Annotated in this window: 55 protein-coding genes and 3 tRNA genes (1 of these 58 only partly in view); 17 read left to right on the top strand and 41 right to left on the bottom strand. The window is 67.1% G+C overall.

The window, feature by feature from the left end:
* The 9 genes from LRM18_RS13850 to LRM18_RS13810 form a co-directional block, all read right to left on the bottom strand.
* Positions 1-247, bottom strand: partial view of a low molecular weight protein-tyrosine-phosphatase gene (locus tag LRM18_RS13850; RefSeq protein WP_053463481.1) — the 5' portion only. It extends 242 nt beyond the left edge of the window; the window shows 247 of its 489 coding nt (coding positions 1-247); its start codon is at positions 245-247; its stop codon lies beyond the left edge, outside the window.
* Positions 244-1,017 (bottom strand): 3-deoxy-manno-octulosonate cytidylyltransferase, encoded by a 774-nt coding sequence (gene kdsB, locus LRM18_RS13845; protein WP_270954839.1) that lies wholly within the window; start codon positions 1,015-1,017, stop codon positions 244-246. Before kdsB ends, LRM18_RS13850 begins: the two co-directional genes overlap by 4 nt.
* A 75-nt stretch (positions 1,018-1,092) precedes the next feature.
* Entirely contained in the window at positions 1,093-2,112 is a 1,020-nt protein-coding gene (gene lpxK, locus LRM18_RS13840) for a tetraacyldisaccharide 4'-kinase (RefSeq protein ID WP_270954838.1), read from the bottom strand.
* Positions 2,112-3,860 carry a lipid A export permease/ATP-binding protein MsbA gene (gene msbA, locus LRM18_RS13835; RefSeq protein WP_057493616.1) on the bottom strand — a complete coding sequence of 583 codons (1,749 nt, stop codon included), beginning with the start codon at positions 3,858-3,860 and terminating at the stop codon, positions 2,112-2,114. The genes lpxK and msbA overlap by 1 nt, the downstream gene beginning before the upstream one ends.
* Positions 3,857-4,279, bottom strand: coding sequence for a biopolymer transporter ExbD (locus tag LRM18_RS13830; protein WP_019658998.1), 423 nt, complete (start codon positions 4,277-4,279; stop codon positions 3,857-3,859). Before LRM18_RS13830 ends, msbA begins: the two co-directional genes overlap by 4 nt.
* Before the next feature lie 3 nt (positions 4,280-4,282).
* Entirely contained in the window at positions 4,283-4,945 is a 663-nt protein-coding gene (locus tag LRM18_RS13825) for a MotA/TolQ/ExbB proton channel family protein (protein ID WP_019658999.1), read from the bottom strand.
* A gap of 3 nt (positions 4,946-4,948) precedes the next feature.
* The gene (locus LRM18_RS13820; RefSeq protein ID WP_270954837.1) at positions 4,949-7,342 is read right to left on the bottom strand and encodes a DNA internalization-related competence protein ComEC/Rec2; all 2,394 of its coding nucleotides are present in this window, start codon (positions 7,340-7,342) and stop codon (positions 4,949-4,951) included.
* A gap of 59 nt (positions 7,343-7,401) precedes the next feature.
* Complete coding sequence (locus LRM18_RS13815; RefSeq protein ID WP_103282606.1) at positions 7,402-8,745, bottom strand: HAMP domain-containing sensor histidine kinase; 1,344 nt, start codon at positions 8,743-8,745, stop codon at positions 7,402-7,404.
* A gap of 1 nt (position 8,746) precedes the next feature.
* Positions 8,747-9,418, bottom strand: coding sequence for a response regulator transcription factor (locus LRM18_RS13810; RefSeq protein ID WP_270954836.1), 672 nt, complete (start codon positions 9,416-9,418; stop codon positions 8,747-8,749).
* A gap of 176 nt (positions 9,419-9,594) precedes the next feature.
* On the opposite strand from LRM18_RS13810, the gene LRM18_RS13805 reads away from it, so the two are divergent.
* Positions 9,595-9,879 (top strand): hypothetical protein, encoded by a 285-nt coding sequence (locus LRM18_RS13805; protein ID WP_049464757.1) that lies wholly within the window; start codon positions 9,595-9,597, stop codon positions 9,877-9,879.
* 96 nt (positions 9,880-9,975) lie between these two features.
* Here the strand turns inward: LRM18_RS13805 and LRM18_RS13800 are convergent, their stop codons facing one another.
* Positions 9,976-10,116, bottom strand: coding sequence for a hypothetical protein (locus LRM18_RS13800; RefSeq protein ID WP_182068641.1), 141 nt, complete (start codon positions 10,114-10,116; stop codon positions 9,976-9,978).
* Between the two features lie 182 nt (positions 10,117-10,298).
* Between LRM18_RS13800 and LRM18_RS13795 the strand changes: the two genes are divergently transcribed.
* On the top strand, positions 10,299-10,607 hold the full coding sequence (locus LRM18_RS13795; protein WP_057493614.1) for a hypothetical protein: 309 nt from the start codon (positions 10,299-10,301) through the stop codon (positions 10,605-10,607).
* Positions 10,608-10,739: 132 nt separating this feature from the next.
* On the opposite strand, the gene LRM18_RS13790 is transcribed toward LRM18_RS13795, so the two are convergent.
* The 14 genes from LRM18_RS13790 to grxD form a co-directional block, all read right to left on the bottom strand.
* Positions 10,740-10,814, bottom strand: a tRNA-Val gene (locus LRM18_RS13790).
* Positions 10,815-10,912: 98 nt separating this feature from the next.
* Positions 10,913-10,987 (bottom strand) — tRNA-Val (locus LRM18_RS13785).
* A 107-nt stretch (positions 10,988-11,094) separates the two neighbouring features.
* On the bottom strand, positions 11,095-13,119 hold the full coding sequence (gene uvrB, locus LRM18_RS13780; RefSeq protein WP_049464761.1) for an excinuclease ABC subunit UvrB: 2,025 nt from the start codon (positions 13,117-13,119) through the stop codon (positions 11,095-11,097).
* A gap of 728 nt (positions 13,120-13,847) precedes the next feature.
* Positions 13,848-13,921, bottom strand: a tRNA-Asn gene (locus LRM18_RS13775).
* A 55-nt stretch (positions 13,922-13,976) separates the two neighbouring features.
* The gene (locus tag LRM18_RS13770; protein WP_270954872.1) at positions 13,977-14,426 is read right to left on the bottom strand and encodes a type IV pilin protein; all 450 of its coding nucleotides are present in this window, start codon (positions 14,424-14,426) and stop codon (positions 13,977-13,979) included.
* A gap of 18 nt (positions 14,427-14,444) precedes the next feature.
* Positions 14,445-18,311: a PilC/PilY family type IV pilus protein gene (locus LRM18_RS13765; protein WP_088476371.1), complete on the bottom strand. Its 3,867-nt coding sequence runs from the start codon at positions 18,309-18,311 to the stop codon at positions 14,445-14,447.
* Between the two features lie 10 nt (positions 18,312-18,321).
* Positions 18,322-18,831, bottom strand: coding sequence for a PilX N-terminal domain-containing pilus assembly protein (locus LRM18_RS13760; protein ID WP_049467547.1), 510 nt, complete (start codon positions 18,829-18,831; stop codon positions 18,322-18,324).
* 4 nt (positions 18,832-18,835) lie between these two features.
* Positions 18,836-20,002 (bottom strand): PilW family protein, encoded by a 1,167-nt coding sequence (locus LRM18_RS13755; protein WP_049467545.1) that lies wholly within the window; start codon positions 20,000-20,002, stop codon positions 18,836-18,838.
* A complete protein-coding gene (gene pilV, locus LRM18_RS13750; RefSeq protein ID WP_049467543.1) occupies positions 19,999-20,475 on the bottom strand; it encodes a type IV pilus modification protein PilV in 477 nt (158 codons plus the stop codon). Before pilV ends, LRM18_RS13755 begins: the two co-directional genes overlap by 4 nt.
* Entirely contained in the window at positions 20,472-20,990 is a 519-nt protein-coding gene (locus tag LRM18_RS13745) for a Tfp pilus assembly protein FimT/FimU (RefSeq protein WP_270954835.1), read from the bottom strand. Before LRM18_RS13745 ends, pilV begins: the two co-directional genes overlap by 4 nt.
* Before the next feature lie 160 nt (positions 20,991-21,150).
* Positions 21,151-22,539, bottom strand: coding sequence for a nucleotide 5'-monophosphate nucleosidase PpnN (ppnN, locus tag LRM18_RS13740; protein WP_049467539.1), 1,389 nt, complete (start codon positions 22,537-22,539; stop codon positions 21,151-21,153).
* A 253-nt stretch (positions 22,540-22,792) separates the two neighbouring features.
* On the bottom strand, positions 22,793-25,996 hold the full coding sequence (locus LRM18_RS13735; protein WP_241738676.1) for a TonB-dependent receptor: 3,204 nt from the start codon (positions 25,994-25,996) through the stop codon (positions 22,793-22,795).
* Between the two features lie 232 nt (positions 25,997-26,228).
* On the bottom strand, positions 26,229-27,005 hold the full coding sequence (locus LRM18_RS13730; RefSeq protein ID WP_049467535.1) for an SDR family NAD(P)-dependent oxidoreductase: 777 nt from the start codon (positions 27,003-27,005) through the stop codon (positions 26,229-26,231).
* Positions 27,002-27,322, bottom strand: coding sequence for a Grx4 family monothiol glutaredoxin (grxD, locus tag LRM18_RS13725; RefSeq protein ID WP_049467533.1), 321 nt, complete (start codon positions 27,320-27,322; stop codon positions 27,002-27,004). The genes LRM18_RS13730 and grxD overlap by 4 nt, the downstream gene beginning before the upstream one ends.
* Positions 27,323-27,443: 121 nt before the next feature.
* On the opposite strand from grxD, the gene LRM18_RS13720 reads away from it, so the two are divergent.
* Complete coding sequence (locus tag LRM18_RS13720; RefSeq protein WP_064239635.1) at positions 27,444-28,022, top strand: superoxide dismutase; 579 nt, start codon at positions 27,444-27,446, stop codon at positions 28,020-28,022.
* 114 nt (positions 28,023-28,136) lie between these two features.
* Here the strand turns inward: LRM18_RS13720 and LRM18_RS13715 are convergent, their stop codons facing one another.
* The 3 genes from LRM18_RS13715 to purE all read right to left on the bottom strand — a co-directional run bounded on the left by LRM18_RS13715 (position 28,137) and on the right by purE (position 30,237).
* Positions 28,137-28,478, bottom strand: coding sequence for a carboxymuconolactone decarboxylase family protein (locus LRM18_RS13715; protein ID WP_049467531.1), 342 nt, complete (start codon positions 28,476-28,478; stop codon positions 28,137-28,139).
* Positions 28,479-28,588: 110 nt separating this feature from the next.
* Positions 28,589-29,737: a 5-(carboxyamino)imidazole ribonucleotide synthase gene (locus tag LRM18_RS13710; RefSeq protein ID WP_270954834.1), complete on the bottom strand. Its 1,149-nt coding sequence runs from the start codon at positions 29,735-29,737 to the stop codon at positions 28,589-28,591.
* Positions 29,734-30,237 (bottom strand): 5-(carboxyamino)imidazole ribonucleotide mutase, encoded by a 504-nt coding sequence (purE, locus tag LRM18_RS13705; RefSeq protein WP_005412808.1) that lies wholly within the window; start codon positions 30,235-30,237, stop codon positions 29,734-29,736. Before purE ends, LRM18_RS13710 begins: the two co-directional genes overlap by 4 nt.
* Before the next feature lie 58 nt (positions 30,238-30,295).
* On the opposite strand from purE, the gene LRM18_RS13700 reads away from it, so the two are divergent.
* The 4 genes from LRM18_RS13700 to LRM18_RS13685 all read left to right on the top strand — a co-directional run bounded on the left by LRM18_RS13700 (position 30,296) and on the right by LRM18_RS13685 (position 32,948).
* Positions 30,296-30,565 (top strand): Trm112 family protein, encoded by a 270-nt coding sequence (locus LRM18_RS13700; protein WP_005408847.1) that lies wholly within the window; start codon positions 30,296-30,298, stop codon positions 30,563-30,565.
* Positions 30,562-31,413, top strand: coding sequence for a carboxylating nicotinate-nucleotide diphosphorylase (nadC, locus tag LRM18_RS13695; protein WP_270954833.1), 852 nt, complete (start codon positions 30,562-30,564; stop codon positions 31,411-31,413). Before LRM18_RS13700 ends, nadC begins: the two co-directional genes overlap by 4 nt.
* Before the next feature lie 115 nt (positions 31,414-31,528).
* Positions 31,529-32,530, top strand: a complete 1,002-nt coding sequence (locus LRM18_RS13690) for a DUF2272 domain-containing protein (RefSeq protein ID WP_270954832.1) — start codon at positions 31,529-31,531, stop codon at positions 32,528-32,530.
* Between the two features lie 67 nt (positions 32,531-32,597).
* Positions 32,598-32,948: a DUF3301 domain-containing protein gene (locus LRM18_RS13685; RefSeq protein ID WP_005415950.1), complete on the top strand. Its 351-nt coding sequence runs from the start codon at positions 32,598-32,600 to the stop codon at positions 32,946-32,948.
* 85 nt (positions 32,949-33,033) lie between these two features.
* Here the strand turns inward: LRM18_RS13685 and LRM18_RS13680 are convergent, their stop codons facing one another.
* The 7 genes from LRM18_RS13680 to LRM18_RS13650 all read right to left on the bottom strand — a co-directional run bounded on the left by LRM18_RS13680 (position 33,034) and on the right by LRM18_RS13650 (position 39,107).
* Entirely contained in the window at positions 33,034-33,486 is a 453-nt protein-coding gene (locus LRM18_RS13680; RefSeq protein WP_014646584.1) for a ClpXP protease specificity-enhancing factor, read from the bottom strand.
* An 84-nt stretch (positions 33,487-33,570) separates the two neighbouring features.
* Positions 33,571-34,206: a glutathione S-transferase N-terminal domain-containing protein gene (locus tag LRM18_RS13675; RefSeq protein WP_021203577.1), complete on the bottom strand. Its 636-nt coding sequence runs from the start codon at positions 34,204-34,206 to the stop codon at positions 33,571-33,573.
* Between the two features lie 134 nt (positions 34,207-34,340).
* Positions 34,341-35,090 (bottom strand): cytochrome c1, encoded by a 750-nt coding sequence (locus LRM18_RS13670; protein ID WP_032960911.1) that lies wholly within the window; start codon positions 35,088-35,090, stop codon positions 34,341-34,343.
* Entirely contained in the window at positions 35,083-36,342 is a 1,260-nt protein-coding gene (locus LRM18_RS13665) for a cytochrome bc complex cytochrome b subunit (RefSeq protein ID WP_049467520.1), read from the bottom strand. Before LRM18_RS13665 ends, LRM18_RS13670 begins: the two co-directional genes overlap by 8 nt.
* The gene (petA, locus tag LRM18_RS13660; protein WP_004151998.1) at positions 36,342-36,962 is read right to left on the bottom strand and encodes a ubiquinol-cytochrome c reductase iron-sulfur subunit; all 621 of its coding nucleotides are present in this window, start codon (positions 36,960-36,962) and stop codon (positions 36,342-36,344) included. Before petA ends, LRM18_RS13665 begins: the two co-directional genes overlap by 1 nt.
* A 200-nt stretch (positions 36,963-37,162) precedes the next feature.
* Complete coding sequence (locus LRM18_RS13655; RefSeq protein ID WP_206633176.1) at positions 37,163-38,092, bottom strand: lytic transglycosylase domain-containing protein; 930 nt, start codon at positions 38,090-38,092, stop codon at positions 37,163-37,165.
* A gap of 46 nt (positions 38,093-38,138) precedes the next feature.
* Entirely contained in the window at positions 38,139-39,107 is a 969-nt protein-coding gene (locus LRM18_RS13650) for a WYL domain-containing protein (RefSeq protein ID WP_049467516.1), read from the bottom strand.
* Between the two features lie 80 nt (positions 39,108-39,187).
* Between LRM18_RS13650 and LRM18_RS13645 the strand changes: the two genes are divergently transcribed.
* Positions 39,188-39,808, top strand: coding sequence for a glutathione S-transferase family protein (locus LRM18_RS13645; protein WP_270954831.1), 621 nt, complete (start codon positions 39,188-39,190; stop codon positions 39,806-39,808).
* Positions 39,809-39,968: 160 nt separating this feature from the next.
* Positions 39,969-41,387, top strand: a complete 1,419-nt coding sequence (gene miaB / locus LRM18_RS13640; RefSeq protein ID WP_270954830.1) for a tRNA (N6-isopentenyl adenosine(37)-C2)-methylthiotransferase MiaB — start codon at positions 39,969-39,971, stop codon at positions 41,385-41,387.
* Positions 41,388-41,437: 50 nt separating this feature from the next.
* Here miaB and LRM18_RS13635 read toward each other — a convergent pair whose 3' ends face one another.
* The 3 genes from LRM18_RS13635 to LRM18_RS13625 are packed head-to-tail and all read right to left on the bottom strand — an operon-like array spanning position 41,438 to position 44,447.
* Positions 41,438-42,550, bottom strand: coding sequence for an ABC transporter permease (locus LRM18_RS13635; protein ID WP_197638636.1), 1,113 nt, complete (start codon positions 42,548-42,550; stop codon positions 41,438-41,440).
* A complete protein-coding gene (locus LRM18_RS13630) occupies positions 42,547-43,470 on the bottom strand; it encodes an ABC transporter ATP-binding protein (protein ID WP_197638635.1) in 924 nt (307 codons plus the stop codon). Before LRM18_RS13630 ends, LRM18_RS13635 begins: the two co-directional genes overlap by 4 nt.
* A gap of 20 nt (positions 43,471-43,490) precedes the next feature.
* Positions 43,491-44,447 (bottom strand): HlyD family efflux transporter periplasmic adaptor subunit, encoded by a 957-nt coding sequence (locus LRM18_RS13625; RefSeq protein WP_270954829.1) that lies wholly within the window; start codon positions 44,445-44,447, stop codon positions 43,491-43,493.
* A gap of 395 nt (positions 44,448-44,842) precedes the next feature.
* Between LRM18_RS13625 and LRM18_RS13620 the strand changes: the two genes are divergently transcribed.
* The 8 genes from LRM18_RS13620 to LRM18_RS13585 all read left to right on the top strand — a co-directional run bounded on the left by LRM18_RS13620 (position 44,843) and on the right by LRM18_RS13585 (position 51,491).
* A complete protein-coding gene (locus tag LRM18_RS13620) occupies positions 44,843-45,829 on the top strand; it encodes a PhoH family protein (RefSeq protein ID WP_049469470.1) in 987 nt (328 codons plus the stop codon).
* Complete coding sequence (gene ybeY / locus LRM18_RS13615) at positions 45,826-46,311, top strand: rRNA maturation RNase YbeY (protein WP_049469473.1); 486 nt, start codon at positions 45,826-45,828, stop codon at positions 46,309-46,311. The genes LRM18_RS13620 and ybeY overlap by 4 nt, the downstream gene beginning before the upstream one ends.
* Positions 46,312-46,359: 48 nt before the next feature.
* Positions 46,360-46,965, top strand: a complete 606-nt coding sequence (locus LRM18_RS13610) for a hypothetical protein (protein WP_270954828.1) — start codon at positions 46,360-46,362, stop codon at positions 46,963-46,965.
* Positions 46,966-47,040: 75 nt separating this feature from the next.
* Entirely contained in the window at positions 47,041-47,649 is a 609-nt protein-coding gene (locus tag LRM18_RS13605) for a hypothetical protein (protein WP_270954827.1), read from the top strand.
* Positions 47,649-48,257 carry a hypothetical protein gene (locus LRM18_RS13600; RefSeq protein ID WP_080355582.1) on the top strand — a complete coding sequence of 203 codons (609 nt, stop codon included), beginning with the start codon at positions 47,649-47,651 and terminating at the stop codon, positions 48,255-48,257. The genes LRM18_RS13605 and LRM18_RS13600 overlap by 1 nt, the downstream gene beginning before the upstream one ends.
* A 64-nt stretch (positions 48,258-48,321) precedes the next feature.
* The gene (locus tag LRM18_RS13595; RefSeq protein ID WP_049469485.1) at positions 48,322-49,203 is read left to right on the top strand and encodes a transporter associated domain-containing protein; all 882 of its coding nucleotides are present in this window, start codon (positions 48,322-48,324) and stop codon (positions 49,201-49,203) included.
* A complete protein-coding gene (locus LRM18_RS13590) occupies positions 49,200-50,462 on the top strand; it encodes a DUF4105 domain-containing protein (RefSeq protein ID WP_270954826.1) in 1,263 nt (420 codons plus the stop codon). Before LRM18_RS13595 ends, LRM18_RS13590 begins: the two co-directional genes overlap by 4 nt.
* A 6-nt stretch (positions 50,463-50,468) precedes the next feature.
* Complete coding sequence (locus tag LRM18_RS13585; RefSeq protein ID WP_049469491.1) at positions 50,469-51,491, top strand: magnesium and cobalt transport protein CorA; 1,023 nt, start codon at positions 50,469-50,471, stop codon at positions 51,489-51,491.
* A gap of 75 nt (positions 51,492-51,566) precedes the next feature.
* Here the strand turns inward: LRM18_RS13585 and LRM18_RS13580 are convergent, their stop codons facing one another.
* The 4 genes from LRM18_RS13580 to potA all read right to left on the bottom strand — a co-directional run.
* The gene (locus LRM18_RS13580) at positions 51,567-52,931 is read right to left on the bottom strand and encodes an NAD-dependent succinate-semialdehyde dehydrogenase (protein ID WP_270954825.1); all 1,365 of its coding nucleotides are present in this window, start codon (positions 52,929-52,931) and stop codon (positions 51,567-51,569) included.
* 83 nt (positions 52,932-53,014) lie between these two features.
* A complete protein-coding gene (locus LRM18_RS13575) occupies positions 53,015-53,857 on the bottom strand; it encodes an ABC transporter permease subunit (RefSeq protein ID WP_005415928.1) in 843 nt (280 codons plus the stop codon).
* Entirely contained in the window at positions 53,854-54,786 is a 933-nt protein-coding gene (locus LRM18_RS13570) for an ABC transporter permease subunit (protein ID WP_049469494.1), read from the bottom strand. Before LRM18_RS13570 ends, LRM18_RS13575 begins: the two co-directional genes overlap by 4 nt.
* The coding region (gene potA, locus LRM18_RS13565) for a polyamine ABC transporter ATP-binding protein (protein ID WP_270954824.1) at positions 54,783-55,650 on the bottom strand (868 nt) is incomplete at its 5' end. The genes potA and LRM18_RS13570, both read right to left, overlap by 4 nt.

The following is a 55,650-nucleotide window of genomic DNA, read 5'->3' as shown; positions in this document are numbered from 1 at the left end:
AGTCGAAACGGTCGAAATCCACGGCCTGCAGCTGGCGTGCGCGCAGGCCGCCGATGTCCACGCCGTGCCCGGCCGCGCAGGCGATCGCGCGGCGGTCCGGCGGCTCGCCCACGTGCCAGTCGCCGGTGCCAGCCGAATCGACCTGCACCCGCCCGGCCAGCGGCGAGGCGTCCAGGCGTGCGCGCAGCGCCCCTTCGGCCATCGGCGAACGGCAGATGTTGCCCAGGCAGACGAGCAGCAGCCTCATCGCGCGGTCGTCGTCTGCAGCAACGCCTCGGCCCGTTCCAGGTCCTCGGGCGTGTCGATGCCCGGCGGGAACGGTTCGGGCGAGATCGCCACGCTGATCGGGTAGCCCGCTTCCAGCACGCGCAGCTGCTCCAGCGATTCGACCTGCTCCAGCTGGCCCGGCGGCATCGCCGCAAACTGCTGCAGGAAACCGGCACGGTAACCGTAGATGCCGATGTGGCGCAGCCAGGCATGGCCTTCCGGCAGCGTGTCGCGGCTGCGCGCGAAACCATCACGGTGCCAGGCGATCGGTGCACGGCTGAAGTACATCGCCTCATTGCGCACGTTGCGTACCAGCTTGACTACGTTCGGGTCGAACAGGGTGTGCGCGTCCTCGACGGTCGTGGCAAGAGTCGACATCGGCGCATTGCCGGCGACCAGCGCATCGGCCACCGCGCGGATGCCGGCCGCCGGTGCGAACGGTTCGTCGCCCTGCAGGTTGACCACCACCGTGTCATCGGCCCAGCCGGCGATGCGCGCGCACTCGGCCAGCCGATCGGTGCCGGAAGCGTGCGTGGCCGCGGTCATCGCCACCTTCACTTCGGCCAGCCCGGACAGCGCATCGGCGATGCGCGGGTCGTCGGTCGCCACCCAGACCTCGCGGGCGCCAGCCTGCAGCGCGCGGCGCGCCACATGCAGCACCAGCGGCTCACCGCCCAGCAGGCGCAACGGCTTGCCGGGCAGCCGCGAGGCAGCATAGCGGGCCGGGATGGCGACGACGAATTCGGTCATGTGGGCGATACTCGGCAGGCTTGTTACAACGGGAATGCGGCCAGCGGCGCGTGAATGCAAGCGCCACCGCGCCGCTCAGTTCGGTCGCAGCTTGTCCAGGCGATCGGTCAGCGCCACCCAGAACGCGGCGGGCAACTCGGCGCGCAGCGGAACCGCGTAGTGCCAGTCGTTGCCGAACGCACGGCATTTCACCGCGTCCTTCTCGGTCATCAGGACCGGCAGCTGGCTGCCGAAGGACAGGTCCTGCGGCTGGTAGGCCTGGTGGTCGGCGAACGCATGCGGCACCACGCCGATCCCGCGCGCGCGCAGCATGTCGAAGAAGCGTTGCGGATGCGCGATGCCGGCCACCGCATGCACGCGTTGGCCCTTGAAATATGCCAGCGGGCGCGCGCGGCCACCAGCCAGTGGCTGCGCACTGTCGATGTGCAGCGCCATCGGCCACTGGCCGAAGCCACAGGCCTGTGCCGCCGTCTCCTCATCGGCCTGGCCGAGGTTGACCACGCGGAAATCGCAATCGCTGGCGCGGCTGACCGGCTCGCGCAGCGGCCCGGCCGGAATCATCCGGCCATTGCCGTAGCGACGCTGCGCATCGACCACTTCGATCTCGATGTCGCGCGCCAGGCGATAGTGCTGCAGGCCGTCGTCGCAGACGATCACATCGCAGCCGGCCTCGACCAGCGCCTTGCCGGCCGCAACCCGATCACGGTCCACGCGCACCGGCACGCCGGTCTTCCAGGCGATCAGCACCGGCTCGTCACCGCCCTTGGCGGTCGGCGTATCGGCCTGCACCCACAGCGGTTTGTCGGCGTCTTCGCGACCGTAGCCGCGGCTGGCCACGCCGGGCTTCCAGCCGGCCGCGCGCAGGCGTTCGACCAGGGCGATGGTCAGCGGCGTCTTGCCGGTACCGCCGGCGGTGATGTTGCCGACCACGATGACCGGCACCGGCAGCGCGTGACGCTTGCGCCAGCCACGCCGATAGGCGCGCCGCCGCAGCGCGGTGACACCCGCGTACAGGGGCGCCAGCAGGCGCATGGCCCACGGAACCGGGGTGCCGTCATACCAGTACGGCGGGGTCTGGGTGCCCTTGCCGGCCATCAGTCCTGCCTTTCGCGGAACTGCATGCTGTGCAGGTGCTGGTACAGGCCGCCCAGCTCGAGCAGCTCCTTGTGGGTGCCACGCTCGACGATGCGGCCATGGTCCATCACCAGCACCTGGTCGGCGTGCTCGATGGTCGACAGGCGGTGCGCGATGACCAGCGTGGTGCGCTCCGGCATGAGGCGCTGCAGCGCATCCTGCACCAGGCGCTCGGACTCGTTGTCCAGTGCCGCAGTGGCTTCGTCGAGGATCAGGATCGGGGCGTCGCGTAGGATCGCGCGGGCAATCGCCAGGCGCTGGCGCTGGCCACCGGACAGCAGTGCGCCGTTCTCGCCGACCGGGGTCTGCAGCTGCTGCGGCATGCGTGCAATGAACTCCCAGGCATTGGCTGCTTCGGCCGCCGCACGGATCTGCTCATCGGTCGCCTCCATGCCATAGGCAATGTTGGCGGCGATGGTGTCATCGAACAGCATCACCTTCTGCCCGACGATCGCCACCTGCCGGCGCAGGTCGGCCAGCGGATAGTCATCCAGGGCCACGCCATCGAGGGTGATGACGCCGCCAGTGGGCTCGTAGAAGCGCGGAACCAGCCGGATCAGGCTGGTCTTGCCACTGCCGGAGCGGCCGACAATGGCCGTCACCGTGCCCGGCCTGGCGACGAAACTGATGTCGTCCAGGGCGATGCCACTGTCTTCGCGGTAGCGCAGCATGACGTGGTCGAACGCCAGCTCGCCCCGTACGCGCTGGACGCGCTGCTGGCCGTCGTCGCGCTCCACCGGCATGTCGAGGATGCCGAACAGGCGCTCGGCGGCGGAGACGCCGCGCGAAATCGAGGTCTGTACGCTGGTCAGTCGGCGCAGCGAGGGAATGATGGCCATCATCGAGGTCATCAGGCCCATGAACTGGCCGGCATTGAGGCGGCCGGCCAGGGCTTCGCGGGTCGACACCCAGACGATCACCGCCAGCGCCAGTGCGGCCAGGAACTGCACCACGCTGGACGCGGCGGCGCGGGTGACCTCGACCTTCATGTTCAGCGCCAGCATGCGGTTGGCCAGGCGCGAGTAGCGCGAGATCTCATGCTGCTGGGTGCCGTGCACCTTCACTTCCTGCTGCGCGGCCAGCGACTGCTCGGCAGTCTGCGCCATCGTGCCCATGCCGTCCTGGATGCCGCGGCTGATGCGACGGTAGCGCTTGCCCACGTAGGACACGATGCCACCGATCAGCGGCACCACCAGCAGCATCGCCAGGGTTACCTTGACGCTCATCTGCAGCATCACCGCCAGCATCGCGATGATGGTGAGGGTGTCGGCCACCACGGTCTTCAGCGCGTCGGCGCTGGCCTGGGTGACCTGTTCGGTATCGAAGTTGAGGCGGCTGACCATCACCGGCGTCGCTTCGGTATCGAAGTGCGACGACGGCAGGTGCAGGTACTTCTGCAGCACCTGCTCACGCAGGTCGCGGACCACGCTGCGGCCGGTCTTGGCCAGCGTGTAGTCGCTGACCCAGGTGGCCAGGCTGCGCATCAGGAACAGGCCGAGGATGGTCAGCGGCAGCACCACGGCCGCGCGCGGCTGCGGATCGACGAAACCCTCGTTGACCAGCGGCTCCATCAGCTTGGTGAAGTGATAGCCGGCCAGGGCTTCGACCACCATGGCGATGACCGCGCCCACCATGAACACCCAGTAGGTGCGGGTGTAGCCCAGCAGACGTTTGTAGATCGGCCACACCGGCGCGTGATGGGAACTCATGGACGCACCTCTGGCGCAGTTGCAATGGCGATACGACGGAAACCGAGCTGACCGAGCGCGTCCTGCGCAGTCACCACGGCCTGGTAGGGGGTGCGTGCGTCGGCGCGCAGCAGCACCGGCTGGCTGCGGTCGCTGCCGGCGACCGATGCGATGGTCTGCTTGACCGACTCGACATCGCTGCGCAGCACTTCCTGGTCATTGATGAAATAGCGGCCTTCGGCGTTGATCAGCACGCTGAGCGAGCGCGGCGGCTCGTTGCTGGGCTGCTGGCTGGCGGTCGGCAGCTGCACCTGCAGCGTCGAGCGCGCATCGAAGGTGGTGGTGACCACGAAGAAGATGATCAGCACCAGGATGACGTCGATCAGCGGGACCAGATCGATATGCGGCTCATCCTGGGATCGGTCATTGCCGATACGCATCGATCAGGCCTTCGCCGTGGCAGCGTGGGCCGGTCGCGCCGGCGCGGCCGGGTTCATCACCCCGGGGCGACCGTCGAGCGTGTCCAGCAGGGCACTGGCTTCCTGTTCCATTTCCACCACATAGCCGTGGATCCGACCCTTGAAATAGCGATGGAACATCAGCGCCGGGATGGCCACGATCATGCCGGTGGCCGTGCACACCAGCGCCTTGCCGATGCCGCCGGCCAGCTGGTTCACGTCGCCCACGCCATGGTCGAGGATGCCCAGGAACATCTGGATCATGCCGATCACGGTGCCCAGCAGGCCCAGCAGCGGGCCGGCCGAGGCGATGGTGCCCAGCGCGTTGAGGAAGCGCTCCATGCGGTGCACCAGGTGGCGCCCGGTGTCCTCGATCCGCTCACGGATCTGGTCGCGCGGGCGGTTGCGGGCTTCCAGCGCAGCGGCCAGCAGCGCGCCCAGCGGCGAGTTGGCGCGCAGGGTCTGCAGGTGCGCCGGGTCGAGCTTGCCGCGTGCGGCCCAGTTGCGCACTTCCTGGCCAAGCCCGGGCGGCAGCACTTCCGTTCGCCGCAGGGACCAGAAACGCTCCAGGATGATCGCCAAAGCCAGTACGCCCAACAGCAGCAGCGGCACCATCGGCCAGCCACCGGCCTTGACCAGTTCCCACACGCTTCAACCCTCCGGCCCAACGGCCGCTTGTTCGATCGACGATAGGATAGCAGCCGACCGCGCCCGCCCAGCGGCATCCCACCACCGGGATGCATGGATGCGCTGTTCACGCAGCTGCAGCCCTTGTGCGCCAAGCCATACGCGGATCGCCCCGGACTCCGCGGTGGACACCACCTCGGCGCCCTGCGCCTGCCAGCGCCGGACCACGTCTCGACGCGGGTGGCCGAAGCGGTTCTGGTGCCCGGCCGAGACCAGCGCCAACCGTGGTGCCACCGCGGCCACCCACGGGGCACTGGAACTGCCCCCGCTGCCATGGTGCGGCACCAGCACCACGTCGGCCTTCAGCGCCGCCGGAGACGCCCGCAACAGCGCCTGTTCGGCCGGACGGCCGATGTCGCCGGGCAACAGGACCACGCCATGGGCGCTGGCCACGCGCAGCACGCAGCTGTCCTCGTTTTCGGCCCGCCGGCTGCCGGGATCCGGGTGCAGCACGTGGAAATCGACCCCGTCCCAGCGCCAGCTCATGCCCCGCTGGCAACGCCCCGCTCCGGTGATCGAGCTGCCCGGCGGCGCCAGCAGTGGCAGTGCCGGCAGCTGTAGCCGCAGACCCGGCAGGTTGCCCGCGTGATCCAGGTCATCGTGGCTGAGCAGTACGCGGTCAGGCGGCGCCTGGCCGAGTGCCCGCAGTGCCGGAACCAGAGTCCGCTCGCTCCCTTCGCTCCCGCTCGGCGGCCCGACGTCATACCAGAGTGCATGCCGCGCGGTGCGCAGCAACACCGCCGTGCCCTGGCCGACATCGTGCAGCAGCAGCTCCAGCTCTCCCTCGGCCGGCCGCTCGCGCAACGGCCACAACAGCGGCAGGCACAACAGCAGGCCAGCCAGCCCGCCGCCGGCACCCCGTGGCAGCAGCCACCAGAACACCCCCAGCAGCGCCGCCGGCACTGCCCAGGCCGGTGCCTCGGCCAACCACCACATCGCCTGCGGATGCGCCGAGAGAGGCTGCAGGGCCTGCCAGCTGACCTCGAACAGCCACGCCGCCGCACGCCAGGCCCAGCGCCCGGCCCCGTCATGCAGCACCTGCAGGGCGGTACCCAGCAGCGACAGCGGCACCACCAGCAAGGTCCACCAGGGAATGACCGGCAGGTTCACCAGCGGCCCCAGCCAGGCGGTGCCACCGAACAGGGCGATGCCCAACGGCAACAGGCCGACGCTGGCCACGCCCTGCACGGCCAGGAACCCGCGCAGGTTGGCGGCCATCCCGCGCGGACGTCCCTGTGGCAGGCACCACGCCAGCCACAGCACGCCGCCGAAGCTGAGCCAGAAGCCCGCTGACAGCACCGACAGGGGCGCCGGCAGCAGCAGCGCCAGCGCCGCCAGCGCGAGTCCCTGCACGAGACCGAGCGGGCGCCGCCCGCTACGCGCCAGGGCCACCAGCCCGATCATCAGCGCCGTGCGCACGGTCGGCAATTCACCGCCGGCCAGCACTGCATAGCCCGCCGCGGACAGCGCCGCGGCGCAGGCCGCCGCCTGTGGACGCGGCCAATGCCGGGCCAGCAGGGGGCACAGCCACCACAGCCCTCGGCACAGCAACGCCCCCAGCCCCGCCACCACCCCGACATGGAACCCGGAAATGGCGATCAGGTGGGTCAGCCCCAGCGCCCGCAACTGATCCCAATCGGTGTCGGACAGGCCGCGCGTATCGCCCAGGGCGAGCGCCTGCACGAAGCGCGCGGCGGGATGGGCCACCTGCAGGGCGATGGCGGCGCTGGTGCGCTCACGCCATGCCGGCAGGCCGCGCGCAGACTGCAGCGCGTGGGCACTGGCCGGCGCCCTCACCGTTCCAGTGCCAGCCACGCCACGCAGCAGCGCATGGCGCTCGCTGTCAAACCCCCCGGGATTGATCCGCGAGCGAGGGGCCCGCACACGCAGCGCCAACCGCCACTGCGCACCGGCCAGGACCTGCCTGCGACGTCCCTCGGCAGCGGCGCTGCCCTGCCAGCCGTCGTTCCAGGTGACCTGCAGGCGCTTGCCGCGCAGCGATGGCAGTTCGCTGCTCTCACTGACCTGCAGCAGGAAGCGGGCGCGCGTGTCGGCATGATCCGGCAGATCGATGACCCGGCCACTGACCACCACATCCCGAGCCGGCTGGCCCGGTGGCAGCTGGTCCTGCAATGCCCAGTGCCCGTGCAGCGCTGCCCAGCCGGCACCGAACAGCACGACCGCCGGCAGGCGCCCGCGCCAGCGCAGGCCCCACCCCGCCATGCCAAGCACGACCATCACCGTGCAGACCCACAGCGGCGGCAGCTGCGGCAGCTGCACGCAGGCCAACGCCCCCAGTGTCAGCGCGGCAGCGCAGCCACTGCCCAGCAAGGGAGACGGGAAACGCTCGGCGGCCATGACGCCAGAGTGCCGCCGACGGCAGCAGGCTGCCTATCGGGACTTGCCCCGCAGTCGCATCAGCGCCGAACGCTTCCGCGATGGAAATTGACCCGGAAACTCGCACCGCCCCCCGGCGCCTCGCCGACGCTGACCGAGCCACCGTGGTGCTGCACGATTTCCTTGACCAGGTGCAGGCCCAGGCCACTGCCGCTGCCCGCCGCGCGCAGGCGATGGAACGGCTCGAAGATCGCCTCGCGGTCGCCTACTGGAATGCCCGCGCCCTGATCGCTGACTTCCAGCACGCCGCGCGTGTCCAACCGCACGCAGATGGTGCCACGGCCACCACCATGCACGATTGCGTTGTGCACCAGGTTGGCGATCACCCGCCCCAGCGCCAGGCTGTCGCCATGGATCCACACCGGTGCCTCCGGCGCGTCGACTTCGAATCCATAGCCCGCACCCACCACCAGCGGCGCCAGGTCCGCTGCGGCCTCACGCACCAGCTGGGCCAGGTCCAGCCGCTGCAATGCGCCCACGTTGCGGTCCAGGCGCTGCAGGTCGAGCAGGTGCTCGGCAACATTGCCCAGCCGCGCCACGTCGGTCAGCAGCTGTGACTTCAACTCACCCTGCGGCAGCTGCGACAGGCGCGCCTGCACCACGGCGATCGGCACGCGCAGTTCGTGCGCCGCGTCGGCGAGGAACTTGTCGCGCGCGGCATAGCCCTGCTGCACCTTGTCGATGGCGTCGTTGAATGCTTCCACCAGCGGCGCCACTTCCGTCGACACCAGGCGCGCGTCCAGCCGGGCACCCGGCTGGCCGATATCCAGCTCCTTGGCCTGCTGCGCGGAACGGCGCACGCCGCGCATCGCACGGTGGATCACGGTCGGCATCACCAGCAGGGTGACCACGATCAACGGCAGGAAGAACCACAGGCCGATCAGCCGCAGCACCATCAGTGCGCCGTCCAGCAGCCCGCCCTTGGGTGCGCCTCCCACCATCACGGTGATGCGGCGCCCATCCTCGTTGCGGATCATCACCCGCGCCACGTCCAGATAGGGCGGCACCAGCGACCCGAGCTCGCTGGCACCCACGGTCGGCAGCCGCGCAAGCAGCGGCGCGTGGACCGCCGGGATGGTGCCGCGCTCAAGCCAGACGCCCTTGTCGTCGACCGCAGCGAACCAGAGATTGCCACCGGCGTCGGTATCGAGCGCGTCCCAGCGCGCCTGGTCCAGTACCAGGCGGCCGCCTTCGCTGTGCACCGCCTTGGCCACCGCCTCGGCAACGAACATGTCCATGCCCCAGGAGTCCTTGTCGCCCCAGGTCAGGATCAGGGCGACCACCGCGAACAGCACGGTGAAGGCCTGCGCCAGGAACAGGCGCCAGGCCAGGCCCAGGGTGATCGAACGGATCGGACGGGCCACCTCAGGCCTCCGCCAGCAGGTAACCGACACCCCGGATCACATGGATCTCCACGCCAGCACCGGCCTGCTGCAGTGCCTTGCGCAGCTTGGAGATATGCGCGTCGAGCGCATTGGACTGGATCTCATCGTCGAAGCCGTACACCGCGGCCTCCAGCGCGCTGCGGGTGACCGTGCGCCCCTGCCGCATCGCCAGGGCCTGCAGTACCAGCACCTGCCGCCGTGGCAGTGCCAACGGCTGGCCCTCCACCTGCGCCTGCAGCGATTCGAAATCGAATTCGAGCCGCCCCAACCGCAGGCTCGGCGTCACCATCGCTGACGGCCTGCGCGACACGGCGCGGATCCGCGCCATCAGCTCCTCGATCGCGACCGGCTTGACCAGATAATCATCGGCGCCGACATCGAGGCCTTCGACCTTGTCGGACAGCGTGCCCTTGGCGGTCAGCATGATCACCGCCAGGTTCGGCCGCAACGCGCGCGCATTGGCGACGAATCCGGCACCATCGCCATCGGGCAGCTGGCGGTCGAGCAGCAGCAGCTGGTGCACCGGTTCGCGCAACGCGAGCGCGGCCTCGGCCAGGCTGCCGACCACATCGGCGACCACGCCCTGCCGCTCCAGGCCCGATTGCAAGGCGCGGGACAGATCGGGATCGTCTTCGACCAGGAGGATGCGCATCAGTGACTCGTCTATCGGAAACGCTGCCGATCATAGTGCCTGGCGCCCTGCTTTGGCGCCCATGGATGCCCGCGGCTGCAGGCGCAATGTTCTGACAATGTTGCCCCTTCAGCATGCGCAGCCATCCCCCGCAACGTGGCCGAACGATGCTGTCGCTGCCCCTGACAAGGACCCCCATGGCCTCCGTCTCCCACACTGCCGACGCCCACGCCATCCTGCGAGCGCCTGACCTGGACAGCGCCGAGCGCGCCTATCTGGGGCTGATGCCCGACCTCGAACACGTGAACGCACTGGCCCGTCGTGCCGTGGGCCTGTCACGCGTGGCCGACGCGGCACGCGGCTATGCGTTGTCGATGACCCTGGTCGGACTGCGCCTGCAGGAGCTTGAGATGGGCGAGCCGACGGCCAGGCAACATCGCCAGGCGACCCTGCACAGCCTGCGCCAGGCCTTCAGCGCCTGACGGCGCGCGCGCCTGGAGAGCGACGCGGCATCTTCGCGGTGCCACCGGCATCCGTCGCATCAGCGCGGCGCGCGAGCACTGCACATCCGCGTCACGTCAGCGCAGCGTGCTCCACGCCAGCAGCACGCACAGGACCGCGACCCAGGCCACGGCCTTGAACGTGCCTTCCAGCATGTTGCCGCCAAACAGGCCCTCCAGCAGTGGATTGGGCCTGGACACCGGGACGTGATCGCTCATGCAGCAGTTCCTTTCCGTGGTGGCGCGGTTGCGCGGTAGCCCGGAGTCTACGCCTGTGCATCCCGGATTCATCGTCGCCTGCCTGCCTTTGGCGACGCATTCCGGGCCTTCGTCGCAGGCCGGCTGCGATACCCGGCGCGCCATGCCAGCCTCCATGCACTTTCCCGCTGGAGCACCGTGCCATGCCGATGCTTGCCCTGATGCTGCTGTTCTCCAGCCTGTTCGGCGACGGCGATGGCGGCGGTCCCACCGAGAACGCCCTGCGCAGCCAGATCCTGCGCGTTGAGGCCGCGCAGGATGCGCACGGGGCCGAGCCGCTGCAGCTCTATCACCTGCGTCCGGACCGTATCCTGCGCCTGGGCTGCCAGCGGCTGCCTGACCCGCACAGCGCGGCGCCCGATGCCGGGCCGGTCCAGGTCCGCGTGGCGCAGTTGTGGGAGCGCGTGGATGGGCGATGGCAGATCCGGCGTTCGATCAGCATCCACCGCTGAATTCACGCCACTGAACCGGCGGGAGGGCCCCGCTTTCACGGGAAGGACAGGCCACCTCATCGGAACGAAAAAAGCCGGCCCAGGGGCCGGCTTTCATCGTTTCCACCGCTTCACCGGCGGACCGGGAGCAGGTGGTGGGCGGTACAGGGTTCGAACCTGTGACCCCTACCATGTCAAGGTAGTGCTCTACCGCTGAGCTAACCGCCCATCATGTTCTTGCCGCCCGCAGGCTGGCCTTGTTACGTAAAAACCCGGCGCCAGGGCCGGGCTTTGCAGTTCACGACAGTCCCCTTGCGAGGGCTTCGTGGTGGGCGGTACAGGGTTCGAACCTGTGACCCCTACCATGTCAAGGTAGTGCTCTACCGCTGAGCTAACCGCCCGTTTTTGCTTCTGCATTTCCGCGATTGCGTCGGTGCAGGCCGCGTATATTACGGATGCCGGCAGGGAAGCGCAACACTTTTGTGAAGATGACGCTGCACTGCCACGTTCAGCCGAGGCTGGCTTCCTTCAGCTGCCGGATCTGGTCGCGCACGCGCGCGGCATCCTCGAACTCCAGGTCCTTGGCGTGCTGGTACATCTGCTGTTCCAGTGCCTTCAGACGCACCCCCAGCTGTGCCGGCGACAGCGAACGGTAGTCGGCCGCCTCTTCGGCCACGCCCGGCCGGCCCTTGCCCCGGCCTTTCTTCGCTTCCTTTTCGGCCGCATCCGAACGTGCGCCTTCCAGCACATCGACGATCGGGCGCGCCACCGAACGCGGCACGATGCCGTGCTCTTCGTTGTACTCGACCTGCTTGGCGCGACGGCGGTCGGTTTCATCGATCGCCGCCTGCATCGAACGGGTGATCTTGTCGGCGTACAGGATCGCCTTGCCGCGCACGTTGCGGGCCGCACGGCCGATGGTCTGGATCAGCGAGCCGGTGGAGCGCAGGAAGCCTTCCTTGTCGGCATCCAGGATCGCCACGAGTGACACTTCGGGCATGTCCAGGCCTTCGCGCAGCAGGTTGATGCCGACCAGCACGTCGAACTTGCCCAGGCGCAGGTCGCGGATGATCTCCACGCGCTCGACCGTGTCCACGTCCGAGTGCAGGTAGCGCACGCGGATGCCATGCTCGGTGAGGTACTCGGTGAGGTTCTCGGCCATGCGCTTGGTCAGCGTGGTGACCAGCACGCGATCACCGGCCTTGATGCGCGCGTTGGCCTCGCTCATCAGGTCGTCGACCTGGGTCCCGACCGGGCGGATCTCCACCACCGGATCGATCAGGCCGGTCGGGCGCACCACCAGTTCGGTGATCTCGTCACCCGCCTCGCGCAGCTCGTAAGGACCGGGCGTGGCCGACACGTAGATGCTGCGCGGGCAGCGCTCCTCCCACTCCTCGAAGCGCAACGGACGGTTGTCCAGCGCCGACGGCAGGCGGAACCCGAATTCGACCAGGGTTTCCTTGCGCGAGCGATCGCCCTTGAACATAGCGCCGATCTGCGGAATGGTCACGTGCGACTCGTCGATCACCAGCAGCGCATCCGGCGGCAGGTAGTCGAACAGGGTCGGTGGCGGCTCGCCGGCCTTCTTGCCGGTCAGGTGCCGGGAGTAGTTCTCGATGCCATTGCAGAACCCGACCTCGGCCATCATCTCGATGTCGAACTGGGTGCGCTGCGCCAGGCGCTGCGCCTCGACCAGCTTGTTCTCGGCATACAACTGCTCAAGCCGTTCCTTCAGCTCGACCTTGATGGTTTCCACCGCGGCCAGCACGCGCTCGCGGGTGGTCGCGTAATGGGTCTTGGGATAGACGGTGAAGCGCTGCATGTTGCGCAGCGTCTCGCCGGTCAACGGATCGAACATCGTGATCTTCTCGACCTCGCCGTCGAACAGCTCGATGCGCAGCGCCTCGCTGTCCGACTCGGCCGGGAACACGTCGATCACTTCGCCGCGTACGCGGAAGGTACCGCGCTGCAGCTCGTATTCGTTGCGCGTGTACTGCAGCTGGGTCAGGTGGTTGATCAGGTCGCGCTGGTCGATGCGTTCGCCCTTGGACAGGATCAGGCGCAGCGACAGGTAGTCTTCCGGTGCACCCAGGCCGTAGATCGCCGACACCGTGGCCACCACGATCGCATCCGGGCGCGACAGCAGGGTCTTGGTCGCGGCCAGGCGCATCTGCTCGATGTGCTCGTTGATCGAACTGTCCTTCTCGATGAAGGTGTCCGACGAGGGCACGTAGGCCTCCGGCTGGTAGTAGTCGTAGTAGCTGACGAAGTACTCCACCGCGTTGTGCGGGAAGAAGGCCTTGAACTCGCCATACAGCTGCGCCGCCAGCGTCTTGTTCGGCGCCATGATCAGCGTCGGCTTCTGCACGTTCTGGATGACGTTGGCGATCGTGTAGGTCTTGCCCGAGCCGGTGACGCCGAGCAGGGTCTGCTTGGCGATGCCGGCCTCGAAGTTGCTGGTCAGCTTGGCGATGGCATCGGGCTGATCGCCCGCCGGCGAGTACGGCGAGACAAGTTCAAAACTGTCGCTCATGGTGTTGCCAGTTCCCGGGGAAGATGAGTATACGAGGCGTGGGGTGACGGCTGGCTGAGGGGTCTCCGGGCAGCCCGCCGCGGAGCTTCCCGATGGCAGCCGCCCGGCCAGGCGCGGAGGCTGAATGCATGCGCCCTGCCCACGCCCCCTGCCCCGTCGGCCCCCGCCCAGCGCGGGGCGTTCACCTGACCGAACTGCTGGTGGTGGTCGTGGTGCTGGCAGTGCTTGTCAGCCTGGCACTTCCCGCCCTGGGAGCCGCACTGGAGCAACTCCAGTCGGATCGCCTGCGCATGCAGTTGCACAGCGCCCTGAACCAGGCACGGGCAGCTGCACTCAGCCGGCGCAGGACCATCGGCATCTGTCCCAGCCTAGACGGGCTGACCTGCGGCGACGATTGGAGCCATGGCTGGTTGCTGTACCAGCCTGGACACGATGGCTCGACTGCCCCTTTCCTGCATCAGGCGCTGACCCCGCGCAGGCGATTGGCCGCCCGCAGCACGACCGGGCGCCCAGCACTGGAATTCCGCGCGAACGGGCGCAGTCATGGCCGCAACGCGAGAATCTTGATATGCCAGCACGGCCGTGCCCAGGCCGAGGTCGTCGTCAGCAATACTGGACGAGTCCGCTCCCAACGATTGGATGGAGACTCTGGTTGCTGAAGGCCTGCCTGCAGACGCCGCAAACTGCAAAAAAAAAGCCGCGAGTCATCGCGGCTTTTTTGCATCTTGCGCCCGAAGTTGGACTCGAACCAACGACCCCCTGATTAACAGTCAAGTGCTCTAACCGGCTGAGCTATTCGGGCGGGGACGCGCATTCTAGTAGGTGCCCGGGAGGGATGCAAGCCCCACCCACAACATTCACCAGCAGGCCGCCACCCTCGACGCGCTTGCGGTCTTTACGCCGGCTTGATTGATGGACAGGGTGCCGCACTTGTCCTTGGCCTGGTCGCCCTGGGGAGTCGCGGTCAGCGTGAACGTCCCCTGTGCGGCCTGTACCGTCACCGCATAGTGCGCCGTGCCGCCTTCGCGAGGCGACTGGGCCGTCGTAGCGCCGCCGCTGAACCGGAAGTTGGCATAGGTGTTGTTGGTCGTATGCGAGCGCTCGGCCAGCTGGGCGTACTCGACAAGATCCGCCTTCGCCTGGGCGCGACGCGACTTGCGAACCTGTTCGACATAGGAAGGATAAGCCACCGCTGCCAGGATCGCGATCACGGCAACGACGATCATCAGTTCGATCAGGGTGAATCCCTTCGCCTGCGCAAACGCGCGAGGCTGGCGCACCAACGACCCTGCATTCGTGGGGAACATGCTCACTCGAACTCTCCGTTACTGGATCTGGCGCCAGGACTGGCGACCGCAGGGATAAGGGGCATACATGGGCGCGGCGCCTGAGACATTGACCGCGATCCAGCAGCCAGCGCCACTGGGAATCGTCGGAATCTCGGCGTCGTCCGAGGACTTACTGGCCGGCTGCAGACGGGGCACCACCGAGACGCCCACATCCTTGACCGGAGCATTGCCGCCGGTACTCAACTGCAGACCAGCTGTACCTTCGGCTGCCGCCGTACCCGTGATCGACCCAAGCCGCATGCCCGCCAGTGCTCCCAACCCGGTCCGCGGACTCAGCCCCAGCAGCCAGTTGGCACCACTGGTGCTGCAGCCGCTGGTGATGGATTCGGGCGCGTAGGTCGTGATGAACAACGTGCTTGAAGCAAGCTCCGGATAACCCACGGCACGCTCACCTGCGGGGAGATCCACATACCAGCCACGCGACCCGGTCGGTGCCGTACCCGCCTGGATGCTGCGCGCGCCCCCGGTGGTGGACAATGTGTTGGGCGTGAGATTGGAACGCGTCAACGTGGTTGTGATCACACCAGCGGACAGATCATTGAATCCGTAGATGCTCTGGATCTGGGTACCGGAGATCGGCAGCGTGTCATCGTTGAACGAGAAGCTGCCCGTGCCAAACATCACCAGCACGCCACCACTCTCACCGGACGCCACCTGCAGACCGCCGGTAATAGGCTGCCGGTAGGTGGAACCGCTCTGCACGAAGGTCCCGGTGGTGAACGCCGGTACCGTTACCGTTGCCGCATCGGACAGCAGATCGAACTTCCACACCGCCCCCTTCAGGTCTGCCGCATAAACGGTATCGGCGTAGCCATCGCGGATACGGATGGGGGCGTTTGTGGTCGGATCCAGACGCGTGCTGTCCACTCGATCAAGCACCACGATATTGCCCAGGCCATTCTTGCCCGCAATGGTCGAGCCCGGTTCACTGGCTTCAATCATGCGCACCCGAGGCGTCGCTCCGGTGCCGATATCCACCACGAACAGGACTGCCTTGTTGCTGGCGCTGGAATAGCCATTGCCGAAAATCGCCTTCCAGCTGACCGAGCCATCGGCCGCACGCACCGGCACAATGACCGGCTTTCCGAGCACGTGGCCGATGTTGGCGCGGACCGCCGTATCGCCGGTGAGATCATTGATTTCCCACAGTCGGTTGGCACCAGCGAAGGTGTCGGGCGCGCTGACATCCAGCGCAAACACGCCACGGCCGCCGGCACCGGTGGTACCTACCAGCGTCGTATGCCAGTCACCGCCGTAGAAGGTGTCGCCGACGGTCAGCGGACCGTCCACGAAGTACTTGTGCACGAACGGCTGTGCGTACTTCTTCTCGGGATCGTTCGGGATCAGCAGATTGCCCATGTGGCCATACGAGGTGGCCGGAATGTAGCCAAACAACTCGCGGCCGCCCTGGCCACCCACCACTCCAGCCGCATCCATGCCGCCATCAAACGCATGCAACATGCCATCGTTGGCTCCGGCATAGACCACATAGCGGCGGTTCGCGCGTTTTGCCGTCAGATAGTTGGAATAAGTGGTCCCGAGGCTACCCGCCAATGCGCGATAGCCGAAGTCGTCTCCCGGCGCGCTGATGACCGGCGTGGAATTGATGATGTCGCCCAGCAACGTCGTGCGATCGCGCAGCCGCCCACCACGACGGACCTCGCGACTGGTGTCGCCAAGCAGATAATTTGCCGCTGCCGCAGCATCAACCCCCAGCGCGGTCAGCGTTGAGGCATTGCAGATGGACTGCGCCGGATATTGCGTGGACGAGAGGCCGCACAACCCCGCCAACGACACCGTGGTCGTGCCGAACTTGCGCACTGTTCCTGCATCATTGAAATAAACGTTGCGCGCGGTGGCGGCAGGGAACTGCTCGCTGGCTTCCCAGATACGCGTGTACTGCACTTCGCGAGTCGTCGGATTGATCGTGGCCTGGCTGGCGGTGAGGCGGCTGAACCAGTCAGTGCCATTGTTCTGGACATCGTACATCGGCACGACCGTCAGCGACCCTGGGCCGATGCGGGCACCACTCTGAGCGAACGTTCCCGACGGCGAAGAACCCGAACTGACCGCCGACAGCACCCGACGCATCGCATCGGTCACGTCGGTAGGCGTCTTGGCATTGATGAACTCGCCGCGACTGTTGATCGAGGCGTGCCACAATTCGTCGATCACGCGGCCGTCGTCGGCCGTCACCGGGTCGCCGTTGGCGTTCCAGTTCGGCGGGTTTGCGTAAGGATCATCAGTCGACGCCTGATTGACTTCGTAGATGTTGCCCTGAGCCCCCAGCGTCACACCGTAGAAATTCATGTGCAGGTTGGTCTGGCAATCCAATCGCTTCCAGTCCGGCGAAGAGGAATCGAGACTCTTGCACTGCTCCGGAACGGGCACCAGGCCAGCCGGGAAGCTGGCGCCGGTACGCAATGGGGTGGACGCGCCGGCGTAATAGGACGCGGCGATATCGGCAATGGTATTGCTGTAACCATCGGCAAAAGGCGCGCCCGGGAAGTGGGTGCCCCCGGCCGCGTCGGCATTCCCATAGCCGCTGGCGACATTGTTGGCATTGGTGTAACCGTCAGTAAACAGCATGCCGCCATTCTTTTGGCAGGCGCGAACGACCGGGGCGCCACTGTCGGTCCGGCGGAACTGTTCACCGAGGAACGCGACCGCCTGTCGGTTGGGCGTACCGCCGGCAGGCTTGAGTCGATAAATCTGCGCAAACAGGTCCGCGCGCTGGGTAGCCACGTCGAACATGGTCACGTTCTGGCGGTTGTTGATGGTGAAGTAGCCCACACGCATGTTCTCTACGCCTGCCATCGCATGCGAAGAGGAGCCCACCATCGACAGGATACGATTGCGGTGGTACTGGAACCAGTTCGCGAAATTCTTCTTCGCCTCGGCGAGCTGGGGCGAGCCCTGCGCGTAGTTCGCGTCGAGGATCTGATAGCGGCGCATGTCGCAGCCTGGACCGCAGGCATTGCGGATCAAGGGCCGGTTCACGTCCGCGGTCAAGTAGCCGGCCGGTGCCGGCGCACTGGCGGGCAAATAGAATGTCGCCGGTACATACCCCATCTGCACGGTGCAGTTGGCGCGCACATCGACATCATTCGCCAAGGTGATCCAGTTGCCGTTGGAACTGGCCAGCCCATTGCTGCTGGTCGAGTTGCAGCTACGGGCAGTGGAGCGATAACGGGTGCCCGCCGGGATCGTCATCCCCGTCATGAACTGGAAGGCTTCACCATTGACTTCACGATAGGCCAGGTTGTAAATCGTGCCGTATCCAGTCGAGAAATCGGTGCCATAAACGCCGGGATCGCGCGGGTCGGTACGGGCGTTGCCGAAGTCTGCATCCGGCCACAGGGTGTTGTTGCTCGCGTCGGCCTGGGGAAGTTTCCAGGGACTGTAGGTCACGTCGGGGTTGTAGTAACTCGCGTTGTAGGTCGGAGAACGCGCGAAACCAAAGGAATCGATTGGCGGGATGGCGCGTCCCGGCGAGTACGACGCGGCGAATCCCGAATGCGGGAAAAGATACAGGTAGCAGTCCGCCGAGTTGGTTGAGCAGCCCTCACCGACGTTGTAGAACACACCCGCGGAGCTGAAGAAGCTGCTGCCCGTCCATTGCATGCGACCATCACCCCCCTTGAAGATGCGCTCGAACGTCATTGAGTTCGAATCATCAACCGCCATGATGAAGGCGGGCGGGATGGCCGTGGTGTTGTTAAGCGGTGCCTGGGCGAGATCGCCCTGCCCTTGCGCTGCGAACAGGCTGTAGGCGAAATAGCCGCCCACGCCCAGCAGGGCGACAGCGGACGCAGCGATGATCCGGGGGGTTCGACGGGACATGCCGACAACCTCAGGGCTTGAAGATGGAATCGATCGACGCCGTCGACGAGGAATCCGTCGGGGTATCGGTAGCGAAGGTGGTGATCTGGTAGATCGGCGTCACCGGGTCGAGCGGCTTGCCCATCGACAGCGAACCGCCACCGATGACACAAGAGTCGATACGGCGCACATTGACGGCTTCACGGGTCGTCAGTGCACGCCCCCGGCCCCATGCCACCGGGTCGAAGGCGATATCACAGTTCTGCTGGACATCGGTATCCACCAACGGCGCATCACTGGCCGCCGCAACACGGTTGGCGATGTTCTCGAGTGCATGCTCACTGCGCCGGGTCACACCCTCGGCGTTCTGGAAAGCGACATTGGTCGCGCGGTAATTGGACGCCATCTTTTCCTGCATGCCGGCGACCTGCATGCCGGCGATGCCGATCAGCGCCAGCAGGATGAGCATGATCAATGCCACATAGAGCACCGCACCACGCTGGGTACGGGCCATGGGGCGCTTGCGGACTCGAGCATTCATGGCATCAGTTCCCGAACAGGCGGTTGCGCAGCGCAATCGTGGATTCGTACGTTGAGCGGTAGCGCCCATCGCTCGGGCTTCCCGGCGCGAAGCCCACGCCCAATGCGCGTGGATAGTTGACTGCATTGGCAGGAGCTTCTGCCTGCGACGGCAGAGGACTACGGGCGAGGATGCCGACCTGGACCTGCCCGACGCGGCGCCACTGCGCCGCACCGGCGGCGCCGGTAGCGGCAGTCACGCCGGTGGCGGTGGACAGTCCGGTAATGTTGCCGGTCGGCGGCGAGGTGGTACTGATGGCAACCGTGCTGTCAAGACCGAACAGCAGCTGCAGGTTCTCGATCCCCTCAACCAGCTCCTCCGGCGTGCCGTAACCGTTGTTGCCGTCCGCACGCGCCCGCATCAGCGCCGGCTGCCCAGTGGTGGCCGAGGTTCCTACGTAGTACACCAACGACTCGGCCCGATAGATCATGGTCTGACCGGTCGGCTGTACGGTGTATCGCCCGAGGTTCGAACCATTGGCCGTGACCTTGCCGGCCGCGTAGGTGCCCTTGAACACGTTGACGTGGCTGCAGTCGGCCACGCCGAACACATTCGGCGCGGCAACACCGCCTTCGACCATGCGGGCGCCAGCGGTGGTGTCAAACCCCACCACACTGTTGCTGCTTGGCGCCAGTCCGGTGACCGGAACGCCTTCGGGCGCCAGATAACGCAGCACCAGAATGTCACTGCCACCACGGGGAGACAGTGCGGCGATCGACGCCGGGAGTGCGGTCGGCGTCGCCCAGGAGCCGCCGAGGGTGAGGTTCGCCCCCGGTTCGGTGTTCGGCGCCTCATAGCCCTGGATCGTCACGCTGAAATCCAGCGGATGACCTGAGCCGGTGGCGGCACCGGTATCGATGACCGGATCACCCTCGCCACGTACAAAATGCGCCTGGTCGTTCACGCAGCCGAAATGGCCCGCCATGCGGATGTCGCGCTGCAGAAACTCGAGAGCGAATCGACCATTCTCCTGCGCACGTCCGTTGCCCTCGGCCAGCCGCGAGGCCGCCCGCGAAGCGAGGAAAACCTGCGCGACGCCCAGCATCAGTACCAGGCCGATGACCATGGCGATCATCGTTTCGATCAATGAAATGCCGGCCACCCGGTGCGGCGGGACGGGACGAAGGCTCATAGCTGGGATACCAGGGTAAAGGTGGTCCGGGTGTCTGGGTTGCTGGCATCCCAGCGCTGGTCACCCCAGGCGATGGCCACGGTGACCTGGCCATTGGCGTTGAGGACCGTAGCACTCGCGCCTTCCCCCAGCGCCTGGACGACCTGGCACTGCCATCGGGTGATGTTGCTGGCCACGCCCAGGCCCGCTCCCAGTGTGCGGGTGCATGAGCTGGATTTGATCGAGTTGGCGGCGAACGTAGCGTTGGTATACCACGCGGCCTGGTACCGGTTGCTTCGCATCTGGTCCAGCATGTCGTAGGCCAGGTTGGTGGCCTGCGTGCGATAGTTCGAGCTCTGCACGAAGCGCACGTTCATGGTCTGCAACAGGGCGAACCCAAGCAGACCGAACGCCAGCACGATGATGGTGACGAGCACTTCCATCATGCTGAAGCCGCCCTGGCGCCGGGCAAAGGACGGGAGACGACGGTTCATTGGCAGGCTGCCTTGGTGGACGTGATCTGGCCCGCCGCATTGACGGTCAGTGTGCGCCGAAGTGCATCGCTGCCACAGCTCTTGGGCTGCAGCACGATTTCCTGGGTCGCCGCGGCGCGGCGGCGGCCTCGGTTGTCGAACGCAATCACGCTGTCGGAGGGAGCGGTGACGCTGATCGCATCGGAAGAAATGGTCACGAAGCGCAACACCGCTTCACCCGACTGCATCGCGCCGTCGCCGTTGGCATCGGACCAGGCGAGCATCCCCGATGTCCAGGCATTGTCGCAGCTGGTCCCAGTAGAGCTGCCACAGACGCCGCCGCCCCGCTTGTTGCGCACCGCTTCACTGCGCGCCAATGACAGCAGGCCGGTGATTTCATTGCCCGACGAGGCGATCCGATTGGAGCGGATCGTGCTCTGGAAGCTGGGGAACGCAATGGTCGCCAGGATCGCCACCACGGCGATCGTGACCATCAGTTCAACCAGCGTGAAGCCGTTTTGCCGGCGCAAAGACATTGGACGCTCCCCAGCGTGTTGGTGGCCACGATGGGCCATCGCCCCGCCACCGGCAAGCGGCGGCAGGATGAACGGTCAATCCGGGGCGACGGGCGTCAAAGGCTTGACGTGCACTCTCCCCGACCGGTGCCGGCGCGATCCCCATCGCGCCGGCCCGGGTTCAGGCCAGCACCTGGTAGCAGGGCTGGTATTCGCCGGAGATCTTCATCCGGCGCTGCTCGACGAAGGCGCGCAGCAGCGCGTCCAGCGCCTGCATCATGTCCGGGTCACCGTGGATCTGGAACGGCCCGAACTGCTCGATGCGGCGCATGCCGTCCTCCTTCACGTTGCCGGCCACGATGCCCGAGAACGCCCGGCGCAGGTCGGCCGCCAGCGCGTGCGGCGCACGCCCGTGATGCAGGTCCAGCGCCGCCATCGCCTCGTGGGTCGGCACGAACGGCTGCTGGTACTCCCACGGAATCTCGATCGACCAGTTGAAGAAGAACGAGTCCTTCTGCGCCAGGCGGTGTTCGCGCACGCGCTTGATGCCACTGGCCATCTTCCTGGCCACGGCCACCGGGTCGCCGATGATGATCTCGTAGCGCTCGGCAGCCTCGTCGCCCAGGGTCAGGCGGATGAAGCGGTCGATCTGCTCGAAGTATGGCGCTGCCACGGTCGGGCCGGTCAGGATCAGCGGGAACGGCAGGTCCTTGTTCTCCTCGCGCAGCAGGATGCCGAGCAGGTACAGGATCTCTTCGGCCGTGCCGACGCCACCGGCGAACACGATGATGCCGTGGCCGATGCGGACGAAGGCCTCCAGGCGCTTCTCGATGTCCGGCATGATCACCAGATGGTTGACGATCGGGTTCGGCGACTCGGCCGCGATGATGCCCGGCTCGGTCAGGCCGATGTAGCGCGTGACGGTGCGGCGCTGCTTGGCATGGGCGATGGTCGCGCCCTTCATCGGGCCCTTCATCGCGCCCGGGCCGCAGCCGGTGCAGATGTCCAGGCCGCGCAGGCCCAGCTCGTAACCCACCTGCTTGGTGTACAGGTACTCGTCGCGCGAGATCGAGTGGCCGCCCCAGCACACCACCAGGTTCGGATCGCCCGGGTTGAGGATGCGCGCGTTGCGCAGCAGGCCGAACACCGCGTTGGTGATGCCCTCGGACGACTCCAGCTCGGCCGCGTAGGCCGGGCCCATCTCGATGGCCATGTAGGCCAGGTCGCGCACGACGGCGAACAGCAGTTCGGCGACACCGCGGATGATCTCACCGTCGACGAAGGCCATCGCCGGTGCGTTGACCAGGTCGATGCGCACGCCGCGATCCTGCTGCGCCACCTGGATGTCAAAATCAGGGTAGAGGTCGCGCGCCGCGCGCGGATCGTCCGAGGCGCTGCCGCTGGTCAGCACGGCCAGCGCGCAGCGGCGCAGCAGCTCATGCATGCCGCCGGCGGAGGCATCGCGCAGGCGTGCCACTTCGGCCCGCGACAGCACGTCCAGCCCACCACGCGGGTAGATCCGCGCATCCTGCACCGGCAGCGCACGGGCTGATTTTTCGTTCGTGGTCATATCCAATTTTTCGCTTCCTTCAAGGTTTCCGACTGTACTGCCGCCCCCTTAAAAAGCAAAACGGCCGGGAAGCCCGACCGTTGGATGTGTGCTGCCCGCGTTCGCCTGTCCGGGACCGCCTGGGCGGCGTTGACGCCGCGCACATTTCTGGATGCTACGCCGTTGCCCGACACCCTGCAAGGACTTTCGCCTGAACGGAAAACGGCCGGGTTTCCCCGGCCGTTTCCATTTACAGCAACGCTACGTCAGTGCATCAGAACTGGTAGCGGAAGCCCAGCTGCAGCGACCACTGCGAGACACCGACGTCGAAGCCGTCTGCGTCGTTGTTGGCCACCGTCGGCAGGTCAGCGCCGCGGAAGTTGTAGACGTACTTGCCGTCCTTCATGCCCTGCAGGGTAGCCACGCGCGCATCGGCGAAGAAGCCGTAGTCGTAGATGTTGCCCCACTTCTTGTTGAGCATGTTGCCGACGTTCTGGATGTCCAGCCACACTTCCGACTTGTGACCCTTCATGAAGCCCGGCAGCTGCTGGCTGATGCGGATGTCGAAGGTGTTGATCCAGCCGGTACGGAACTGGTTGGCCGGAGCGTAGCCGCCTGCGTACTTGGCCAGCTGCGGGTTGGCCGCCAGCCATTCGTAGAACGACTTCTCCATTGCCGCATCCGGGGTGAAGGTGCTGCCCACCAGATTGCCGAACAGAACCTCGCCCGGGTTCGGCACGTAGAACAGGTCGTTTGCGGCACGGCCGTCGCCGTTGGCATCGTTCACGTACACGTAGCTGTACGGACGGCCGCTGCGGCCCTCGTACACCAGACCGACCTTGGTTTCGTAGTCGCCGAAGAACTTGTGCTTCCAGTTCAGCGAGCCCGACAGGCGGTCACGGATCTGGTAGCGCGAGGTGTTCTCGGTTTCGCTGTTGGCGTTGAAGGCGTACTGGTAGTTCCAACCCGAGCTTGCGGTGGAGCTGGTCAGCGAGCCCACTTCGGTAGCGTCGGTGTAGGTGTAACCGATGTTCCAGGACCAGTCACTGGCGTCCGACCACGGCTTGCTCAGCGACACGGTGAACTGCGAGGTGCGGCCCTTGTCGGTGTTGGCGATTTCGTAGACGGCGTCGTAGCCGCGGTTCCGCCCGAAGCGGGCATCGCTGTTGGTCCACAGGTTGCCGTTGCGCGACGCAGCGTAATAGAGCTCACGACCATCCGGACCCAGCTGCTGCACCGGGCCCAGGTTCAGGTTCCTGTAGTACAGGGCATCCTTGACCTTGGTGACCAGCAGCTCGGCCGAAGCCACGATGCCGTACCACGGGGTCTCATGGTCGAAGGCCAGGTTGGCCTTGTACACCGACGGCATCTTGAAGTCGCTGCCGACGAAGTTGACGTTCTGACGGTTCGAGCCCGGGGTAGTCGGGACCGGCTGACTGTCCTTGTTCCCGTTGAACGGCAGCGTGCGATCGTAGGCAGTGTAGGCGTACACCGAATTGTTGAAGCCGGTGGCCGAGTAGCTGTTGCTCAGCCACACCTGCGGCGCATCACCCTGGAACAGGCCCACGCCGCCGCGCAGCTGGGTCGGACGCTCGCTGTCGAAGGTGTAGTTGAAACCGACGCGCGGCTGGATCAGGAACTTGTTGCTCAGCACCTCGCTGTTGTCGCGACCGAAGAAGGTCGAGGCTGCAGCGTTGTAGGTCGGGGCCGGGCTGGTGTCGGCACGGTCGGCACGCACGCCCAGGGTCAGGGTCAGGTTGTTGTTGACATACCAGGTGTCCTGCACGAACAGGGCCAGGTTGCTGTACTTGTAGTCAGCCGGAATCGAGCCCGGGGTGCGCTCCGGGTTGTAGTTGTAGCTGCTCCAGCGGCCCGCGGCGAAGTTGTCCAGGCCGTAGAAGGTGTAGGCACCCCACGAGTTGGCGCCGAAGTAGTTGTAGATGTCGTTGGTGTCGTACGAGGCGCCGAACTTGACGTCGTGGTCACCCAGGGTCCAGGTGGCGGCGGCGTAGTAGTTCCATGCCTTGGTCTCGAGGATGTTGTCCTGCGAATTGACCTCGGTACCCAGGTACAGCGAATCGCCCGACGGCGCAGCCTCGTTGCCGCCGAAGTAGATGCGGATGCTCGGCGCGTCGGTGGAGACGTTGCGGATCGCCGAGTACTCGCGGTACGACGCCTTCAATTCGGTCGAGAAGTTCGGGGTCCAGTCGCTGAACAGCTGGGCGACGTAGCTCTCGTTGGTCTTGTCATGCTGGTACCAGTACGAGCTCAGCGAGGCCGAACTGGTGGTCATGCCGTTGATGCGCAGCTTGCTCTGGTCGATCTTGCTGTAACGGATGTTGGCGCGGTGGTTCTCGCTGATGTTCCAGTCCAGCTTCAGCGCGTACTCTTCCATCTCCGTGTCGCCGTTGCTTTCCAGGCCACCGGCGTTGATGCCATAGCCCTGCGCGATCTGCTGCGCGCGGGTCACGTCGGCCAGGGTGAACTGCGGGTTGGCCTTGCCCAGCGCGGTGCCGCTCAGGTCGGCGCCCGGGGCGGCCTGCTTGAACTTTTCGTAGTTGGCGAAGAAGAACAGCTTGTCCTTGACGATCGGGCCGCCCAGGGTCATGCCGTAGGTTTCTTCCTTGGTGAAGCCCTTGAACGGCTGGCCTTCCGGGTTGTCGCCGAACCAGTCGCCATCACGGTAGGTGCCGTACACCGAACCGTGGAATTCATTGGTACCCGACTTGGTCACCGCGTTGACGGTGGCACCGGCGGCAGCAGCGATGCTGACGTCGTAGTTGGACAGGTTGATGTCCAGCGCTTCGATGGCTTCCATCGCGACCGGCTGGCGGCGGGTCGGCATGTTGTTGCCTTCCAGGCCGAAGGTGTCGCTGGCCGAGACGCCGTCGATGTTGATCGAGTTGAAGCGCGGGTTCTGGCCACCGGCCGAGATCGAGCCCGAGGCGCGATCGATGAAGGTCACGCGCGGATCCAGGCGCATCAGATCCTGGATGTTGCCGCCGATGGACGGCGCAACTTCGATCTGCTGCTGGCTGATGTTGGTGCCCGAGCCCATCTTGGTGGCGCTGAACACTTCCGAACCACCGCCGACAGCGGTGACCTGCACGGTGTCCAGGTTGGTCGCGGCGAGGTCGCCGGCCAGGGTGGCATTGATGGTGCCGGTCTGGTTCACGCCCAGGTAGACGCCATCTTCGGTCTTGGTGCCTTCACCCGGCTTGGTGATGGTGATCGAGTACGGACCACCCACGCGCAGGCCGCGCGCGTTGTAGCGGCCGGCCGCATCGGTGGTCGCACGCGAAACGGTGCCCGACTCGGTGTGGGTGATGGTGACTTCAGCGCCGGCAACGGGCTGGCCGCTGCGGGACACGACCTGGCCGCCGACACCGGCAGAGGTGCTCTGGGCGAAGGCGGGGGCGGCGGCAAGTGCAGCCACGAGACCAAGGGTGAGCTTGGACATCCGGAGTGGGTGGGTCATTTTTCGGTAGCCTCGATGCGAGTTGGCGATGGCGGAAAAAAAGCGCATCCAAGCAGCCCTGCGGGTGGCTGATCGGAGAGTTATCTGGGGTTCCCTACCGCTCGGCTGAAGGCAGCCCTAACGGTTAACACTAGATTAACACGCTACGCCATCAATGTGACGGTTGTGCGACAAACGGCACCGGTTCGCAACGCAATCGTGACGGGTTCTTCACTCCGCCTTTCCACGGGACTCACTTTTCCCGGGCCATCCCACTGGCATCAAGAATCTGCCCACGCCAGGCGCTCCCGGCCCCGGACAACAGGGTCACCGCCGCTGCCGCTGCGGCTTCCGGGCCTTGCGCAGCCGGGTCCTGGTCGACGGAATAGGCACGTGCGCGCAGCGCCGTGCGCAGGGGGCCGGGGTACAGGCCGCTGACCCGGACGGGACTGCGGCCCAGTTCATCGTGCAGGCTGGCGATCAGGCCACGCAGGCCGTGCTGGGCCACGCCGTACCCTCCCCAGTAGGCCTGCCCTACCCGTTCAGGGGCATCGACCGCGAACACCAGGGCGGCATCCTCGCGCTGCCGCAGCAGCGGCAGGCAGGCCTGGGCCAGCCAGGCCGGGGCCGTCAGGGTGACATGGACCGCGCGGGCGAAGCTGGCCGGGTCGGCCAGCTCGAACGGGGTCAGCCCCGGGAAATGCGCGGCGCAGACCAGCAGGCCGTCCAGCCGCCCCAGCTCGCGCTGCAGGGCCTGGGCCAGTTCGGCGTAGTCGTCGGGGCCGGCACCTTCCAGGTCCAGCGGGTACAGCAGGGGTTCCGGGCCGACCGCCTGGACCTGGGCATAGACCCGGTCCAACCGGCGCGGCTTGCGCCCCAGCAGGACCACGGTGGCCCCGGCGGCTGCGGCAGCAACCGCCGCGGCACTGCCCAGCCCGCCGCCGGCCCCGGCGACCAGCACCACGCGGTCCTGCAACGGGCGGCCATCGAACGCCCCGTCAGTCGGTGACGTCGACGGCCAGGCACTCATCCCTGGGTCGCCTCTTCGACGATGCGCTTGAGCTCGCCGGATTCAAACAGTTCCATGACGATGTCGCAGCCGCCGATCAGCTCACCGTTGATGAACAGCTGCGGGAAGGTCGGCAGGTTGGAGAAGCGCGGCAGGTTGGCACGGATCTCCGGTTCCTCGAGCACGTTGACGGTGCGCAGGGCGACAGCGCCGGCCGCCATCAGCGCCTGCACGGCGCGACTGGAAAAGCCGCACATCGGGTACTGCGGGGTGCCTTTCATGAACAGCACGAGCGGGTAACGATCGACCTCGGCCTGGATTTGCTGCATCACCGCCACAACCACACTCCTTGCTTCGCCGGACAACCCGACCGTGATGGTCGGCTAGACTGCCCACGGTAGCCGCCATTGTAAGCGGATGGAACAGGCTGCCGCCGTCCCCCTGGCCACGAACCTGTCCATGCCCGTCGAATTGCCTGCCCTGCCCTACCTCTCCGGCTCCCTGCAGCCGCACCTGTCCGCGCAGACCGTGGAGCTGCATCACGGCCGCCACCACCGCGCCTATGTCGACGCGGTCAATGCCGGCACCCTCGGCACCGAGTGGGAGGAGGCGTCACTGGAAGAGATCGTGCGCCATGCCCAGGGCGCTCTGTTCGATGCGGCCGCCCAGGCCTGGAACCATGGCTTCTACTGGCAGTGCCTGCGCCCGCGCGGCGGCGGCGAGCCGCAGGGCCGGCTGGGCGAGCTGGTCAAGCGCCAGTTCGGCGACGCACAGCGCCTGCGCGAGGAGTTCAACCGCACGGCGCTGGGCCTGTTCGGCTCGGGCTGGGTGTGGCTGGTACAGCACCCCGGTGGCCAGCTGGGCATCCAGGCCACGCGCAATGCCGGCACGCCACTGACCGGCGAAAGCACCCCGCTGCTGTGCTGCGACGTCTGGGAGCACGCCTACTACACCGATTACCAGAATGATCGCGCGCGCTACCTGGACGCCTTCTGGCAGCTGGTCAACTGGGAATTCGCCGAAAGCCGGCTGCGCTGAGGCAGCGGCTCGGTCACCGGGTAGTGCCGGCCGCTGGCCGGCAACCCACTGGACGCACAAGGATGCCGGAGTTGCCGGCCAGCGGCCGGCACTACCGAAATGCAGAGCGGAGCGTCACGCGCTCTCGTGCGCGGCCACCGCATCCATCACCCGCGCCGAGTACACCAGCGCGGCGCCGGCGTTGAGCGACACCGCCACGCCCAGTGCTTCGGCGATTTCCTCGCGGCTGGCGCCCTGCTTCAGCGCTGCGTCCACATGCACGGTGATGCAGCCGTCGCAGCGGGTGGTCACCGCCACCGCCAGCGCGATCAGCTCGCGGGTCTTGGCATCAAGGTGGTTGGTCTGGGCGCCGGCGTTGGCCAGGGTGGCGTAGCCCTTGATCGTGTCGGGCGAGAGCTTGCCGATCTCGCCGATACGACCCTTCAGTTCCTTGCGGTAGGCATTCCAGTCGAGCATGGTCGTGACTCCTGTAAAGGAGCTCCACGCTACCACCGGAAATGTTGCGCCAATGCCTGCACCGGCGCGCCACATCGTTGCATTGCCGGCCAGCGGCCGGCACTACCGGCTCAGCGGTTGCGCAGCGCGTGCACCGCGGGTGCGACCTGGGCCTGACGGTCCAGCTCCAGGCCAACCTGCTCCAGCGCATCGGCCAAGGCCACGGCATCATCGTCGCGCAGGGTGGCGTGGCCGACCTTGCGGCCCTCACGCGGCTGCTTGCCGTAATCGTGCCAATGGCCGCTGGCCTGGGCCAGCACCGGTGCCGGGTCGGGCATCTCGCCCAGCCAGTTCAGCATGCAGGCGTGGCCGAGCATGCGGGTGCTGCCCAGCGGCAGGCCCAGCACGGCACGCAGGTGGTTCTCGAACTGCGAGGTCTCGCTGCCTTCGATGGTCCAGTGGCCGGAGTTGTGCACGCGCGGCGCCATCTCGTTGGCCAACAACTCGCCATCGCGGCAGAACAGCTCCAGCGCGAACACGCCGACGTACTGCAGGTGCTCGGCGACACGGTGAGCGTAGCCGATGGCCGCCTGCTGCTCGGCGTCGGACAGCACCGCCGGCGCCACGCTGGCCGACAGCACGCCATCGACATGCCAGTTGCCGGTGATCGGCCAGGCCTCGAAGCTGCCATCGCGGCCACGCACGGCCACCACGCTGACCTCGCGCTGGAAGGCGACGAAGCCCTCCAGGATCAGCCCGGTGCGCTCGACCTGCGCGCCCAGCGCCTCCCAGGCGGCGTCGACGTCGGCCTCGCTGCGCAGGCGGAACTGGCCCTTGCCGTCGTAGCCCAGACGGCGGGTCTTGAGGATGCACGGCAGGCCGAATTCAGCGGCCTTCGCCGCCAGTTCGTCGCGGCTGCGGATGTCGGCGAAGGCCGGCAGCGGAATGCCCAGCTGCTGGAACAGGGTCTTCTCGCTCAACCGGTCCTGGGCCACCGCCAGCGCAGCCGGGGGCGGGTAGACCGGCACGCGGCCGGCCAGGAACTGCGCACTGTCGGCGGGCACGTTCTCGAAATCGAAGGTGACCACGTCGACCTTGGCGGCGAAGTCCGCCAGCGCCTGGCGGTCATCGAAGGCACCGACGGTGAGCGGCGCCAGCGGGCCGCTGCAGGCGTCGGCTGCCGGGTCGTACAGTTCGAAACGCAGCCCCAGCGGCGCACCGGCCAGGACCATCATGCGGGCGAGCTGGCCGCCGCCCAGGATGCCGACGGTCAGGCTCATTGGCGCGGATCGTCGTGGGCCATCACGTCTTCGGTCTGGCGTGCACGGAAGGCGTCCAGCGCCTGGCCGATCGCCGGCTGGTCGCTGGCCAGCATCGCCGCCGCGAACAGCGCCGCGTTGGAGGCGCCGGCATTGCCGATGGCGAAGGTGGCGACCGGAATGCCGGCCGGCATCTGCACGATCGACAGCAGCGAGTCCATGCCGTTGAGGGCCTTGGACTGCACCGGCACGCCCAGCACCGGCACGGCGGTCTTGGCCGCGATCATCCCCGGCAGGTGCGCGGCCCCGCCGGCACCGGCGATGATCGCGCGCAGGCCACGCGGGCCCGCCTGCTCGGCGTAACTGAACAACACATCCGGGGTCCGATGCGCGGACACCACCTTCACTTCGAACGGAACACCCAGGGCTTCAAGCTTCTGGGCGGCGTGCTGCATGGTTTCCCAGTCGGAACGGGAACCCATGACGATGCCGACAAGCGGCGCGATCGGGTTGGGGGTCATTGGCCGTCACCTGCCTTAAAGACGTATTCTAGCCATCTTCCACGCAAGACGAAGAACCATGGATCGCAAGCTGCTCGACCTGCTGGTGTCGCCGGACACCCGCCAGCCCCTGTCCCTGCTGGATGGCAAGGGCCTGGAAGCCCTCAACAAGGCCATCTCCGCCGGCGCGGTGAACAAGGCCGATGGCAACCCGCTGGCGCAGCCGCTGCGCGAAGCGCTGGTCACCCGTGACCGCAAGCAGGTGTTCCGCGTCGACGACGGCATCCCGGTGCTGCTGGCCGAGGAAGCCATCCCGACGGCCCAGATCGCCGACTTCCCTGCCGCATGAGCACGCTGCCGACGCCGGATGCGGCCCTGGTCGCCGCCGATGTCGCGCGTGCACTGGCCGAGGACCTGGGCAGCGGCGACGTCACCGCTGCCCTGCTGCCCGACCAGGCTGACAGCGCCTACCTGCTGTGCAAGCAGGACGCGGTGATCGCCGGGCGGCCCTGGTTCGACGCCACCCATCGCGCGCTCGACCCCGAGGTGCGCATTGAATGGCACATCGCCGAAGGCGATGCCGTCACCGCCGGCACCGTGCTGGCGCTGCTGCACGGGCGCAGCCGCAGCCTGGTCAGCGCTGAGCGCACCTCGCTCAATTTCCTGCAGACGTTGTCCGGCACCGCCACGACCACCGCCCGTTACGTGGCAGCGTTGGCCGGTACCGGCACGCGCATCCTCGACACCCGCAAGACCCTGCCCGGCCTGCGCCTGGCGCAGAAGTACGCGGTGCGCTGCGGCGGTGGCGAGAATCATCGCTTCGGCCTGTACGACACGGTGATGCTGAAGGAGAACCACATCCGTGCCGCCGGTTCGCTGGCCGCGGCGGTGGCCGCCGCGCGCCGTGAGTGGCCTGCGCTGCCGCTGGTGGTCGAGGTCGAAGACCTGGCGCAGCTGCGCCAGGCCCTTGAAGCCGGGTGCGAACGCATCCTGCTGGACGACTTCAGCCCCGACCTGCGCCGCGAAGCCGTACGCATCACTGCCGGCCGCATTCCACTGGAAGTCTCCGGCAGCGTCGGCCTGGGCGGCCTGCGCTCGATCGCCGAGGATGGCGTCGACTGCATCTCCATCGGCGGCCTGACCAAGCACGTGCAGGCGATCGACCTGTCGTTGAAGCTGGGCCCGCCACCGGGCTGAGGCCCGGCGTTGGGTCCGATCCCTTTTTCATCGGAAAAGGGATCGGACCCTGTTCTCACACCCGGCGTTCACGACAGCACTGCGACGCTGCGGGCATCCCCCACAGGAGCCGCGCATGCGCCGGATGCTCTTGCCTGCCTGTCTGCTGCTGGCTGCGGCGCCCCTGTCCGCAGCGGCCGCCGAAGCCTGCGATGTGCCGCCCCGCTTCGGCCTGAGTCCGTTGGCGGTGGCCATCCGCAATACTGCCTGCAATGAACACCGGCTCTGGTTCCGGCCTTTCATCGATCGTGATGGCCGTGCGGCGAGTCTCAGTGTCACCGAGGCCGAGAACGAACATCTGGCCGACAACGGACTGATCGCCTGGCAGCGCGTGGCCGGCTACTGGCGCAACAGCGGCACGCTCGACGCCATGGGCAGCATCGCCGGCGCCAGCAGCTGCCTGGCACCGCTGGGCACGCGCTATACCGACAGCGACTGCCGCGCGTTCCTGGTCGACAACCCGTGGTCGGCCGCCTTCATTTCGTGGGTGATGGTGCGTGCCGGTGTGCCCGGCTTCAATACCTCGCCACGCCATATCGACTACATCCGCGCCGCGTACCAGGGCGGCCCCTCGGGCGTGCCGTACAGGCTGGTCGACCCGGCCACGGCCAAACCCGCGCCCGGTGACCTGCTGTGCTTCCTGCGCGACCGCAGCAGCACGCTCAGTTACAGCGGATTGGTGCAGGCGCTGGGCAATGGCTCGGTGGGCCACTGGAAATCACATTGCGAAGTGGTGGTGGCCGCCAACCTCGGCGGCGACCAGACCCTGTACCTGGTCGGTGGCAACGTGATGAACACCGTGGCGATGCGGTTGCTGCCGCTGGATCGTACCGGGCTGATCAAGCTGCCGCCGGCGCGCGAACGCAACAGCACCGGCATTGACCCCAGCTGCACCCCGGGGCGTGAGGACGAATGCAGTTTCAACCGCCAGGACTGGGCGGCCCTGCTGCAGCTGACCGCGACCACGCCCTTGGCGATGCCTTCGCCCAGCACAGCACCGATGCAGGCAGTGCCGGCCACGGTGCCGGCCACCGCACCCCCAGCACCGATGACCGACCCGCAGCCGCCAAGGCGGTGACACAGGCGCTTGATCCAGCACGCATTCGCCGCCATCTTTGCCGGATCCACCTCTGACGGCTGACGCCATGCCCACCCTGCTGCTGTTGCTGATTGCCGGCGGAATCATCTACTTCTTCTGGAACGCCGCGCGCTCGGCCGCCGAGCGCGCGGTGGAACTGGGCCGCAATGCCTGCCGCGCCGCCGACGTGCAGTGGCTGGACCAGGCGGTGCACGCCACCGGGTTGCGCCTGTCGCGCGGCGAGGATGGCCGGCTCGGCTTCGAGCGCACCTTCAAGTTCGAGTATTCCTACGATGGCATCGACCGCCACGTGGGCCGCATGGTGCTGCGTGGCGACCAGTTGATCTCGTTCACCGGCCCCGGTGCGGCGCGGATCAGCCAGATCCGGCCGGATGTGGAGGATGCCGAGGATGTCTAGGGTTTAAGGATGTGCCGACCAACGGCAGGCACCCACCGCAAACGGGCAAAGAAAAACGCCGCCCATCGGGGCGGCGTCGGAAGGGTTACTTGACCACGCGCAGGTTCGGGCGGCCCTTCGGCGGCGGGCTGGCCGGCGGCGTATCGTCCGGTGGCGTGCCGTCCTCATGCAGCAGCTCGTCGCTGGTCGGCGCGGTTTCGCTGCCCGGGATGTCATCCGGCAGCGCCATGCCCTGCCCGGTCTCGCGGGCGTAGACGGCCAGCACGGCGCTGATCGGCACCTGCACCGGGTAGCTGGTACCGGAGAAGCGCGCCGAGAAGCTGACCATCTCGTTGTCGATCATCAGCCGCACGACAGCACGTTCGGCGATGTTGAGCACGACCCGGCCATCCTTGACCGCCGAAGGCGGGACCTGCACGCCGGGAACGCCGGCGTCGACCAGGATGTGCGGGGTCAGCTGGTTGTCGTTGATCCATTCCACCAGCGCCCGCAGCAGGTACGGGCGGTGGCTGGTCATGTGGAAGAAGTCTTCGGTCATGCGTGAAGTGTACGCGCCCGGCGGCCTGCCGGGGCGGATCGCCTGCACGCCGGTCGGCGTGCAGACGGGTACTGCATGGGCCGGTCAGGCCGGCAGGTCGCGCAGTTTCTTTTCCTGCTCGGTCAGGCTGCGGACGAAACCGGGGTGGCGGAAGATGCGGTTGCCGTAGTCCTCGATCGCCTTGCCGTCCTTCGGCAGCGGTACATCCAGCGACTGCAAGCGCCAGATGATCGGGGCCATGGCGCAGTCGGCCAGGCTCATTTCCGGGTTGAGGAAGAACTTGCTGGCCTTGAACAGCGGCAGCGAGGCCGTGAGCAGTTCCTTCAGGCGCTTGCGCCCGGCCTCGGCCTGGGTCTTGTTGCCCAGCTGGATGGCCTGCACCTGCGGCACCCAGTCGTGCTCGATGCGCAGCATCGCCAGGCGGATGCGCGCACGGGACAGCGGATCGACCGGCATCAGCGGCGGATGCGGATAGCGCTCGTCCAGGTATTCGCTGACCACCGAGGCGGCGTACAGCACCAGTTCGCGCTCGACCAGGGTCGGCACCGAATGGTACGGATTGAGATCGATCAGGTCTTCAGGCGGGTTCTGCGGATCGACCGGGACAAAGTCGAAGGTGACCCCCTTGGCCGCCAGGACCAGGCGTACACGGTGGCACAGTACGTCGTCGTTCGAGGAAAACAGCGTCAGTGTATTGCGCATGCGTACGCTCGCCGCCATCAAAGGCTCTCCCACGACAGGAGACCGCCTGCCGCATCGGCGCCGCCGGCACCGTGCCGGCGGTCGACTCCTCCCCGAGTGTGCAACCGACCATCACAAAAGCCAATAGGCCCGTGCGATGGCCAGCGGCAGAATCAGTGGACGTCCTTCCAGTATTCCTTCTTCAGCAGGTACAGCAGGAAAGTCAGCAGGGCCAGGAACAGGATCACCCACACGCCCAGCTGCTGGCGCTTGAGCGCGGCCGGTTCACCGGCGTATTCGAGGAAGTTGGTGATGTCCCGCACGGCCTGATCGTACTGGCCGGCATCGACCGACCCGGGCGTTTCGATTTTCAGGCCGGTCACCGGCGGGTCCATGCCGGGCGCTTCCGCCTTGCCGTGCACCGCATGCTGCAGGCCCTGCATCTCCCACAGCGGGTTGGGCATGGAGGCATTGGCGAACAGCGCGTTGTTCCAGCCCAGCGGGCGGCTGCTGTCCAGGTAGAACGACTTGAGATAGGTGTAGACCCAGTCACTGCCCCGCACGCGTGAGATCAGGCTGAGATCGGGCGGCATCTTGCCGAACCACTTCTCCGCGTTCTCCTTCGGCATCGCCACCGGGATCGGGTCGCCGATCGCCGAGCCGGTGAAGTTGAGGTTGTTCATCACCTCTTCCTCGGTCAGGCCCAGGTCCTGCGCCATCCGCGAATAGCGCAGGTACTTCAGCGCGTGGCAGCCGGAGCAGTAGTTCATGTACAGCTGCGCGCCGCGCTGCAGCGAGGCGCGGTCACCCAGGTCGTTGCCGGCCTGCAGCAGCGGAGTGCCGCCCTCGGCGGCGGAGGCCAGGAAACTGCCCAGCATCAGGGTGGCCGCCAGGGCCAGCCGGACCATCCAGCGCTCAGTCATGCGTGGTCACCCTCTCCGGTACCGGCTTGGTCTTGTCCAGCCTTGTCCATAGCGGCATGGTGATGAAGAACGCGAAATACAGGAAGGTCAGCACCCGCCCGATGTAGGTCTCGTGCACGTCGGTACCCGGGCCGGAACCAATCACGCCCAGCCACACGAAGCACACGGCCAGCACGCCCAGCATCACCTTCGAGATCCAGCCGCGGTAGCGCACCGATTTCACCTTCGCCTTGTCCAGCCACGGCACCAGGAACAGGATCGCGATGGCCGAGAACATCACCAGCACGCCGCCCAGCTTGTTCGGCACCACGCGCAACATCGCGTAGTACGGCGTGTAGTACCAGACCGGCTTGATGTGTTCCGGGGTCACCAGGCGGTTGGCCTCGGTGAAGTTGTCGTGCTCCAGGAACAGGCCGCCGAAACCGGGGGCGAAGAAGATGATGAAGGCAGCGATGATCAGCAGGAAGCCGGCGCCGACGCCATCCTTGAGCGTGTAGTAGGGATGGAACGGGATGCCATCGGCCGGTGCATTCGGCGACCAGCGGTTGCCCTTGGGCCCCTTCTTGATCTCAACGCCATCGGGGTTGTTCGACCCCACTTCGTGCAGCGCGCCCAGGTGCAGCACCACCAGCAACAGCAGCACCAGCGGCAACGCGATGACGTGCAGCGCGAAGAAGCGGTTGAGCGTGGCGTCACTGGGCAGGTAGTCGCCCATGATCCATTCGGTCAGGCCGTTGCCGATCACCGGTATCGCGCCGAACAGCGAGATGATCACCTTGGCGCCCCAGAACGACATCTGTCCCCACGGCAGCACGTAGCCCATGAAGGCTTCGGCCATCAGCACCAGGTAGATCAGCATGCCGAGGATCCACACCAGCTCGCGCGGCTTCTGGTAACTGCCGTACAGCAGGCCGCGGAACATGTGCAGGTAGACCACGATGAAGAACAGCGAGGCACCGGTGGAATGCATGTAGCGGATCAGCCAGCCCCACTCCACATCACGCATGATGTATTCGATGGAGCCGAACGCCTCGGCGGCGTTGGTCTTGTAGTGCATCGTCAGGAAGATGCCGGTGACGATCTGGTTGACCAGCACCAGCAGCGCCAGCGAACCGAAGTAATACCAGAGGTTGAAGTTCTTCGGCGCGTAGTACTCGCTGACGTGCTTGCGATAGACCGGCATCAGGCCCGGCGCGCGGGCATTGACCCAGTCGGCCACGCCGCTGGCGGTACGGCTGAGGATATTGGCCATCAGGCAGCCCCCTGCGGATCGACACCGATGATGATGGTGTTGTCGTCCTGGTAGTGGTGCGCGGGCACCTTCAGGTTGATCGGCGCCGGCACGTCCTTGAAGACGCGGCCGGACATGTCGAAGCGCGACTTGTGGCAAGGGCAGAAGTAGCCGCCCTTCCACTGCGGGTCATAGGGCTCGGGCCGGATCTCGGCGACCATTTCCGGCGAGCAGCCCAGGTGCGTGCACAGGCCGACCAGCACGGAGATGTCCGGCTTGATCGAGCGCAGCTCGGGGTTCTGCTTCAGCACGTAGTCCGGCTGCTGGTCCTTTTCGCCGGACTCGGGGTCCTTGAGGCGGCCGTCCAGCCCGTGCAGCGCATCCAGGATCGCCTTGGACCGCTTGACGATCCAGATCGGCTGGCCACGCCATTCCACGATCAGGCGTTGGCCTTCCTGCAGGGCGCTGATGTCGGCTACCACCGGTGCGCCGGCAAGCTTGGCGCGGGCACTGGGGTTCCAGGATTTGATGAAAGGAACGGCGGTGAAGCCGACGCCGACGGCGCCCACCACGGCTGTGGTGGCAGAAAGAAAACGCCGACGTCCGGTGTTGACTGGATCGTGTACCCCATCGTTGGCCATCCGGCACTCCGATATTGATTAGGTAGCTTTAAGGCTGCCAGCGGATCCGGTGGGGGCCAGAGCCGCATTGAATCGCGGTCGAGTGTAGCGGAACCGTCGCGCGCCACACAACGCATTGCAACAACATTGATTGCGGGGTTGCCGGCCAGCGGCCGGTCGGTACCGGCCATTGCCCAGGGGTTGCCGGCCAGCGGCCGGCACTACTGATGCGTCAATGCGGTGCGGTAACGCTCGGCCAGTTGCCCGACCCGGCGTACGTAGTACTGGGTTTCGCTGTAGGGCGGCACGCCGCCGTGGCGATCGACCGCGCCTTCGCCAGCGTTGTAGCCGGCTGCGGCCAGGGTCAGGTCGCCATTGAAGCGCTTCAGCAACCACGCAAGATACTGCACGCCGCCGCGGATGTTCTGTCCGGCGTCGTACGCATCGCTGACCCCGAAGCGCGCGGCGGTCGGCGGCATCAGCTGCATCAGCCCCTGCGCGCCGGCGCGGCTGAGCGCGGTCGGGTTGTAGGCCGATTCGGCGTGGATGATGGCCCGCACCACCGCCTCCTCGACGCCGAACTCGCGTGCGGCCGAGGTGATCTCGGTCTGGAACGCGGTGGTGTTCAGGCGCACCGAACCGAAGTCCACGCGCGGGTTGACGCCGCAGGCGTAGCAGCGCTCGATGAAACTGTAGCGGATGGTGCGCACCGGACCGAGGTTGGCCACCTGGGTAGGCCGTGCGCTGGTGTAGTGGCGCACGCCATCCTTCATGAAGGAATAGACCTGGCCGCTGACCATGCGCCCGCTGCGCGAGGCGACCGGGGGCGCTGGCACGGCCGCAGGCGCCGGTGCAGGCGAGGCCGCGGGCGCCACGACCGGGGCCGCCGCACTGGCGGCCACGGCCACCGGATTGCGCTCGATGCTGGCCACGGTGGTCGGCGCCGGCTTCGGCGCGGCCACCACCGGGCGCGGTGCCGGGCGGGTGTCGCGACTGTAGCTGATGGTGCTGCAGCGGGCACCGGCCACGCGCTTGCTGACATAGCTGGTGACCCCGTCGGCGCCCTGGCACTTGAACAGGGTGCCCGCACTGGCCGGCGCAGCGGTCAGCGCAGCGATGATGATCGCCGTTGTCCCCAGTATCCCCTTCATGGCGGCGAGTGTCCCAGCTTCGCCGGGGCTTGCCAAGCGACGCCGCTCAGCCTGTGACCGGCGGCACAGCCAGCACCTGCCCCAATCCGGCCAGGCGCTGTGCCAGTTCATCGCGCAGGCCCGGCGGCGTCGTCCACAACGCTACCGGCACCCGGTCCAGGCTGAGGATCTGCGCCAGCATCATGCCGCGGCTCTCGGCGCCCATGCGCAGCAGGCAGTGGTCGGGACCGTCGGCCTCCAGCACGCCACACCAGGGCGGGATGCGGCCTTCCAGCTCGGCGTGGCTGCCGGCCAGGCGCACGATGGCCTGCAGCGCGAAAGGCGCCTGGCTCACCGCCTGCCGCACCATCACATCCGGCGGTGCGGGCGTGCGGCGATGCATGCCCGGCGCGGAGCATTCGCGCACCGCGCCCATCCGGTCCACGCGCAGGGTGCGCCAGTCCTGCCGGCCCAGGTCCCAGGCCAGCAGGTACCAGCGCCGCCCGTAGTTGACCAGGTGCTGCGCCTCGACCTCGCGCTGGGTCACCGCCTCCTGCGCGCTGCGGTATTCGAAGGCCAGCCGTGACGCCTGCCGGCAGTGCTGGGCCAGCCGCCCGAGCAGGCGTGCATCGGTGGACGGAAGATCGGACAGGGTGGCGGTGGCGGCATGCACCTCGCCGGCCTGCTGGCGGCGACGGGTCGGCACCAGCGGGTCGAGCTTGGACAACAGGCCACGGGCGGTGTCGTCGATGCCGGCGACGGTCGCGGACGCGGCACGCAGGGCGATCGCCAGGGTGGTCGCCTCCTCCTCGTCCAGCAGCATCGGCAGTACCGGTGCCCCGGCCCCCAGCTGGTAGCCGCCACCGACCCCCGACGAGGCCCGGACCGGATAGCCCAGTTCGCGCAGCCGCTCGATGTCACGCCGGATGCTGCGCCGGTCCACGCCCATGCGCTCGGCCAGCTCGGCCCCTGACCACTGGCGGCGGGCCTGCAGCAGGGCGATCAGGCGCAGCAGTCGATGGGCGGTATGGCGCATGAAGGATCGAGGACAGAAGTCGTCCGCAATAGTGCCCCAGGATGGCCTCCAGTTCACCACCCACCGCAAGGAGCAATGCCATGTCCTCACGCCAGATCACCCTGTACCACGCCGCCCGTTCCCGCTCGAGCGGCGCCGTGGCCCTGCTCGAAGCGCTGGGTGCCGACTACCGCATGCAGGTGCTGGACCTGAAGGCCGGCGCCAACCTGGCCCCGGCCTATCTGGCCATCAACCCGATGGGCAAGGTGCCGGCCATCGTCCACAACGGCGCGCTGGTGACCGAACAGGTGGCCATTTATCTGTACCTGGCCGACCTGTATCCGGAAGCCGGGCTGGCGCCGCCGATCGGCGACGCCCTGCGCGGGCCCTACCTGCGCTGGATGGCCTTCTACGGCGCCTGTTTCGAGCCGGCGATGATCGACAAGGCGATGCATCGCGAGCCGCCACCGCGCCTGATGTCGCCGTACAACGATGCGGAGACCGTGCTGCAGGTGGTCGAGGCGCAGCTGGCGCAGGGCCCGTACCTGCTCGGCGAGACGATGAGCGCCGCCGACGTGCTGTGGGGCAATGCGCTGGCCTGGACCACGGCCTTCGGCCTGGTACAGCCGGCGCCGGCCACGGCCGATTACATTGCACGGATGAGCGCGATAACCGCCTTCGACCGTTCGCGGCAGATCGATGCGGAGCTGGCGGCGGCGTAAGCGCGGTTGCAGTAGATCCGCGCCATGCGTGGATGAACCCGTTCGCGGCGCCTGCGGAACGGGATGCAGCCAGGCATGGCCTGGCTCTACTGGGCCGGCGCACGCGCCGGGATGCGGGTAGAATTGCCCGCTTTCCCGCCACCCGAATGGATTAAGCGCCATGACCGGGACGCCAGACGTCTTTCCGCCCGCCACGCCGGGCGGTACCCCGCTCGTTGCCCTGCCCGCTGGTCCGCGCAAGCCCGACCAGGTCAAGGGCAAGCTGTACATCAAGACCCACGGTTGCCAGATGAACGAGTACGACTCGGCCAAGATGGCCGACGTGCTTGCCGCCAGCGATGGCCTGGAACTGACCGACAACCCGGACGACGCCGACGTCATCCTGGTCAACACCTGCTCCATCCGCGAGAAGGCGCAGGAGAAGGTGTTCAGCCAGCTGGGCGTGTGGAAGGGCCTGAAGAACAAGGGCCGCGAAGTCATCATCGGCGTCGGCGGTTGCGTCGCCTCGCAGGAAGGCGAAGCGATCATCAAGCGCGCGCCGTTCGTGGACCTGGTGTTCGGCCCGCAGACCCTGCATCGCCTGCCGGAGCTGATCCGTGCACGTCGCGAGCAGAAGCGCCCGCAGGTCGACATCAGTTTCCCCGAGATCGAGAAGTTCGATCGCCTGCCCGAGCCGCGCGCCGAAGGTCCCTCGGCATTCGTGTCGATCATGGAAGGCTGTTCCAAGTACTGTTCGTTCTGCGTGGTGCCCTACACCCGCGGCACCGAAGTCAGTCGCCCGTTCGAGGACGTGGTGGTGGAAGTGGCGCAGCTGGCCGCACAGGGCGTGCGCGAGATCAACCTGCTCGGCCAGAACGTCAACGCGTATCGCGGGCCCTATGGTGACGGTGAGTTCGCCGACCTCGGCCTGCTGATCCGTACCATCGCCGAGATCGATGGGGTCGGCCGCATCCGCTTCACCACCTCGCACCCGCTGGAGTTCAGCGACTCGCTGATCGACGCGTTCCGCGACGTCCCGCAGCTGGCCAACTTCCTGCACCTGCCGGTGCAGGCCGGCAGCGACCGCGTGCTGTCGGCGATGAAGCGCGGGTACACCGCACTGGAATTCAAGTCGAAGATCCGCAAGCTGCGCGCGGTGCGCCCGGACATCTCGATCAGCTCGGACTTCATCGTCGGCTTCCCCGGCGAGACCGACGCCGATTTCGAGAAGACCATGAAGCTGATCGAGGACATCGGCTTCGACCACAGCTTCTCGTTCATCTATTCACGGCGCCCGGGCACGCCGGCCGCGGACCTGGAGGACACGATCAGCGATGCCGAAAAGCACGCGCGCCTGTCGCGCCTGCAGGAGCGCATCAACGCCCATGCCGCCGGCATCTCCGAGAAGATGGTCGGCACCGTGCAGGCCGTGCTGGTGGAGGGGCCGTCGCGCAAGAATCCGAACGAGCTGACCGGCAAGACCGAGAACATGCGGTCGGTGAATTTCCCGGCGCCTGCGCGGTTGATCGGCCAGTTCGTGGATGTGCTGATCACCGAGGCGCTGACCAACTCGCTGCGCGGGCGCGTGGTGGCCGAATAAGGCCCCGGTGAAGGGGGTCGGAGCCCCTGCGGGGATCCGACCCCCTGCCTTCAATCCAGGCGCTTGCGGAAACGCAGGATCGCCAGGGTCATCATCACCCCGATGAAGGCCAGCAGCGCCAGTGCATCCGGCCACAGCTCCCACAACGGGGCGCCGCGCAGCATGATGCCGCGCACCAGGCGCAGGAAGTGGGTCAGCGGCAGCACTTCGGCCAGCCACTGAACGGGCCGCGGCATGCCCGCGAACGGGAACATGAAGCCCGACAGCAGGATCGACGGCAGGAACAGGAACAAGGTCATCTGCATGGCCTGGAACTGCGAGCGCGCGCGCGTGGAGATCAACAGGCCCAGCGCCAGGTTGGCCAGCACCAGCAGTACCGCGGCCAGATAGATATCGAGCAGGCTGCCGCGAATGGGTACCTGGAACAGCCACGTACCCAGCACCAGCACCAGCGTGGTCTGCAGCAGGCCGATGGCTGCATAGGGCAGCACCTTGCCGACCATCAGTTCGCTGCGTGACACCGGCGTGGCGATCAGCAGCTCCATGTTCCCGCGCTCGCGTTCACGCACCACCGCCACCGCGGTGAACATCACCAGGGTCATGGTCAGGATCACCCCGATCAGGCCCGGCACGATGTTCACCGCCGAACGCCGCTGCGGGTTGTAGAAGCTGGTCACGCTGATTGGACCACTGGCGATGCTGCCTTCGCGCAGTGGCCGCGTGTTGCTGGTCGGGCGCGTGTCCAGCGGCACCTGCGCCAGCTGGATCGCCGCGCTCTGCACCACGGTGTCGCTGCCATCGACCAGCACCTGCACTGCTTCGCGACCGTCGAAGCGGCGACGCTCGAAGTCGGCCGGCACCACGATGCCGACACTGATCTCGCCGCGGCGCAGCGCCTGCATCAGCTGGTCCGGTGTGTAGGCCTCGCTGCGCGGCGTGATCACGCCGGTGGCCACCATGTCCTGCACCAGCGCGCGCGAAGCGGCGCTGTTGGACTGGTCGGCGACACCCGCATCCAGGTGGCGCAGGTTGAGGTTGATCGCATACCCGAACAGCAGCAGCTGCATCACCGGGATGCCGACGATCATCGCCAGCGTGATGCGGTCGCGGCGCAATTGCCGCAACTCCTTGAGCATGATCGCCCACAGCCGGCGCAGGTTCATGCCGCCGGCTCCCGACCGCGGCCACGGGTGGCGGCCACGAACACGTCTTCCAGGTTCGGCGCCACCGTCTCGATGCGGGCCTGCGGGTCAGCGTTGGCCAGCGCACGGCCCAGCACCGCGATGTCCGCCGCTCCCTCATTGCACAGCACGCGCAGATGGGTACCGATCTGCGCCACGCTGAGCACACCGGGCAGATCGGCCAGTGCGCGGCTGGCCAGGCGCGGCTGCGACGCGGTGACCTGCAGCGTGCGCCCTTGCAACCGCGCGCACAGCTCAGCCGGCGTGCCATCGGCCACCAGCGCGCCGCGATCCAGGATCGCCAGCCGGTGGCAGCGCTCGGCTTCGTCCATGTAATGGGTCGACACCAGCACCGTGGTGCCGGCGTCGGCCAGTTCGAACAGGGCCTCCCAGAAATCGCGGCGCGATTCCGGATCGACCGCGCTGGTCGGCTCGTCCAGGAACAGCAGCTCGGGCGAATGCACCACCGCACCGGCCAAGGCCAGGCGCTGCTTCTGGCCACCGCTGAGGGTACCGGCCAGCTGGGGCTGACGGTCGTGCAACCGGTACTGCTGCAGCAGCGCCTCCACCCGCTGCCGGGCCTGCACGCGCGGCAGGTCCTGGATCGCAGCGAGGAATTCCAGGTTTTCGCGCACCGACAGGTCTTCATAGAGCGAGAAGCGCTGGGTCATGTAGCCGATCCGGCGGCGCAGTGCTTCCGCCTGCTCCGGCACGGACAGGCCCAGCACCTCGATCCGCCCAGCACTCGGCTCCAGCAGCCCGCACAGCATGCGGATGGTGGTCGACTTTCCGGATCCGTTCGGCCCGAGGAACCCGTACACCTGCCCGCGCGGCACGCTCAGGTCGACGTTGTCCACGGCCAGCAGCTCACCGAAGCGGCGGGTCAGGCCCCGCGCGTGCACCGCGATGTCGCCGCCGGTGTTCAGAAGCGCACCTGGACCGGTACCCCGGCCGGCAGCGCCTGCATGTCGGCGGCTGCATCCACCTCGATCTCGGCGAGGTAGCTCAGGCGCTCCACGTCATCGCCAGTCAATGCGTAGTAGGGGGTGAATGAAGGCTCGCTGCGGATCGCGCGCACGTGCCCCTGCAGTACGGTACTGCCCCCTTCCAGCTGTATCTGCGCGGCCTGCCCGACCTTGACCTGCAGCCGCAGCGGCTGCGGCAGGTAGACGCGCGCATGGGGGCGCTCGCCCACCAGCATCACCACCAGCGGCGCACCGACCGGCGCCTGGTCACCCTGCCGGTAGGGCAAGGCATCGACCGTGCCATCACGCGGCGCGCGCAGCTGCAGCTTCTGCAGGTTGACCCCCTGCAACACCTGCTGCGCCTGCGCAGCATCGGCGGTCGCCTGGCCCTGGGCGATGTCCTGCGCGCGGCTGCCGTGCACCAGTTCCAGCCAGGCCTGCTCGGCAGCCCGTACGCTGGCCTCGGCATTGCCGGCGGCGGCGCGTGCGCGGTCCAGTTCGGCAGCGGCGATCAGGCGCTGGCGTGCCAGCGGCTGCACCCGACGGTAGTACGCGCTGGCCTCGGCGGACTGCGCTCGCAGCGCGGCCAGCTGCGCCTGGGCCTGCGCGATCTGTTCCTGGCGCGGGCCGATCCTCAGTTCTTCCAGCTGCGCCTGCGCGCGCGCCGTGTCGGCCTGTGCTGCGGCGAACTGCGCATCGCCGCGGGCGGAATCGAGCTGCATCAGCACGGCCCCGGCCTTGACCTGCTGGCCCTCGCGCACCTCCACCGAGGAGATCACCTCGGCCGCCGGCGCAGGCACCGTGACCCGGTCCCATTCCAGCGTACCCAGTGCAACCGGCGGCGCCTGGCCGCACCCGGCCAGCAGGCCGAGGCCCGCCAGTCCGGCGCCACGCATCCGCTTGCCGATGCCCATGCCATCCCCTCCCGCGACAGCGCCACGGTGCCATGCCGCCCGTGCACCCGCAATGATCCCGATCAGCCTGACGGTTTTTTCACCACGCAGCGCCAGGCCTCGTGCCACAAGGCTCGGCCCCATCTATCCACAGGTTCGTTGCACCGCCGTCCACATCGCATGTGGAAAACCCGCTGGCGCCTGGCCATATTTTCACCACGACATCATCTCCCTTGTGGCACAAGCGCTGCGAAGGACTATCCACAGCTTTCCGCAGCCGCGGTCCACACCGGGTGTGGAAAACCGCGTGGTGCCACACTGTTCCGATGCGCACGCTGGCCGCTTGCCCTGCACGCGCGTAACCTTGTCATCCCGAGTCCATCGCGGTGGACGGCGAACCCGCCCCACCCCAAGCAATGAAAAGCATCGAGCATCGAGACTTCAGCCTGTCGCCGGAAGACAACGAGCGGCTGGCCAACCTGTGCGGCCCCTTCGATGGCCATCTGCGCCAGATCGAGCTGAAGCTCGGTGTGGAGATCGCCAATCGTGGCTTCGTGTTCCGTATCAGCGGGCCCGGCGAGGCAATCGTCGAGGCGCAGAAGCTGGTCGAGGCGCTGTACGCCGAAGCCGGCGAGACTGTCTTCGACAACCATGCCATCCACCTGCGCCTGGCGCAGGCCAATGTCGAACAGATCGCCGAACGCTCGTACGAGGCACAGGAGGTGGCGATCAAGGTCAAGCGCGGTACCGTGCGCGGCCGTGGCGCCAACCAGGCCCGCTACCTGCACCAGATCGCCACCCATGACATCAACTTCGGCATCGGCCCGGCCGGCACCGGCAAGACCTTCCTGGCCGTGGCCAGCGCGGTCGAAGCGCTGAACGAATCACGGGTACAGCGCTTGATCCTGGTGCGCCCGGCGGTGGAAGCCGGCGAGAAGCTGGGCTTCCTGCCCGGCGACCTGAGCCAGAAGGTCGACCCCTACCTGCGACCGCTGTACGACGCCCTGTACGAGATGATGGGCGTGGAGAAGGTGGTCAAGCTGCTGGAAAAGAACGTCATCGAGATCGCGCCGCTGGCCTACATGCGCGGCCGCACGCTCAACGATGCCTTCGTGATCCTGGACGAAGCCCAGAACACCACCATCGAGCAGATGAAGATGTTCCTGACCCGCCTGGGCTACGGCTCCACCGCCGTGGTCACCGGCGACCTGACCCAGACCGACCTGCCCAAGCACGTGAAGTCCGGCCTGCGCGACGCCATCGATGTGCTGCGCGACGTCGAAGGTGTCAGCTTCACCTTCTTCGAGTCGCGCGACGTGGTCCGCCACCCGCTGGTGGCGCGTATCGTCAGCGCCTACGACCGCCGCGACCTGCATCAGATCCAACCTGGAGCAACTCCATGACCCGTGGTCCCGTGCGACTGGACGTCGCCGTCAGTTATGCCCTGCCGCGTACCGGCCTGCCGGCGGCAGTCAGCTTCCGCAAGTGGGTGGCCGCTGCGCTGAAAGGCCGCATCCGCGAAGCCGACCTGGCCATCCGCGTGGTCGATGCCAAGGAAGGGCAGTCACTGAACCGCCATTACCGCGGCAAGGATTATGCGACCAACGTGCTCAGCTTCCCGGCCGAAGTGCCCGAAGGCCTGCCCAAGGGTGTCAAGTTTCCGCTGCTGGGTGACCTGGTGATCTGCGCACCGGTGGTCGCCCGCGAGGCCGAGGAACAGGGCAAGGCGCTCAACGCCCACTACGCGCACCTGACCGTACACGGCGTACTGCACCTGCTCGGCTGGGACCACGAGGACGACAAGGAAGCCGACGCGATGGAGCAGCTGGAGCGTGAGATCCTGGCCGAGCTCGGCATCGCCGATCCTTACGCCGGCGAGCGCTGACGTCGGGCTCTGTTCCGAGCCCACGCACTCACGGAAGAGGAGCGCAGCATGACCCTGCCCGCACTTGTGCTTGCCGCGCTGCTGCAGTCCGGGGCAGGCCTGATGCCCGATCCTGACCGTCCATCACCGTTCCCCGCCAGCGACAGCGAGGCTGACATCGCCGCAAAGATCGCCGAACTAAGGGCGTTCTTCGGCAGCAGCGAGCGCGACACTCGCAATATCGTCGCCACTGCCCAACAACGGGCGCTGATCGAGCGCCTGGAAGCGCGACACGCGGCACGCCTGGCCGGTGTCTGGGTGGACAACGCAACGGGCTGGAACGTCGTGGTGCGACTGACCGGCGCCGTACCCGCGGCCGATGAGACACATCCAGGGGCGGCTGGCCCGCAACACGTGCACTACGTCACTGGCGCCGCGATGACCGAAGTGGAGATGAGGCGCCGCCTGCACGCACAGCAGGACTGGCTGCGGGCCCAGCTGCCGGACCTGTTCGGCTACCGCTTGGATGTCATGACCGGGGAGCTGGAGGTGGAGCTGCGGGAACCAGCGAACCGCGCGACGACAATCGCCGTGCGCGACCGCCTGCAGATGCGACTGGGCTACCCGGTCAGGCTGCGCTGGTACCCTGCGACATCGCAGCAGCGGTCGCCCTGATCCAGCCGGCCCGTAGGCGCCGGTCCGCGCGGCGCGCTATTGTTTGCCCCCGGCATCGGGCGCAGGGAACCATGGATGACCTCGGAAAATGACTTGATGGCGTTTACGATCGGCCTGGGCCTATTCGCCGTTTTGCTGCTGCTTGGCACTTATGCCGTGCGCCGCATCATTGCTCGGCCCGCCGGCGGTAGGCACTGGCTGCTGCGCAGCCTGGCCCTGCTCTCGCCCTCGTGTCTGCTGGTCGGGCTGGCGGTCGGCTTGATCGGCCCCCACCTCACGGATAGACCGGAACCCGCCCACCCGCCCGGGCTCTGGGAAACGTCGATGATGCTGATACTGGTCGGCGCTGCGACCCTGCCGGTGCTATGGCGGACGGTGCTGCAGCAGCGGCTTGGCCGTCCGGTCAACACGCTTCCGTTCTTCCATGCGAGCCGCACCTCGCTGCTGGTGCTGTTCGCGCTGGCCGTGATCTACATGAAAGTAGCGAGGACAACAGCGTCGGAACTGATGCCCTGGCTGACCAGCCCGGGCCTGTGGCCGGCGGTGGCGCGCATCGCGGGGCAATCGATGCAGATCACCATGCTTGCGGTCGTGCTGACCCTCTCACTGATGGTCGTGCGGCGGGCGGTGACCGGTTTCCTGCGCCTTCTCACCGGGCCGTTCAGGCGCTCGCCGGGGCTATGATGGCAGACCTCCGTCTACGGAATCCGCCCGTGTCGCTGCGCTGCTGCCTGCCTCTGCTGTATGTCCTTGCGGCCCCATCCGCTTTCGCCTCCAGCCTGGACCTGCCCGCCCTGATCGAGTGCCGCCAGGGCGTGGCCGAGCAGGCCGCGCTGGCGCCCCTGCTGGCTGATCCGCTGAAGGCCGTGGCCCAGGGCCTGCAGCCGCTGCCGCAGGGCAACCAGTTCATGAGCGAGTACCGCCTGGCCCAGCCGATCAGCGTGTTCGGTGCGCGCACCGAACGGGTCGCCGTGGCCGGGTCCAGCGTCATGGCCATCCTCGACCAGGCCGATCCGCGGCCACTGGCCAGGCAGCTGGGGCTGGAGACCGGCTACGACCAGGACGGCAAGTTCATGGCCGGCCGCGAGCTGGTCAGCCGGGACGTGACCGACCCGAAGACCGGCGAGGCCCAGATCGAATCGATCATCCTCAGCGTCTCTACCGTGGCCTCCCATCCGGGCAAGACCCTGGCTGGCTGTACCTACAGCCTGGACCTGCCCGAGGAAGAGGCCCCCGCCCGGCCTGAACTGGCCCCGCCACCGATCACCGGGCCGGGCAGCGACGGTCGCTGACAGGGCGCCACATCCTGCTAGACTTGGGCCATCGCCCGGCTTGCCGGGTGCCCTTTTTCCAGAGATGTCAGAAGACGACAGTAGTAGCTCCGCACAGGAGCCCAGTGAAAAGAAGCGCGGCTGGCTTGAACGCCTGACCTCCGCTTTCTCCGGCGAACCCCATACCCGCGACGAGCTGGTCGCTGTCCTGCACACCGCGCAGGAAGAGGGTCTGATCGCCGCCGATACCCTGAAGATGATGGAAGGCGCCATTGCGGTGGCCGAGCTGACCGTGGGCGACGTGATGATCTCGCGCTCGCAGATGGTTTCGCTGCCGGTCGAAGCGCCGTTCCTGGAACTGATGAAGCAGGTGGTCGAATCCGGCCATTCGCGCTTCCCGGTGCACGGCGAGAACAAGGACGACATCCTTGGCATCCTGCTGGCCAAGGACCTGCTGCGCGGCGTGGTCGCCGACAACGGCCCGGCCAACGTGCGCGAGCTGCTGCGCCCGGCGGTGCTGATCCCGGAGGCGAAGAAGCTCAACGTGCTGCTGAAGGAGTTCCGCCTGTCACGCAACCACATGGCCATCGTGGTCGACGAGTACGGCGGTGTCGCCGGCCTGGTCACCATCGAGGACGTGCTGGAACAGATCGTCGGCGAGATCGACGACGAGCATGACGAGGCCGAGGATCCGTCGGCGCAGATCGCCATCCAGTCCGACGGCCAGTACGTGGTCGACGCACTGACCCCGATCGGCGACTTCAACGAGCGTTTCGGCGCCACGTTCTCCGACGAGGACTACGACACCATCGGCGGCCTGGTCACCGAGGCCGTGGGCCATCTGCCGGAAGTCGGCGATGAGCTGGCCCTGGACCGTTTCATGTTCCGCGTGGCCCGCGCCGATGCGCGCCGGGTGCAGGCCTTCCACGTGACCGTGCTGCCGCCGGACGCGCAGGACGACGCTTGAAGCGCCGCGGCCCCGTCCTGGCACTGCGCCTGACGATGTGGCTGGCACTGTGCGTGCTGGCCATGGTCCTGCCGCTGGCTGCCTTCGCGCAGCCGGCGGCGAGCACGCCCGCGCCTGCCGCCGCCGGCGCCGAGGCTGCGGCCCCGCGCATCGGCGTGGTGACCATGCAGCCGGGCACGGTGTTCTTCGAGCGCTTCGGCCACGATGCCATCGTGGTGATCGATCCGCTCAGCGGCCAAGCGACCTCATACAACTTCGGCTACTTCGATCCGTCCGAGGACGATTTCATCAGCCGCTTCGTGCGCGGCGACATGATGTATTACCTGGTGGCGCTGCCGCTGCAGCAGGACCTGTCGTACTACGACGAGACCGGCCGCGGTGCCAGCGTGCAATGGCTGGACCTGCGCCCGGACCAGGCGCGTGCGCTGGCCGCCGACCTGGCCGAACGAGCCAAGCCGGAAAACGCGCGCTACCACTACGACTACTACACCGCCAACTGCGCCACGATGGTGCGCGACACGGTGGACAAGGCGCTGGGCGGCGGCCTGCAATCGCAGCTGTCGGGGCGCTCGCGCGGCAATACCTACCGCAGTGAATCGGTGCGCCTGGCCTCGCCGGCGCCGTGGATGTGGCTGGGCTTCGATGTCGGCCTCGGGCCGTTCGCCGACCAGCCGCTGTCGCGCTGGCAGGAAGCCTTCGTGCCGATGCGCCTGGCCGACGCGCTGCGCCAGGCACGCAACAGCGACGGCCGGCCGCTGGTGCAGTCCGAACAGGAACTGCTGCCGCACCGCATCGATCCGGAGCCGAAGGAATTCGCGCGCCGCTGGTGGCCGTGGCTGCTGCTGGGGCTGGTCGTGGCCGGCGGCGTGCTGGCGCTGCGCAACCGCCCGCGCCTGCTGGCCGGGCTGGCCCTGCCGTTCTGGCTGCTGTGTGCCATCGCTGGCAGCCTGCTGGTGTTCCTGTGGGGCTTCAGCACCCACTACGCCGCCTGGGCCAACCGCAACCTGCTGCTGCTTTCGCCGCTGGCCGTGCTGCTGCTGCCGGGCGCGATCGCACTGCTGCGCCGGCGCGTGCCGGGCCGCATGTTCAGGGTCGTGCTGTGGCTGCTGGCGGTGCAGGCCGTGGCGGCGCTGGTACTGCACTGGCTGAGCCTGCAGGCGCAGTACAACGTACAGTGGATCGTCCTGCTGCTGCCGGTGCACGCGGCGCTGGCCTGGGTGCTGGGGCGCCGTCCTCACTTGTCCGAAACACGGCGCTGACGCACGATGGCGGGCATGTCATTGCCCGCCTCCGCTTCCGCCCCGGCTTCGGCCAACCCCGCCTGCGTCATCAACTGCGTCCACTACGATGACGAGGGCAAGCGCCACGACATCGGCCTGGATGCCATCAGCGACGTCATTGCCAGCGGCAACGGCTTTGTCTGGGTCGGCCTGTACGATCCCAACGACGATGTACTGCTGAAGCTGCAGGAAGAATTCTGCCTGCACGACCTGGCCATCGAGGACGCGCGCAACGCGCACCAGCGGCCCAAGGTCGAGACCTACGGCAATTCGATGTTCGTGGTGGTGACCACCGCGCAGATGGTCGACGAGCGCATCCAGTATGGCGAAACCCATGCCTTCCTCGGCCCGCGCTTCCTGGTGACGGTGCGCCACGGCGCCTCACTGTCGTACGCGCCGGTGCGGGCGCGGGTCGAGCGTGAGCCGCAGCTGCTGAAGATGGGCCCGTCGTACTGCCTCTACGCAGTGACCGACTTCGTGGTCGACAACTACCTGCCGATCGTGCACCGCTTCCGCGACACCCTGGACCTGCTGGAAAAGGACATCTTCGCCGAGAACTACAAGCGCAGCACCGTGGTGCGGCTGTACGAGCTCAAGCGCGAACTGAACAAGATGCGGATGGCGGTGGCACCGCTGCAGGACGTACTGGCGCAGTTGCGCCGCTACCAGGGCGAGTTGATCCCCGACGAAGTGAAGCTGTACATCCGTGACGTGCACGACCACGCGGTGCGCATCAGCGATGTGATCGATACCTTGCGCGAGATGCTCGGCACCGCGCTCAGCGTCAACCTGTCGCTGGTGACGCTGGCGCAGGGCGAGACGGTCAAGCGCCTCGGCGCCTGGGCCGCGCTGCTGGCGGCGCCGACGCTGATCACCAGCTGGTATGGCATGAACTTCAGCCACATGCCGGAGCTGAGCCAGCCGTGGTCATATCCGCTGATGATTGTCGGCGTGGGCGGCGTGTGCGTGGGCCTGTACCGGTTGTTCAAGCGCGCGAAGTGGTTGTGACCCGCTGCTGGTAGCGCCGGCCGCTGGCCAGCAATCGGGGCAATGCCGGCCAGCGGCCGGCACTACCCTTCGGCATCAAGCCACGTAGACGGTCTTGATGTTCATGAACTCGTGGATGCCGTGGTCGGCCAGTTCCCGGCCGAAGCCGGACTGTTTGCTGCCGCCGAACGGCAGCCGGGCGTCGCTCTTGACGATGGCGTTGACGAACGCGGCGCCGCACTCCATGCGCTGCGCGAACGCTTCGCCGCGCACCGGGTCGCGCGTCCACACGCTGCCGCCCAGGCCGAAGCGGGTGTCGTTGGCCACGCGCAGTGCCTCGGCCTCGTCGGCGACCCGGATCACCGCAGCCACCGGCCCGAACAGTTCCTCGTCGTAGGCCGGCATGCCCGAGCCGACCTGGTCGAGCACGGTGGCCGGATAGCCTGCATGCGTGCCGGCGATCGGCTCGCCACCGACCCGCACCCGCGCGCCCTTGGCCACGCTGGCCTGCACCTGCTTGTGCAGTTCATCGCGCAGGTCGGCACGGGCCATCGGCGCCAGCGTGGTACCACGCTCGTCCGGGTCGCCGTACTGGCGCTGGCCGGCCGCTTCGACAAAGCGCCGGGTGAACTCATCGGCGACCGCTTCGACCACGATGAAACGCTTGGCGGCAATGCAGGTCTGCCCGCTGTTGTCGAAGCGCGACTTCACCGCCGCGGCCACGGTCCTGTCCAGGTCGGCGTCATCGAGCACCACGAAGGCATCGCTGCCGCCCAGCTCCATCACCGACTTCTTCAGCTGGCCACCGGCATTGGCCGCGATCGAGCGCCCTGCCCGCTCGCTGCCGGTCAGCGTCACCGCCTTCACCCGCGCGTCGCGCAGCACCTCGGCCGCCTGGTCGTTGTCGATGTGCAGCACGTCGAATACGCCCTCCGGCAATCCTCCATCACGGCACACGGCCAGGATCAGGTCAGCGCACTGCGGCACATTGCTGGCGTGCTTGAGCAGCGCCACGTTGCCGGCCATCAAGGCCGGTGCAAGGAATCGGAATACCTGCCAGATCGGGAAATTCCACGGCATCACCGCGAACACGCAGCCGATCGGCTCGTAGCGCACGTAGCTGCGCTGGGCTTCGGTGTCGATCAGCTGCGGCTTCAGATAGTCGGCCGCGTGGTCCGCGTAGTACTCGCAGGCGGCCGCACATTTGTCGACTTCGGCCAGCGCTTCGGCCTTGAGCTTGCCCATCTCATGGGTCATCGCCTGCTGCAGGTCGTCGCGGCGCGTGCGCAACTGCGCCGCGATCTGGCGCAGGATCGCGCCGCGTTCCTGCAGCGAACGCTCGGCCCAGCCGGGGAACGCATCGGCGGCGGCCTGCAGGCGCTGCTCGATGTCAGCAGCGCCCATCAGTTCATGGCGGTAGGTCACCTGGCCGGTGGCCGGGTCGATGATCTCGACGATCATGGGGGGTCTCCATCAAAGTGACCCCCATTGTGCGCCGCCGGCCGTGAGCCGGATGTTGCCGGCGCTGTCGACAGACCGTGTGCTCAGCCGTTGTCCTGCCGTGCCAGCTGCAGGTCACGCTGGCGCCGCTTCTCGGCGCGGGCGTTGATGTACCAGCCGATCACTGCAGCGATCGACACGGCCGACACCAGCAGCGTGGCCAACGCGTTGATCTTCGGGCTGATGCCCATGCGCACCGAGGCGAACACTTTCATCGGCAGCGTGGTCGAGCCCGGCGTGGCCACGAAACTGGCCACCACCACGTCATCCAGCGACAGCGTGAAGGCCAGCAGCCAGCCCGCCACCAGAGCCGGCGCGATGATCGGCAGGGTGATGCGGGTGAATACGGTCAACCGGCTGGCACCGAGGTCCATCGCCGCTTCTTCCAGCGACAGGTCCATTTCCTGCAGGCGCGAGGACACCACCACGGTGACGAAGCACAGGGTGAAGGTCACGTGTGCGATCCAGATGGTGGCCAGGCCACGCGCGGGGAAGCCGGGAATCGCGCCCATCGAGGCCAGCAGCGCCATCAGCGAGAAGCCCAGGATCACATCCGGCATCACCAGCGGCGCGGTGACCAGCGCACCGAACAGCGGCTTGCCCCGGAAACGCTTGAAACGGGTCATCACCATCGCCGCCAGCGTACCCAGCACGGTGGCGGTGCAGGCGGTCCAGAACGCCACCACCAGGCTGGTCCACATCGCATCCATCAGCGCACGGTCGGCGAACAGGTCGCTGTAGGCACGGGTGGAGAACCCGGCCCAGACCATCGCCAGCCGCGAACTGTTGAACGAATAGAACATCAACAGCAGGATCGGCAGGTACAGGAAGGCGAAGCCGAGCAGCAGCACGCCCAGACCCAGGCCCTTGGCGGTACGCGGGCTCATGCCTGCTTCCCTTCCAGCAGGCGCTGCTGGGAACGGTTGAACAGCAGGATCGGCACCAGCAGCAACAGGATCATCGCCACCGCCATCGCCGAGGCGCCTGGCCAGTTGCGGTTGTTGAAGAACTCGTTCCACAGCTGGCGGCCGACCATCAGCGTCTCCGAACCACCGAGCATTTCCGGGATCACGAACTCACCCACCGCCGGGATCATCACCAGCATGCAGCCGGCGATGATGCCGGCCCTGGACAGCGGCAAGGTGATGCGCAGGAACGCCTGCCACGGCTTGGCGCCGAGGTCGTAGGCCGCTTCCAGCAGGCGGTGGTCATGCTTGACCAGGTTGGCGTACAGCGGCAGCACCATGAACGGCAGGTAGCAGTAGACGATGCCGATGTAGGCGGCCGTCGGCGTATCGATCAGCTGCAGCTTCGGCAGCCCCATCGACGTCATCAGCGTCTGCAGGCCAGTGAACTGCAGGAACTGGTCGAGCAGGCCATTGCGGTCCAGGATCGCCTTCCACGCGTACACGCGGATCAGGAACGAGGTCCACGACGGCAGCACCACCAGCATCATCGCCACGTTGCGCGCGGCCGGCGACAGGCGCGCGATGGCATAGGCCATCGGGTAGCCGATCAGCAGGGTCAGGAAAGTTGAGATCGCCGCGATCCTGATAGAACTCAGGAAGGCCTGCGCATAGATCGAATCGCGGAACAGCGCCAGGTAGTTTTCCAGGTTCAGCTTCAGCGAGAAGCCGCCGTCCGCGTACTGCAGCAGCCAGGTGTACGGCGGCGAGCCGACCCGGCTGAGCGAGAAGCTGATCATCAGCACGATCAGGAACGGCACTGCGAAGAACAGCAGCAGCCACAGGTACGGAATGCCGATCACCGTGGCACGCAGCCCCGGCAGCCAGCGCTTCAGGCCGGCGACGCTCATGAGGTCAGCACCACGCCGTCGTTGTCGCGCCAGTGCACCCACACGCTGTCCCCCCAGGTCAGGCCATCGCTGGCCCAGCGCTGCGAGTTGGCGAAATTGGCCAGCACCTTGGCACCGCTGGGCAGGCGCACGTGGTAGACCGAATGGCTGCCGAAATAGGCGATGTCCTCGATCACGCCCTGGGCCTTGTTGGTATGCCCTTCCGGCTCGTCCTTGCCGATCATCACCTTTTCCGGGCGCAGCGCGAATGCGACCGGCTGCCCTTCGTAACAGGTGATGCCATGGGCGATGTAGATCGGCGCCGGGAACAGCGGCGAGCGCACGGTCACATACTCGGGCAGGTCCTCGTCGATCACTCCATCGAACAGATTGACCGAACCGATGAACTCGGCAACGAAGCGGTTGGCCGGCTGCTCGTAGACCTCGTCCGGCTTGCCGACCTGCTGGATCCAGCCGGCATCCATCACCGCGATGCGGGTGGCCATGGTCATCGCTTCTTCCTGGTCGTGGGTGACCATCACGCAGGTCACGCCCGACGATTCGATGATGCTGACCAGTTCCAGCTGCATCTGCGAGCGCAGCTTCTTGTCCAGTGCGCCCATCGGCTCGTCCAGCAGCAGCAGCTTCGGCCCCTTGGCCAGCGACCGCGCCAGCGCCACGCGCTGCTGCTGGCCGCCGGACAGCTGGTGCGGCTTGCGCTTGCCCAGGTGGCCCATCTGCACCAGGTCCAGCATCTCGCCCACGCGCTTGCTGATCGCGTCCTTGCCCAGGCCGTCCTGCTTCAGGCCAAAGGCAATGTTCTGCTCCACCGTCATGTGCGGGAACAGGGCATAGGACTGGAACATCATGTTGACCGGCCGCTGG

It is taken from the genome of Stenotrophomonas sp. PI_27 (assembly GCF_027854495.1).
Taxonomy (GTDB): Bacteria; Pseudomonadota; Gammaproteobacteria; order Xanthomonadales; family Xanthomonadaceae; genus Stenotrophomonas; species Stenotrophomonas pavanii.
This window is presented reverse-complemented; position numbering and strand designations above follow the sequence as displayed.

Bases quoted from the DNA above. Each gene is read 5' to 3' on its own strand.
- kdsB (WP_270954839.1), bottom strand. From the start codon at position 1,017: ATGACCGAATTCGTCGTCGCCATCCCGGCCCGCTATGCTGCCTCGCGG.
- lpxK (WP_270954838.1), bottom strand. From the start codon at position 2,112: ATGGCCGGCAAGGGCACCCAGACCCCGCCGTACTGGTATGACGGCACC.
- msbA (WP_057493616.1), bottom strand. From the start codon at position 3,860: ATGAGTTCCCATCACGCGCCGGTGTGGCCGATCTACAAACGTCTGCTG.
- LRM18_RS13830 (WP_019658998.1), bottom strand. From the start codon at position 4,279: ATGCGTATCGGCAATGACCGATCCCAGGATGAGCCGCATATCGATCTG.
- LRM18_RS13820 (WP_270954837.1), bottom strand. From the start codon at position 7,342: ATGGCCGCCGAGCGTTTCCCGTCTCCCTTGCTGGGCAGTGGCTGCGCT.
- LRM18_RS13810 (WP_270954836.1), bottom strand. From the start codon at position 9,418: ATGCGCATCCTCCTGGTCGAAGACGATCCCGATCTGTCCCGCGCCTTG.
- LRM18_RS13805 (WP_049464757.1), top strand. From the start codon at position 9,595: ATGGCCTCCGTCTCCCACACTGCCGACGCCCACGCCATCCTGCGAGCG.
- LRM18_RS13800 (WP_182068641.1), bottom strand. From the start codon at position 10,116: ATGAGCGATCACGTCCCGGTGTCCAGGCCCAATCCACTGCTGGAGGGC.
- LRM18_RS13795 (WP_057493614.1), top strand. From the start codon at position 10,299: ATGCCGATGCTTGCCCTGATGCTGCTGTTCTCCAGCCTGTTCGGCGAC.
- uvrB (WP_049464761.1), bottom strand. From the start codon at position 13,119: ATGAGCGACAGTTTTGAACTTGTCTCGCCGTACTCGCCGGCGGGCGAT.
- LRM18_RS13770 (WP_270954872.1), bottom strand. From the start codon at position 14,426: ATGTTCCCCACGAATGCAGGGTCGTTGGTGCGCCAGCCTCGCGCGTTT.
- LRM18_RS13765 (WP_088476371.1), bottom strand. From the start codon at position 18,311: ATGTCCCGTCGAACCCCCCGGATCATCGCTGCGTCCGCTGTCGCCCTG.
- LRM18_RS13760 (WP_049467547.1), bottom strand. From the start codon at position 18,831: ATGAATGCTCGAGTCCGCAAGCGCCCCATGGCCCGTACCCAGCGTGGT.
- LRM18_RS13755 (WP_049467545.1), bottom strand. From the start codon at position 20,002: ATGAGCCTTCGTCCCGTCCCGCCGCACCGGGTGGCCGGCATTTCATTG.
- pilV (WP_049467543.1), bottom strand. From the start codon at position 20,475: ATGAACCGTCGTCTCCCGTCCTTTGCCCGGCGCCAGGGCGGCTTCAGC.
- LRM18_RS13745 (WP_270954835.1), bottom strand. From the start codon at position 20,990: ATGTCTTTGCGCCGGCAAAACGGCTTCACGCTGGTTGAACTGATGGTC.
- ppnN (WP_049467539.1), bottom strand. From the start codon at position 22,539: ATGACCACGAACGAAAAATCAGCCCGTGCGCTGCCGGTGCAGGATGCG.
- LRM18_RS13735 (WP_241738676.1), bottom strand. From the start codon at position 25,996: ATGACCCACCCACTCCGGATGTCCAAGCTCACCCTTGGTCTCGTGGCT.
- LRM18_RS13730 (WP_049467535.1), bottom strand. From the start codon at position 27,005: ATGAGTGCCTGGCCGTCGACGTCACCGACTGACGGGGCGTTCGATGGC.
- LRM18_RS13720 (WP_064239635.1), top strand. From the start codon at position 27,444: ATGCCCGTCGAATTGCCTGCCCTGCCCTACCTCTCCGGCTCCCTGCAG.
- LRM18_RS13715 (WP_049467531.1), bottom strand. From the start codon at position 28,478: ATGCTCGACTGGAATGCCTACCGCAAGGAACTGAAGGGTCGTATCGGC.
- LRM18_RS13710 (WP_270954834.1), bottom strand. From the start codon at position 29,737: ATGAGCCTGACCGTCGGCATCCTGGGCGGCGGCCAGCTCGCCCGCATG.
- purE (WP_005412808.1), bottom strand. From the start codon at position 30,237: ATGACCCCCAACCCGATCGCGCCGCTTGTCGGCATCGTCATGGGTTCC.
- LRM18_RS13700 (WP_005408847.1), top strand. From the start codon at position 30,296: ATGGATCGCAAGCTGCTCGACCTGCTGGTGTCGCCGGACACCCGCCAG.
- nadC (WP_270954833.1), top strand. From the start codon at position 30,562: ATGAGCACGCTGCCGACGCCGGATGCGGCCCTGGTCGCCGCCGATGTC.
- LRM18_RS13690 (WP_270954832.1), top strand. From the start codon at position 31,529: ATGCGCCGGATGCTCTTGCCTGCCTGTCTGCTGCTGGCTGCGGCGCCC.
- LRM18_RS13685 (WP_005415950.1), top strand. From the start codon at position 32,598: ATGCCCACCCTGCTGCTGTTGCTGATTGCCGGCGGAATCATCTACTTC.
- LRM18_RS13680 (WP_014646584.1), bottom strand. From the start codon at position 33,486: ATGACCGAAGACTTCTTCCACATGACCAGCCACCGCCCGTACCTGCTG.
- LRM18_RS13675 (WP_021203577.1), bottom strand. From the start codon at position 34,206: ATGGCGGCGAGCGTACGCATGCGCAATACACTGACGCTGTTTTCCTCG.
- LRM18_RS13670 (WP_032960911.1), bottom strand. From the start codon at position 35,090: ATGACTGAGCGCTGGATGGTCCGGCTGGCCCTGGCGGCCACCCTGATG.
- LRM18_RS13665 (WP_049467520.1), bottom strand. From the start codon at position 36,342: ATGGCCAATATCCTCAGCCGTACCGCCAGCGGCGTGGCCGACTGGGTC.
- petA (WP_004151998.1), bottom strand. From the start codon at position 36,962: ATGGCCAACGATGGGGTACACGATCCAGTCAACACCGGACGTCGGCGT.
- LRM18_RS13655 (WP_206633176.1), bottom strand. From the start codon at position 38,092: ATGAAGGGGATACTGGGGACAACGGCGATCATCATCGCTGCGCTGACC.
- LRM18_RS13650 (WP_049467516.1), bottom strand. From the start codon at position 39,107: ATGCGCCATACCGCCCATCGACTGCTGCGCCTGATCGCCCTGCTGCAG.
- LRM18_RS13645 (WP_270954831.1), top strand. From the start codon at position 39,188: ATGTCCTCACGCCAGATCACCCTGTACCACGCCGCCCGTTCCCGCTCG.
- miaB (WP_270954830.1), top strand. From the start codon at position 39,969: ATGACCGGGACGCCAGACGTCTTTCCGCCCGCCACGCCGGGCGGTACC.
- LRM18_RS13635 (WP_197638636.1), bottom strand. From the start codon at position 42,550: ATGAACCTGCGCCGGCTGTGGGCGATCATGCTCAAGGAGTTGCGGCAA.
- LRM18_RS13625 (WP_270954829.1), bottom strand. From the start codon at position 44,447: ATGGGCATCGGCAAGCGGATGCGTGGCGCCGGACTGGCGGGCCTCGGC.
- LRM18_RS13620 (WP_049469470.1), top strand. From the start codon at position 44,843: ATGAAAAGCATCGAGCATCGAGACTTCAGCCTGTCGCCGGAAGACAAC.
- ybeY (WP_049469473.1), top strand. From the start codon at position 45,826: ATGACCCGTGGTCCCGTGCGACTGGACGTCGCCGTCAGTTATGCCCTG.
- LRM18_RS13610 (WP_270954828.1), top strand. From the start codon at position 46,360: ATGACCCTGCCCGCACTTGTGCTTGCCGCGCTGCTGCAGTCCGGGGCA.
- LRM18_RS13605 (WP_270954827.1), top strand. From the start codon at position 47,041: ATGACCTCGGAAAATGACTTGATGGCGTTTACGATCGGCCTGGGCCTA.
- LRM18_RS13600 (WP_080355582.1), top strand. From the start codon at position 47,649: ATGGCAGACCTCCGTCTACGGAATCCGCCCGTGTCGCTGCGCTGCTGC.
- LRM18_RS13595 (WP_049469485.1), top strand. From the start codon at position 48,322: ATGTCAGAAGACGACAGTAGTAGCTCCGCACAGGAGCCCAGTGAAAAG.
- LRM18_RS13585 (WP_049469491.1), top strand. From the start codon at position 50,469: ATGGCGGGCATGTCATTGCCCGCCTCCGCTTCCGCCCCGGCTTCGGCC.
- LRM18_RS13580 (WP_270954825.1), bottom strand. From the start codon at position 52,931: ATGATCGTCGAGATCATCGACCCGGCCACCGGCCAGGTGACCTACCGC.
- LRM18_RS13575 (WP_005415928.1), bottom strand. From the start codon at position 53,857: ATGAGCCCGCGTACCGCCAAGGGCCTGGGTCTGGGCGTGCTGCTGCTC.
- LRM18_RS13570 (WP_049469494.1), bottom strand. From the start codon at position 54,786: ATGAGCGTCGCCGGCCTGAAGCGCTGGCTGCCGGGGCTGCGTGCCACG.